This is a genomic window from Rhizobium sp. ARZ01, from assembly GCF_014851675.1.
Lineage (GTDB): Bacteria > Pseudomonadota > Alphaproteobacteria > Rhizobiales > Rhizobiaceae > Mycoplana.
The window spans coordinates 2,174,914-2,232,584 of record NZ_JACVAE010000001.1 but is presented as its reverse complement, the minus strand read 5'-3'; the positions used below and the strand labels follow the sequence as shown (position 1 = coordinate 2,232,584).

The following is a 57,671-nucleotide window of genomic DNA, read 5'->3' as shown; positions in this document are numbered from 1 at the left end:
ACCTTGAGGCGCGCAAGCGCATGGGCTTCATGGTCATGGTTTTCCTGGTGATCTTCACCGGCCTGATCTACCTGACGAAGAAGTCGGTTTACGCCAACAAGGAACACTAAACTGTTCCAACGAGACAGGAAGAAGGCGGCCTCGTGCCGCCTTTTTTCATGCGCCGACGATTCGCCCTTGCATTCGGCGAGCGATACACGTCTCTTTTTCTTGTTTTTCCTCCGTCATACGGAACCTAACCATGTACACGCTCCACGACGAATTGATCGCGGCGATCCGCAACATCCCGGACTATCCGAAACCGGGAATCATCTTCCGCGATATCACGACGCTCCTGGGCAATCCGCGGGCGTTCCGGCGGGCTGTCGACGAACTGGTTCATCCCTACGCCGGCATGGGTGTCGCTCATGTCGCCGGCGTTGAGGCGCGCGGCTTCATTCTCGGCGGCGCTATGGCGCATCAGCTTTCCAGCGGTTTCATTCCAATCCGCAAGAAGGGCAAGCTGCCGCGTGAAACCGTGCGCATCGCCTATAGCCTCGAATATGGCGTGGACGAGATGGAAGTGCACAAGGACGCGCTGAGGCCGGGCGACAGGGTGATCCTGGTCGATGACCTCATCGCGACAGGCGGAACGGCGGTCGCCGCCGTCAAGCTCCTGCGCCAGCTTGGCGCGGACATCGTTGCCGCCTGCTTCGTCATCGACCTGCCGGAACTCGGCGGACGTGTAAAACTGGAAGAGCTGGGCGTCGAAGTGCGTACCCTCGTGGAGTATGAAGGGCATTGAGGGGCCTTGGGCGTCGCTCCAGCTCGGTGGAAAGCTTTGCCTTGGTGAGCGCCCCCTCCTTCCGTCATCCCGGCCTTGAGCCGGGCTCCAGCAGCGCCGCGTCTGCGGCGCAAGAGAGTCTTCTGCGCTCAAGGACTTGAGCGCGCTGGATGCCGGATCGAGTCCGGCATGACGGAGCAGGTTGTTGTCGCTCGACGAAATGAGCAACCCAGAGGGTTCGGTAGCTCGAAAGCTGCTCAGACAAATTCCAGCACCGTGCTTTCGAAGCTGACGACTGGCTCACCATGTTGGTTGACGCCTTCGCAGAGGATCGTGTCGATCAGCCGGCCCGGCCGTGAGGCCAGTGCGCGTGAACCGAGCAGCGTCACCGAATAGGTGATCGTATCGCCGGCGAAGACCGGCTTGAACCAGCGCAGATTCTTGAATCCGGGGGAGGGGCCAAGTTCAGGAGGGATGGCTCCCTCCTTCTTCAGGCGAGCATACTCGGCTGACCAGAAGGCGACGAAGGCTTTCATCCAGCCGGCGCAGGTGTGCCACCCGGAGGCGCAGAGGCCACCAAACAGGGATTGCTTTGCCGCCTCCGCGTCGACATGGAAGGGCTGCGGATCGAATTGGCGGGCGTAGCGGACGATGTCCGCGGCGGCAAAGTGGTGCGAACCGAGGACGAACCTTTCGCCGACCGGATAGAGTTCAACCATGCGCACTGGCGAAAACCTCCTCGGCTGAAACGCGGATCATGTTGGCATAGTCGCAGACGGCGACAAACTCACCCCTCTGGTTCATGACCTCCGCAACGAAACGAACGATGCCGATCTCGGGACGCGAGCGAGACAGCCGCGCTTCCACGACCGTGCAGTGGCCGGAAAGCGTATCCCCGGCCAGTACCGGCCTCTTCCACTCCATACTTTCCACGCCGGGAGACCCTTCGGCTGCCGTTTCGTCGATGTAGCTGGCGCACAGCATGCGCATCATCATCGCGCTCGTGTGCCAGCCGGAGGCCGAAAGTCCGCCGAGGATGCTCGCCTTGCCGGCGGCTTCATCGACATGCATTGGTTGCGGATCAAATTCGCTGGCAAAGGCGACGATCTCATCCATCGTGACGGTGTGGCTTGTAAAGTCGAACCGTCGTCCGACCGGAAAATCCTTGAAGCAGAGCATCGCGCTATCTCCTTTCGCGCGCTATGGATAGCAGAACGCTGCCGCTTCGGATCGGGAAATTTGTCGCGCCGGAGTTTTTCAACTGGACTGAAAAGGGCATATGGCCGAACTTGAAGATGCGCTGCGACGTGCAGCCCAACGTGGCATCATTTCCGATAGCCATGTTGAACCGCTGGAGGTTCCGGCGGTTGTTCAGCTTAGTTGAGTAGTTTCTTCACGAAGAACCGCGAACGGTGTTCGGACCTCCTTCAAGCTCGCGGAATACCCTGAAGCCGAGTCTTTCGTACGCCTCGCGTACCTGTTCAGACGGATCGAGAGGGTCGAGCACGTCTGACCCGGCTCTTCCGGTGCCTGCAACCGCGCATTGCTTCATGCTGCATGGCGTGCCAAGTTTGGCGAGAGCATCATAGTATGGGGTCAATGGCATGCCGCGATGGGTTGTCAAGTTCTGGACGTCGCTTTCCGCCCTTGGTCTTCTTCTCGGCGCGTTGTTCTTTTCTGCTTCTCTCACGCCGAGCCTGTTGCCGCGTACCTTTCTGACGCAAGGCGTCCTTTCCGGCGTCTGTTTCGCAGTTGGCTATGGTCTCGGCGTTCTTGCGTGGCTTGTCTGGAATTATCTGGAACTGCCGCCGCTCGCGGGTCGGTTCTGGCGCGGGGTGAAGCTCGTCGCCGCGGCGGTCTGTGTGATCGTCCTGCTGGTTTCGCTCTGGCGTACCGCCGAGTGGCAGAATTCGATCCGTACGCTGATGGAACTGCCGCCGGTCGAAACCGGTCACCCGACCAAAGTCGGCCTGATTGCGCTGCTGACGTTTCTCGTGGTGATCGCGCTCGCGCGGCTATTTGCTTTTGCGTGGGGCCTGTTTTCACGCATATCGCGCAGGTTTGCCACGCGCCGCATCGCCAACCTGATCGGCGGACTGCTGGCGGTCGTCCTGTTCTGGACGGCGGTGGAGGGTGTGCTGTTCCGGTCTGCGTTGCATGCGCTAGACTCCTCGCTACGCGCCCTGGACGACCTGATGGAGCCGTCCACCCCGCAACCGACCGATCCGCTTCGGACCGGCAGCGCCGCCTCGCTTGTCTCCTGGTCGGACCTTGGCCGGCGCGGGCGCGAGTTCGTCGCAAGCGGACCGCGGCAGGCCGAGATCGGTGCGTTCAGTGGCAGGCCCGCGAAGGACCCGATCCGCGTCTATGTCGGTCTCAACGCCGCTCAGACGGCAGAGGAGCGCGCTGACCTTGCATTGAAGGAGTTGATCCGTGCCGGCGGGTTCCAGCGCAAGACCCTGGTCGTCATTGTGCCGACGGGCACCGGCTGGATCGATCCGGAGGGCGTCAATCCGCTCGAATACCTGACCGACGGCGATGTCGCGAGCGTGGCGATCCAGTACTCCTACCTCTCCAGTTGGTTGTCACTGCTGGTCGAACCGACCTACGGGACGGATGCTGCACAGGCACTGTTCCGCACGATCTATGGTCACTGGACCAAGCTGCCTCGCGATGCCCGGCCGAAGCTCTACCTCTACGGCCTCAGCCTCGGCGCGCTCAGTTCCGAACAGTCGACTGAGCTTTTCGAGGTGATCGGCGATCCCTACCAGGGGGCGCTGTGGGTCGGCCCGCCGTTCGAAAGCCGTATCTGGCGCAAGCTGACGGCTGAACGCGATGCCGGCACGCCCGCCTGGCTGCCTCGGTTCGGCGACGGCTCCTTTGTCCGCTTCACAAGCCAGAGGAACGCACTGTCGGAGGCGACTGCACCCTGGGGGCCGATGCGCATCGTCTACCTGCAATATGCGAGCGATCCGGTGACCTTCTTCGACGAAGGTGCCTATCGGCGACCGCCGGCCTGGATGGTCGGCCCGCGCGGGCCGGACGTCTCGCCGGAATTCGGCTGGTATCCTGTTGTCACGTTCCTGCAGCTCGGTCTCGATATGGCGATGGCGACGACAACGCCGATGGGCTACGGCCATGTCTATGCCGGTGAACACTATATCGACGGCTGGGTTGCCGTGCTGGGGCTGGAGGACGCCTGGACACCGGAAGAGATCGACAAGCTGAAGGACAAGTTCCGCGCAAACCGACCGCAACAGTGATTTACTGGACGGCCCCCGTGGTCGCTTGCGCCCCATTATCCTGGCCTTGCCGGAATCCAGCCGGTGCGAATGAGTCTTGTGCGCTCAAGGACTTGAGCGCACTGGATGCCGGATCGCGTCTGGCATGACGAAAAAAAAGGCCGTTCGCACGGCATTCGCTTAAAAACCAAACTTTAAGCTTTACGATTTATCAATCTCTCGAAATTGAGAGATCGATCGATGCGTTGCGTTTTTGTCGTCGTCCTCACGATGATGCTTGCTGCCTGCGGTACTGTCCCGCGTAACACCGACAATGCCTGTGCCGTGTTCGAGCAGAACGACGGCCTGGTCAACAATTGGCGCCGCGATGCCGAGCGGGTCGAGCGCGAGTATGGCGTTCCTGTTCCTGTGCTGATGGCGACCATCTATACTGAATCCGGCTATCGCCATAACGCCAAGCCGCCGCGCACAAAGCTCTTCGGCTTCATCCCATGGAAGCGTGTCTCCTCGGCCTACGGCTATTCGCAGGCACTCGACGGAACCTGGGATCGCTACAAGAAAACGACCGGCCGCTGGATGGCCAAGCGCTCCGACTTCGGCGACGCCATCCGTTTCATCGGCTGGTACCATCACCAGAGCAGCCTGAAGAACGGGATCGCGCTGAACGACACCTATCGTCTTTACATCGCCTATCACGACGGTCATGCCGGTTATGCGCGGGGCAACTGGAGCGGTCCGGCGAAGACCGGTGCGGCGCGCGCCTCGAAGATGTCGTCGCGCTATTCGAAACAGTTGCGCAACTGCGGTAATTCCTGGTGGTGATGCGCGCGGAGAGCGAAGTCGGCGTCAGGCCGCCGCGGCTTGTTCCAGCCCCGCCACGTCGAGTTTGACCATGCCCATCATCGCCTGGTGCACGCGTCCGGCAACCTCGGGATTGTCGAGCAGTTGCAGCAGCGCCTTCGGCACCACCTGCCAGACGAGCCCGTAGCGATCGGCCAGCCAGCCGCACTGCATTGGCCTGCCGCCTTCCACGAGCCGGTTCCAATGGTGGTCGACCTCCGCCTGGTCCTGACATAGGACGACGAAGGAAATCGCTTCATTGAAGGTGTAATGCGGCCCTCCGTTGAGGCCGACGAAGTCCTGACCTGCCAGCCGGAAGGAAGCGCTGAAGACCTTTCCGTCCGGCCCGCGCTTGACCGAGGTGATCTCTGCATTTTCGAAGATGGAGGCGTAGAAGTTCATCGCATCCTCAAGCTGGTTGTCGAACCAGAGGAAAGGCGTGATCGTCGGCATATTCGGTCTCCTTTTCGGTTTACCCCTCAAGGACGGCGCAGGTGCATTGTTCCCGACATTGCGTGCGATTGAACCCGGGATGGCTGTCGGCTGTCGCCAACTGCCTCTGAAGCCCAAAGCATAGTATGCTTCTGAGAATTGCCAGCAGACAGCCATTGGACCGGGGCCTTGACCCGGCCGGGAATTTGCGTGCTCACGAGTGCATGGGCGCACCTGTCGCAAGGATATGTACCGGGTTGTGGCTTGCGCCGCGTTCGGTCACGAAGGGGGGAGGGCCCGGATCGGTTCGGATGACACGAGCACAGCAGGTCGGCGTCATTGTCGGGCTTGTAATCGTGGCAGCGCTCACGCTGCTGCGGGCCTCCGATCCGTCTTTCTATCGGCTCGCCCGTGAAGCCGTATTCGATGAATACCAGCGGCTTTCACCTCGCCCTTTTCAGGACATGCCCGTTCGTGTCGTAGACATTGACGAGGCATCCTTGAAGGTTTTGGGCCAATGGCCTTGGCCGCGGGATCGCCTGGCACTCCTGGTGGACCGGCTCGCCGGAATGGGGGTTTCGGCGATTGCGTTCGATATCCTCTTTTCCGAGCCCGATCGTCTGTCACCGCGCGCTGTCGTGTCTGAGGTCGGCGGGCTTTCTCCAGACCTGCTCGGGCGGCTACCGGACAACGACGCGATTTTAGCCGCTTCGTTTGACGGTCGGCCGGTGATCCTCGGTTTTGCCATCTCCAACGACGGCAGCTTTCTGCCGCAGGTCAAGGCCGGTTTTGCATTCACGGGGGAACCGCCCTTCGGCGCGCCGCCCAGGATTGCATCCGCGACGCCCCTACTTCCGAACTTTGAGAAAAATGCCGCAAGTATCGGCCACATCAGCCTGGATCCGGGAAACCCATCGGCAGTCGTGCGAACCATCCCGCTTCTCCTCAGTGACGGTCAGCAACTCTATCCGAACCTCACAATGGAGGCGCTGCGCGTAGCGCAGGGCGCCTCGACCTACGTCCTGGTCGATGCACCGGATGTGCAGGACACGATTACGCAGATCAAGGTCGGCGAATTTGTCGTTCCCGTCACCGCCACAGGCGAGCTTTGGCTTTATCTCGGAGCTGACAGGGCGGAGCGATACATCTCGGCGAAAGCGATCCTTGCGGAGGAGGGCCCGCCAGAAGACGTGCGTGCTGCGCTCGAGGGGGCCATCGTCTTCGTCGGCACTTCGGCGGCGGGGTTGCAGGATATCCGCACCACAGCGCTCGGTCAGCACGTTCCGGGGGTTTCGATACATGCCCAGGCTGTCGAGCAGATCCTGTCCGGGCAGTTCCTGTCGCGCCCGGACTGGGCGAACGGTCTGGAGATACTGGCGATTGCGGTCGCCGGCTCCCTGATCGTGGCGTTGACGACCTTCGTCAGCCCCGCCGTGGCGCTTGCCTTTGGCCTCCTGGTCACAACGCTGGCGCTTGCCGCTTCCTGGGCGGCTTTTCGCTATGCCGGTCTGCTGTTCGACCCGATGGCTCCGATCGTCAGCGCCACGATTACGCATTTCGCCGCTACCGGTTTCCGCATCCTGGTGATCGACCGGGAGCGGCGGCAGATCCGGCGGGCCTTCGGCCAGTACCTGTCGCCGGAACTCCTGTATCGGATCGAGCACACGCGCGACGCCTTGCGGCTCGGCGGCGACGAGCGCGAATTGACCGTGATGTTCGTCGACGTACGGAACTTCACCGAGATGAGCGAGCGGCTCTCTCCCAAGGAGGTTGTCGCGTTTCTCAACCGGCTGTTGGATGCGCTGAGCCGCGATGTCATCGAAAACGAAGGCACGCTCGACAAATTCATCGGCGATTCGATCATGGCCTTCTGGAATGCGCCGGTCGACATTGCTGACCACAGCCGAAAAGCGGTCAGGACCGCGCTGGCGATGCGCCGGACACTGGCAAGGCTCAATGACGAGGACGCGTTCGGATTCGGCGAGGGGCAGAAAGTCTCGATCGGCGTCGGCATCCACACCGGCCTTGCCTGTGTCGGCAATATGGGGGCGGAGGCGCATTTCAACTATTCGGCCGTCGGCGACACGGTCAACGTCGCCGCCCGCATCGAGGTCGCCTGCAAGGAAGTCGGCTTCGACATTCTCGTCTCCGAAAGCACAGCGCGCGCCGTGCCCGACATGGCGTTGCTGGATGCAGGCATGCTCGGCCTGAAGGGGAGGCGGTCGCGGACGGGGATATTCGCGGTCGTAGGTGACGAGGAGATTGCCAGGTCCCCCGCGTTCGCCGAACTATGGTTCCTCCATGGCCGACTGATCGAGGCGCTGCGTACCGGCTCCAAGGCAGCCCGTGAATTCGTGCGGGAGGCAAGGGCCATGGGAGAGGCACTGACAGACACCTTGCCCGAGTTCTACCGCCGCCTGTCTCGCAGGAGCGAGCATTTCCACCAGGATTTCGTGAAGGAAAAAGATGTCGCGGCGAAATAGCGGTTGTTGGTTGCTCAAGTCCGCGACTACGGGTTCATTTCCATCACGAGAGCCGAACCAACAGCGTCCGTGACGTCAACGTCGATCTTGGCGTTTGTTCCGGCCCCGGTCGGGCGAGGCATCGTCCCTGAAACGATCCTCCCGCAATCTGACATCCGGCAATCTGACATCCGGCTTGTCGAAATCCGGCTTGTCTCTCATGCTTTTCTTCTTGTCCGGCCTGTCCCAGCTGGGTTTGTTTCGATCCGGCTTGACACGGCCTGGATTGTCGAAGTCCGGCTTGTCGCGGATCGTCTTTTCGCGGTCGGGCCTATCCCAACTGGGCCTGTCGCGGTCGATCTTCCTTTGTGGAGCTTGCCGCGGTGCGGGCGGCGCACGGGGTTCGGCACGATCCTGCTTGGGCTGCAGAGCGGCCTCTAGCCTGCAGCCGCCGCGCAACCCTCCGGGTAGCAACTGGTCACCCGTCAGGAAGGGCAGGGCTCTCGCATTGTTGAGTGTGCGCAGGACGCTTCTGTCCGCGCGCCGTGGATCGGTGACGCCGCCACCGGGGGAAGCGATCAGGCTATCGCAGCGTCGGACCAATTGCTTGCAGCCGCCGGCGCCACAAAATGAGGCCGCACCCTCCAGCAGCACCATGGCGGTCGTTCCGTTCGGGGCGACATAGAAATCGAAGACGGTGCCGCGCACGCCGATCGTTCCGGCCGGCGTCAGGATCTCGTAGGCGGTGCTCCTCGATTTGCCGCTGATCCAGCGGAACGTTCCCTTCGCCGCCGTGACCGTCAGTTTCTTGAGGGTGTTTCGGTCATCATAGATGAAACGGTCGATCACGACCGATGAGCCCCATCCGACAGCAAGTTTGCTTCCGTCGCGAAAAACGAACTGGCCCAGCCCAGACCGGGAAGTCCGGATGAGTTCGTCGCGGTGGACGGCGTCCTGGACCCGCAATTCCTGGCCATTGCCAGTGACGCTGGTCTTGATATGGACCGCTTCACCGACGGCTTCGGCGGCAGACGCCGGTGTAGGACCCGCAATGGCGAAAGCAAACATAATGATTGCCGCGCATTGCATGCGGAACATTCTTGCCTCCCGGGGACAGCTCTCAGAACATTTCCGGACGCCAACCTGGCGAGTTCGTGCGGACCGGCGCACCCCAAGCCGTCGATGGTATATTAATGAATGCTAATTGTCTTCTGAGGTAAAGGTGGTAGACAGCGGGGAAATGCTCTCGTTGCGTGAGGGCGGATGGCTATCGCAATCACCCGGCGCTACGTTCACCATTAAGGGCTCTGTCTGCGACATGAGCGTGTGCATCGCCATTGCACCGGGCCGGTCGCCAAGGGTATTCTGTCGGGCCGGATGCTGCGCATCTGGAATGCTCGATGCAGTCAGCGCAAACAGGGCGGATCGCTGCAGTGCAATGAACCACAGTTGCCGGAGAGTGGCCGCCAGCCACCGCTCCTCTTTGCAACGTCACGAAGGACGTGTGCCGGGATCGAGCTAGGCTGGCACATTCGCCCTTCGGCCGCTGTCGTGCATTCAGGTCGGTGGAAACGGACGCAGCTTGTGTGAAAACATCCTTCCAGGAGGTTCCCATGCCCTATGTCGACGGATTTTTGGTTGCCGTTCCGAAGCAGAATCTCGATGCCTACAGGACGCTGGCCGGTATCGCCGGACCGATCTGGATGGAGCACGGCGCGCTCTCCTATGTGGAGTGCATCGGCGACGACGTTCCCTACGGGAAGGTGACGTCCTTTCCGCGCGCGGTTCACGCGAAGGATGACGAGGTCGTCATCTTCTCCTGGGTCACCTACGATTCACGCGAAAGCCGTGATGCCATCGTTGCAAAGGTGATGGAGGATCCGCGCTTGTCCGACGAGCAATGGCAGAAGATCTTTGACGGCAAGCGCATGATCTATGGCGGGTTCCAGAGCTTTCTGGAATTGTAAGCGGTGTTCCGGTCAGACCGCGAGGCAGATGGTCCGCTGCGTGATGTCCACAAATTGAGCAACGGAGGGCTGGGGAGACACGGTGCCACAGACCAGGATATCCATTCAGACCCACGGGCAGGGTCTCTATGAATTCACCGACGAGGTGAGGGCGTTCGTGGGAAGCGCAGGCCTGGGCGAGGGGCTGCTGACTGTTTTCGTCCGTCACACGTCCTGCTCGATTATCATCCAGGAGAATGCGGATCCGGATGTGCGGCGTGATCTCGACCAGTTCTTTCGTCGTCTCGTGCCCCCGTCGAATGATCCGTCGATGCGCTGGATCGTCCATACGCTCGAAGGCCCGGATGACATGCCAGCGCACATCAAGGCCGCACTCAATCAGGTCTCGATCGGCATGCCCGTCACACAGGGCGAGATCGTGCTCGGCACCTGGCAGGGGATATTTCTGTTCGAGCACCGCGACAGTCCGCATCTGCGCGAAGTGGTGCTCCATCTCGGGCCGTGATGCTTTTGCGGAACCTCATGGCGATTGACGCATTCGCGGAGCGCATCAGCAATCAAAAAGGGAGACGAATCGTCATGACTGACGCAGCCACCATCGCCCAGGATCTTGTCGCTGCCCTGAATGCGCGCGACTACGCCACGATTGCGGCATTTACGGACGAAGACGTCGCGATTGCCGGGATCGGTGAGGGGAGCGAGATTGGACGCGAGGCCCTTCGCAACCGGCTTGCGCGCCACTTCGCCGCATGCGACGAAAGCTATGGCGACGCCGCCGTCATGACCGCCAACGGTGCCTCGCCCGTGGCAATTCGCGTGACCGCGCGCGGTCAGATAGCGTCCGGAAAATCATATACGACCGAGAAGGTTCTGCTGCTTGAGATCGATGGCGGCCGCGTGACGCGCCTGTCACTGCTTGCTGACGCCGGGGATCTCATCAGGCAGCTTGCAGGCTGACCGCAGCGAAGCGTATGCCACAACCGCTTGCCTATGCGCGCCTCGCCTGAGAGCGTGCGTTCTGTGCGGCAGCGTGATTCTGCACGCAGCATTTGATTTCACATGCCTCCCTGAATACCTGCTGAACGGGCGATTTTGACAGTGTTCAGCATGCCTACGATAGCTTTCCTCCATCGAAACCCGCGGCGGACAGTGTGCATCTCTTCACAGTTTACGGCGCGCAATCAATGGAGTTCTTCATGTCGAGCCTTCTCGGAAAATCCCTCGCTGCAGCCATGCTGGTGATCGCTGGCCTGACAGCCACCGCTCCTGCCGCTTCGGCGGGTGGGCTCGACATCCGCATTGAGACAGTCGGTCATCGCGACGGCTACTATGGCCGTGGGCCGGACCATGGGCACGGGCGCCATCACGGTTGGGACAACCGTCGCGGTCGTGGCCAATGCGCGCCCTGGCTGGCGGTGGAAAAAGCGCGTGACCACGGTATCCGCCGGGCCCGTGTCGCCGACGTCACCCACCGGCGCGTAATCGTCGAAGGCTGGAGGCACCATCGCTATACGCGAATCGCCTTTGCCAACGTCGCGCGTTGTCCGACACTTTGGGGCTGAGACCTTGCACTGGCCGGTAGGTCTGCGTCAGTGCTGCGATCCTTCATTTCGAACAAGCAAAAGGGCGGCGTAGCATCTACACCGCCCTTGAGCGTTTCAGTCGAATGGCCGTAAGCGTATCGGTGTCGAAGCCCTTTGTGTTCGGTCTGTGTAGCCCCTTTAGGTGAAACCTGGATCATGCCCCTCGAGGACAGTCACATCCTGGAACGCCGGATATACCCGAAGGCCGCCTTCGACCTTCGGGGATTTGCGTTAGTTTATGTAGGGGCCAATCAGTTCTGGAGGGCGAAGGTCACGGTCACGTTGACCGAGTAGCTCGTCTCTCCGGCCGCAACGGGCACAGCCTCTGCGGCAAAGTCCTTTGCCATGGCGCTGCGCATCATCGGCACCGGCTGCGGCCTGTAGGACGTCTCGGACATTTCCAGCACGCGGCCAAGGCCGATGCCTGCTGCCACGGTCAGTTCCTTTGCCTTGGCGATCGCATCCTCGACAGCCTTCTTGCGCGCCTGGCTGATGGCGGCTTCGGGCTTGTCGTTCGTGAAACGGATGCCGCCACTCTGGTTGACGCCGAGGGTCACGGTCTGGTCCATGATGGTACCAAGCTTGGAGAGGTCGCGGACACGCAGCGACAGCATGTTGGCGACCTGGAAGCCGACCAATACGGGCGGCTTGTTCTCGCCGTTCTCGTTCTGCGGGAAGTGATATTGCGGGCTTATCGTGAAACCGGAGGTCTGCAGATCGCGCTCGGCAATTCCGGCGTCCTTCAACGCCTTCATCACCTCGGCCATGGCCTTGTTGTTGGCATCGAGCGCCTCGCGCGCTGTCTTTCCGTCCTTGACCACGCCGAGTTCGATGATCGCCATGTCGGGAGCGACATCGGACTGTCCCTCGCCAGTGACGGTGATGACTGGCTCGCGCGGCCTTACCTCCTGCGCATTGGCAGGAGCTGCGGCAAGTGCTGCTAGGGTGGCGGCAACAATACCGTTAAGCGCGGTGCGGGATAGTGTCAGTCGAGGCATGCGTGTGTCTCCATTTGGTTGTCCCTCACGACGTTCTTCCCGCGAGATTGTGTAAGGATTGCGGCGGTGCTTGTCCGTCGGCGATATTTCGTCTAGACGGGTTTCATCCGGGGCCGCCATTGACCCCGCGCGCCGCTTTTTCGGCCGGGCCTGTAGCTCAATGGTTAGAGCCGGCGGCTCATAACCGCTTGGTTGGGGGTTCGAGTCCCTCCGGGCCCACCATTCCCCATTGTCCAGTAAAGTCCATTTCGGACCACGTGGTGTGAGATAATCGCGATTTTTTTTCAACTCCGGGCCACTAATGTTTTCAAAGGCTTTGATCGATGAAGCCCGCGCCGACAGATGCGGATTCGCCAAGGGCGTCGCCGCGATTTGAAAAGTGACGCATTGATTCCGGCCGGATGCACTCCAAGGTGTAGTAGAGTCTATCAAAGCATGTGCTAGATCAGAGCATCAGCTCATGCGGCGTGAACTGCTGCTCTTACCCGTAACGGCGGCTACTGTTCACGTTGTTTCCGACGATCTCCCGGATAATGGTCAGGGTCTCCCGTGCCGCTTCTCTCGGCGGCAGGGCCGTGTCAGCGACGTTACTCACAAGCCTTGTGATATCGTGATCGATATCCTTCTCCGTCCAGCGCTTGCCTTTTGCGACGGTGATGTAAACCGAGTAGGCGTGATGCATGGTTCCGGGTCGCTCGCCGATGATGTGGAGAACACCCCTGAAGCTGTTGGGATCGGCATCTGCAAAAAGCACTTCGCCGATGCGGTAGCCGGCGCGCACCCTCCCGCTTGTGACCATGATGTTCGCGTCGCTCATGGTGACACCGGCCTCGGCAAGCAGCCTGCGCATCTCCTCTAGGTAGGGAGCCAGATGTCCGTCGTCCATGATGGCCTTAGCGTTCAGGCCGTCCGAGATGACGATCTGGCCCTTGGGCATGTCGTCTCCCCAGGACGCCCTAATTCTTTCGAGATCCCTGATGGCCTCCGGGCTCAGCGTTTCGCCGGTGGCCGGATGGGCGATGTAGTCGTTACGATCCTTGGACAACGTATGGACCGGCACCACGTCCGGTACGGCAGCGATAAATTCGGGCGTGAGTTCGGCCCAAAGCGACAGCTTGGCGTCGTCGTAGAGGCCCTTCACCTTGGCGGCGAGCGGTGGATTGAGATCCCAGATGTTCGCGCCGTACCCTGTCGTCAGGTCAACACCTCGTTGTTCTACTTCCTGCATCTTCACCCGGCCTTCCGCGTAGACCTCGTCCTTGGACCGTCCATCACGCTTGGCCAGGCGGTACTGGTAGTACACCCACAGAGGATCGCCATAGTTCGCGGTGTATCTGTTGTCCTCGCCAACGATCCCGATCCTCTTGTAGAAATCCCACATTGAGTCGTTGACCTTGAAGCCAAACTTGTCTCGCAGCCGCACATGATCCTGGAACGACGTGGTGAGATAGCTCAGCATGGGGTCGTTCTTGGTCGGCAGCGCAATCAGGTAGGCGGGGTTGGCCGGCAGGATCTGGTCCTGACACCAGTCGAGGTCGTCTAGGCTCACAGTCATGTGCAGGGTCGTGCAAATGTCCAGGCCGATGGTAAGCCCGTGGAGCTTGCCCATGACCATGTCTTCGAGACAGCATCGCACCAGTTGTTCGCGGCTTTTGAAAACTTCCGGTCCAATGAACCCGGCGACATCGTTGACATGAAGCCACGCGCCATCGGCTTGCACCTTGGCAAGCTCCATCGCCACGGCTCTGCTGAAGCCGTACTTCCGGGATTCGAGTACCATCATATCGACGCCGTTCGCCGCGCCGTTGGTGAATTCCGAGCCCTGTCCAGTCTCAAAATAGAGGCCGTATCGTTCGCCCTTCTTGGAACGGGCATATTTCAGGATTTTCTCGTTCGTGATGTCGAAGATCTTGTTGCAATCGTCCGTCCCGGCGAGGCTCTGGAACATCGTGGAAACGGTGCCCGGAAAGCTCTCGCTCACTTCGCCTTGGACGTCGATATGTGCAAGGACGCACCACGGGATGATGTCCTGCAGCTTGAACGTGTCGACGATGTCCTTCAGGGCACGTTCGACGGCGACGACGCTCGCGACCGTGCTGTCCACCGGATTGGTGCCGATGACAATGTCTCCGGTTGCATAGGAAAAAGCGTCGAAGACTTGCCAGATGATATCATCGGGATGATCGGTGGGAGAGTTCGGCTGGATCCTTCCACCCATATATCCCTTTGCTCCCAGCTTGGTGCCGGGCATGACATTGAAGATCTTCTGGCTGACGGTGATGAGTTCCTCGTTGCTCATCAGCTTCGGGACGAAGCCGATCGTGTCGCTCGTCAGGCCGTGCATGACGCCCTTTATGTTGTCCTCCGATTCTGCCAGCAGAAACTCCTTCAGCTGGCCCATCGTCCAGTCTTTGACCTTTTCGTACTGAGCCTGGTCCGTGGTCTGCCAGATCAACCGTTGCAGGTCGTCCTCGAACAATGGGCGCTCGTAGAGATCCTGGATTTTCGTATTCGACAGGAGAGCACGCGCATTCGCACGTGTCGCCGCGTTTGCGGCACCCACTCCAATCGCCTGATCACCCTCCTTGAACTCATTCGCGGCACCGATCACCTGGCGATAGGCCGTTTGATCGAAGCCGCCTTTGATCCGACTGATGTATGCAAAGACGTTCTCGCCCTGCTTGACCTCTTCGATTTCTATGGTGCCGACATCAGCAGCCGCCCTGGCAGTATGGCTATAAGCTGTGAGACCGGCAGCGGCCGCGCCCGCCATGACCAGGAGATCTCTTCTGGAAAGTCCATCGGGTTGATTGGAAGGCACGCCCTTGGTCATGACCAGTTCCTTTCTGCAGAAGGTCCAGTGCTACCGGCATTGCGTCATGTCACATGGGTTACAGCCATCCCCCCTCGAACCCGGCACGCCTCAGCCCCACGACCAGTGGCTCGCAACGGCGCATGATGTTCCACAAGAGGCCGGTTCTGTAGTTTTCGATCATCAGGACAACCGGCCCCTGGTCGACGCCGAAGTGATATGGACTGACCCACCAGCCTGCTTGACCATTTTCCACCGGAAACGACTGGTTGAAAGATGGCTTGAACCCGTAGAGACGCGTCATGCCGAGGTTCATGCGCGCAAAGTGCCATAGGGTCGGAATTACGATCTCCGGTGCGAACGGCAGCGAGGCAACGACCACCCATGGGGACACGGTTCCATCGTCCGGTCCGTATGGCGCACCGCGAGCGATGTAATCATAAAACTCCCTATCAACGCCGTTGACGGTTCGTTTGATCCAGCCGGGGCCATCGCTCGCCGTGAACCCCCAGCAATGGGCACCGTACCCGACGAAATTCTTCGGGTTCCTGATTGCGTATTGTTGCTGGACAAAAGTTGCGTGCCGGCTGTTCTGAAAATAGTCGCTGTTGTGCTCCCGCATGAAATCGTCTTGGATCCCGCGGAAGTCGATCCACATGTGCGAAAGCTGGTGGGTGAACAGTGGCCCCGAGTAGAGCAATTCACGGCCGTAGATGTTCCGCCATTCGTAGCTCTCGGTGTAGGCGGGGAAGGAACCCGACGGCAGGGGATGGGTCGGGGAACCAAGGCCGAGGATATAGAGGAGCAGGCCTTCGTCGTAACCACGCCACCGATAAGGGATGAAGCCGCTTTCCGGTCGCCAGCCATGGGTCAATGTCAGGCCGTGATCGCAGGCCCAGTTCCAGTCCGCCCGTTCATAAAGCGTGTTCGCCAGACGTCGTATTTCGGTCTCTTCCGCGTCTTCCCCGTCGAAATACGCAGCAACCGTCAGCGCTCCCGCGAAAAGGAATGCCGAGTCGATCGTCGACAGTTCGCACTGCCAGACCCGTCGGCCCGTTTCGATGTCGAGGAAATGATAGAAAAAGCCCTTGTAGCCAGACGCGTCGGCTTCGGGTCCCTGTGGGCACTCCAGAAGAAACTTCAGCCGCCGACGTGCGATCTTCGACGCGAACTTGCGGATGATGATCCCACGCTCGACCAGCACAGGGATTGAGGCAAGAGACATGCCGATAGCAGCGATGCTTGCAGGAGCGTCCGGTTGTGTCTTGTCGCGAACGAGTCCGTTGTCCGGGTTGGTGCAGTGGAGGTAGTACAGGAGCGTCGTGAACTGCAGTCGGCTGAGATCCTGATCTGTCGGCATCCGGTTCAGTTCGGGATCGGTCGAGAGCAGGTTCTCCATGCTAGCCGACCACCAGTTTCACAGCGTGGATGCGCCCGTCGTCCACGAGCAGCACTTTCTCGTCGTCAATTTGAATGCCGTCTACGCTGAGCAAACGTCGCCCGGATTGCGAGCTTCTCTTCACGTCGATGCGATAGGTTGCTGTTCCATATCGATAGTCGACCTCGTAGCCCGGCCAGTCGATCGGGATACACGGCTCGATCGACAATTGCTGGCCGCATCGATGGATGCCGAGGATGGCCTCGAGACCGACCCGATAGAGCCAACCGGCGGATCCTGTGTACCAGGTCCAGCCTCCACGCCCCGTATGGGGAGCTGCACCATAGACGTCCGCGCTGACGACATAGGGTTCGACCATGTAGTGATCAGCGTCTTTTGAGGTCAGGGCATGATTGACGGGATTGAGCATGCTCCAGAGCTTGAACGCCCGATCGCCGTCGCCCAAAAGCGCAGTCGCCAATGCGACCCAGGCAGCAGCATGGGTATATTGGCCACCGTTCTCCCGTATTCCTGGAACGTAACCCTTGATGTAGCCCGGCTGCAGCGATCCCTTGTCGAAGGGTGGATCAAAGAGCCGGACCAATTTGTCTTCCGGACGAACGAGGCGCTCCCATACCGCCTGCATCGCCCGGCTTGAGCGCTCGGCATCCGCAATACCTGAGATGACTGCCCAGGCCTGGGGGATGGCATCAATCTGGCACTCGTCGTTCATCGAGGAACCAAGCGGCGTTCCATCGTCGAAATAGGCCCGGCGATACCATGATCCATCCCAGGCGTGTGTCTCCAACGAAACCCGCAAGGCTTCGGCGCGCTCGCGACACCATGCTGCCCGATTTTCATCTGCTGTCGCTGATGCGAGCGTGGCGAACGAGTTCAGCACGGTGAGGAAAAACCATCCATTCCACACGCTCTCTCCCTTGCCCTCCGCGCCGACCCTGTTCATGCCGTCGTTCCAGTCGCCTGTCCCCATCAGAGGAAGTCCATGGTAGCCAAGCTGGAACCCGCGTTCCAGTGCCCGGCAGCAATGATCATAGACGGTTCCAGTCTCCTCGCTTACCTGCGGAACGCCGAAGCTCTCCTCCTGCTCGTCGTTCAGGACGGGTGACGTGATGAACGGGACCCGCTCGCTAAGCAGTCCATAATCTCCTGTAACCGACACGTAGTTGTGGACGACGAAGGGGAGAAAATAGAGATCGTCGGTCATGCGGGTCCGTACGCCGACACCAGACGGAGGATGCCACCAGTGCTGGACGTCTCCTTCCGTAAACTGTCGTGCAGCCGCGCGAAGAATGTGACTGCGCGCCTCGTCGGGTGCGGAATGCACCAGGGCTGTCACATCCTGGAGTTGATCGCGGAAACCATATGCGCCACCCGACTGATAGAACCCCGTTCGCGCCCAAATGCGGCAAGCCAGCACCTGATAGAGTAGCCACCGGTTCATCATCACGTCGAAGGCGGCGTCGGGCGTTCGGACGGTTATTGCACTCAACAGCCGATCCCATTGGGTTGAAGCTATCGTGAGGGACTGTTGCGCGCTCCTTGGCTCGACGTAGTCGCGGACCAGCCTGCGAACCTCATCGAGACTGCCCGTCTGACCAAGCGCGAACACCAGCTCGGTCGTTCTGCCAGGAAGAACAGAGACCTCGACCATCATCGCAGCACAGGGATCACCGTGCGTGTCTACACTCCCGCTGAAATCCGAACTTGCCAGACCGCTAGGCTGAGCGACGGAACCGTTCTTCCCGAGAAACTCCGTCCGGTCGCACGTAATCGAGCGCGGCAGTACACTTGCAGCAATGAATGCGATTTTTCCGGTGAAGTCGCCTTCCCAGACGTTTCGCGCGATAAGCGCACCACTTTCAGGATCGCATTCACAAACGACCCGTCCGGAGGCCTCCTCGCGCAATGTGCCGAGAACCCATTCAACGAAAAAGGTGGCTGTCAAATCACGCGTTTCAGTTCCATCGTTGCGGAGTGCAAGGCGCACGAGCTTGATCGGTTCCGACACAGGAACGTGGACCGTCATTTCATGATGCACACCTTCGCCTGCGCCCTCGTAGCGAGTGTAGCCCTGCCCATGCGTCACCATGCATGTGAGATGTTGGCCGAGTGGCAAAGGTGTGGGTGTCCAGAGCGCGCCGGTTCGCTCATCACGCAAATAGATGACTTCGCTTGGCGAATTGGAAACCAGATCATTCGACCAGGGAGACAGCCTGTTGAGCTGGCTGTTACCGGCCCACGTATACCCAAGCGCGCTTTCGCTCGTCAGGCATCCGAATTCGCTGTTCGCTATGACATTGCACCAGGGGGTTGGCGTTCCTGCACCAACGTGGGCAGCAATCACATATTCGCGCCCATCGCCGGCGAACCCTCCGCGACCGTTCCAGAACAGTAAGTCGGGTCGTCGCATGTCGGACGGTTTCCCATACGGTGTCCGAATAGGCTTCCGGGTGTGTGCCATTGCCCGGTACGAAACGGTAGGTCTGGGCTCAATCTGATTGGCGAGCGATCCTTGGCTGCAGCAAAGAGTGACACGGGCAGCGGCTGTTATTGCATCTCTCGAGCCTGCCGCAAGTGCGGCCCCCGACAGGACGTGAACACCTCCACGTTTGCCAAGCTCCTCTTGGTCCAGCTTCAGCTTGCAGCTTTCGCCCTCGCCATGCTCGTCAATGAGGACAAGATCGAAGGGCAGTCCGCGGTGTGAAATGAAGGCATGGGCTTCGGCAAGTTCCTCGACAAGGGATGTTTCCTCCATCCTGTCGATCAGAGCGAGCAGGATTGGGAGATCCCCGGAAATTCCAACCGACCAAAGGGCGTCTCGGCTTAGTCGCTTCATGCCTGAAACAGCGGCGTCCGAGGTACCGTAGTGAGCAAAGGCAAGGCGAGCTGCGAGACGATTGAGTACCGCCACCTTGTCAGCGTTGCGGTTGCAGGAACCAGCTTCGTTCGCATAAGCCGTTTTGGCATCCAAAAGCGCCCGATGGGCCGCGTCAATGTTTGCGAAGCGCTCAGCTATGGCTTGAACTTCATCTTTCGTGTCGGCCGCGCCCGTCACAAATGCGATCCACCCTACGGCGGATGGGCTCAGTGAAATGGTTCTCCGAAGACTGAATATGGGATCGAGCACGGGACCCGTTGTTCCCGACAGGTTGATGCCTTGCTCCAAGGCTTGCGGGTTTGACGGCGTATTGCCGCGACCAAGGAACCTGTAGCGGTCCGTGTCGTGCTCTACAGTAAGATCACCCTGATCGCTGGATGCTGAAACGTGCACGGCCCACAGCGGCTTTTCTCCCGCACTGCGCGGACGCCGCCTTGCGAACAAGGCGGTGGTGCCGGCATCGAACCACGTCTCGATGAAGAGCTTGGCAAACGCCGGATGAGCACTGTCGGCGTGTCGGCCATTCAGGCAGACTTCGGCATAGCTCGTCAGTTCGAGCTCCCTGGTCGTCACCCCCAAGTTTGACAACCGAAGAAGGCGTACTTCTGCGTCGCAATCCGTTGCGACGAAAACCGTCCACGAGACGTCGATGTCATCGAGATGGCAACGAAAAGCCGCCCGGTTAGCATGAAAGCTCTGCTCGTAAGCAGCGTCCGACCGGCAAATCGGTTGTCGGCCAATTGCCCAGATCTGACCATTCTCCACGTCACGGATGTAGCAGAACTGCCCCCAGCAATCCCGGGTGGCATCTTCGCGCCAACGCGTCACATCAAGGCCAAGCCAGGTTCCGTATCCCGCGCCGGCCTCGGTAACGAAGGCGCTGTAACGCCCGTTGGAAAGCAATGCGACATCGGGATACGCGCCCAGACCCAAGGCGGCATCAGCAACCGGGATTTTATCAACGGATCGGGCCATCGCACAGATCCCTCATGAGGCGAACTAGCGTCTGCTTTCGAGTTAGGTATTGTCGCCTTCCGTCGAGGTCGCCTCCTTGGTTTGGCCCCCACCTTTCCCACCCCATTTCCATCCGCTGATCGAGGGGATGTCGTCGCCGTGTTTCTCGATATACTCGCGATGTTCGATCAGCTTTGCCTGGATCGCCTGCTTGAAGTAGGCGGCGCGCGAGCCGAGTTGCGGGAGGCGATCGATGACGTCACCGACGAGATGGAAGCGATCGAGTTCGTTCAACACCACCATGTCGAACGGCGTCGTGGTCGTACCTTCTTCCTTGTAACCCCGGACATGCAAGTTTTTGTGGTTCGTCCGGCGGTAGGTCAGGCGGTGGATCAGCCAGGGATAGCCGTGGAACGCGAAGATGATCGGCTTATCTTTGGTGAACAGCGCATCGAAGTCGCGGTCCGTCAGACCGTGCGGATGCTCTTCGGCGGGCTGCAGTTTCATCAGATTGACCACATTGATCACCCGCACCTTCAGTTCGGGCAGGTGCTCGCGCAGCAACTGGACCGCCGCCAGCGTCTCAAGCGTCGGGACGTCACCGCAGCAGGCCATCACGACGTCGGGTTCTCCACCCCTGTCGCTGCTGGCCCACTCCCAGATGCCGAGCCCCATGGCGCAATGGCGAACTGCCTCCGACATTGTTAGCCACTGCGGTGCCGGCTGTTTCCCGGCGACCACCACGTTGACGTAGTTGCGGCTGCGCAGGCAGTGGTCGGTGACGGACAGCAGCGTGTTGGCATCCGGCGGCAGATAGACGCGGACCACTTCGGCCTTCTTGTTGACGACGTGGTCGATGAAGCCCGGATCCTGATGGCTGAAGCCGTTGTGATCCTGACGCCAGACATGGGAGCTGAGGAAATAGTTCAGCGAGGCGATCGGTCGGCGCCAGGGGATTTCGTTGCACACCTTCAACCATTTTGCATGCTGGTTGAACATCGAGTCGATGATGTGGATGAACGCCTCGTAGCACGAGAAGAACCCGTGCCGACCGGTCAGCAGATAGCCCTCCAGCCAGCCCTGGCACTGGTGCTCGCTGAGGACCTCCATGATACGCCCGTCGGGCGAGAGGTGATCGTCATCGGGATAGATTTCCGCCATGTAGCAGCGATCGGTGACCTCCAGTACATCCTGCCAACGGTTGGAATTGTTCTCGTCGGGGCTGAACAGCCGAAAATTCTTGCTATCCAGATTTTCCTGCATCACGTCGCGCAGGAATTTCCCCATCACGCGTGCCGACTCGGCGGTTGTTGCTCCGGGGCTCGGAACGTCGATTGCGTACTCTCGGAAATCCGGCAGCTTGAGATCACGCAGCAGCAGTCCGCCGTTGGCATGCGGATTGTCGCTCATCCGCCGATGCCCTACGGGTGCCAATGCAGCCAATTCAGGCTTGAGCGCACCCTCCTTGTCGAACAATTCCTCCGGCCGGTAGCTCTTCATCCAGTGCTCGAGAATGCGGATGTGTTCCGGCTTGTCCATCTCGCCCATCGGCACCTGATGCGAGCGCCAGTAGTCCTCGCATTTCTTGCCGTCGATCTCCTTCGGACAGGTCCAGCCTTTCGGCGTGCGAAAGACGATCATCGGCCAGGCAGGGCGCTTGAGGTTGCCGTTCTCGCGCGCGTCGGTCCAGATGTTGCGGATTTCGGCGAGCGCAGTGTCCATCACCCCTGCAAGCTCCTGGTGAACCTGCTCGGGCTCATGGCCTTCTACGAAATAGGGTTTGTATCCCATTCCCTCGAAGAACTTCTGCAACTCGTCCTTCGGAATGCGGGCAAGGAAGCAGGGGTTGGCAATCTTGTAGCCGTTCAGATGCAGGATCGGCAGGACGGCACCGTCACGGGCCGGGTTCAGGAACTTGTTTCCCTGCCATCCGGTTGCAAGCGGTCCGGTCTCCGCTTCTCCGTCGCCGACGACGCAGGCGACGATCAGGTCGGGATTGTCAAATGCCGCGCCATAGGCATGGCTGAGGGCGTAGCCAAGTTCGCCGCCCTCGTGAATGCTGCCGGGCGTCTCGGGCGCAACGTGGCTCGGAATGCCGCCGGGGAAGCTGAACTGCTTGAACAGCCTTTGCATTCCCTCGGTATCCTGACCGATGTTCGGATAGAACTCGCTGTACGTTCCCTCCAGATAGGCGTGTGCCACAAGCGATGGTCCGCCATGACCGGGACCGATCACGTAAATCATGTCGAGGTCGTCGCGCTTTATCACCCGATTCAGATGGACATAGAGCATATTCAAGCCCGGCGACGTCCCCCAGTGGCCGAGCAAGCGGGGCTTGATATGTTCCCGCTTTAATGGTTCACGAAGCAACGGATTGTCGAGCAGGTAGATCTGGCCGACGGAGAGGTAGTTGGAAGCCCGCCAGTAGGCATCCATCAACCGAAGTTCGTCGGCTGATAACGCCTCCGGCGCGCCTTTGTTGTCGGCTTCCTTGTCCTTTGTCGCTGCCGTTTCGAGCGCTGCCATTCGACCCTCCCTCTGGCACTAGTTCAGCAATGCATCTTCCGAGCGGCTGTCGTGGTTATTGACGCGACGGAACTGGAAAATGCTCGACCACACCCCTGACACCACGGACGTTTTCGGCCAGGATGCGTGCTGCGCGCCGGCAGTCTGTGGTCTCTACGTTACCCCACAGGTGCACTATGCCGTCGGTGACAGCGACCGTAACGTCCAGGCCCTCAAGACCGGTATTCTCTCCAAGGCGCACGACGATGCTTCGCCGTATCGCATCATCGTCCACCAGCGTGTCGTCCTGCTTGGCTGCCAGAATTGCTTGCAGGAGATCGGCGCGACTGACGATGCCTACCAGTGCCTCGTTCCGCACCACTGGAATACGCTTAATGCCGCGTTCCTGCATAAGCCTGGAAACACGTACGACCGAGGCATCCTCATCTATGGTGACAGGGTCTGTCGTCATGGCGTCTTCGACTTTCCATGAACAGCGCTTAACAAAGGCGTTTGCCCGTTCCTCAGGTGCAAGCTCCAACTCGGTCGGCGACGCTACCATTGTGCTGCAGAGTTCCGTCCGTCGAATAAGGTCGCCCTCGCTGAGGATCCCCACCAGGTGTCCTTGATCATCCACGACCGGCAGGCCGCTGATATGGTTGTCAATCATGAGCTTTGCCGCCTGCCTGACGCTATTGTCAGGCGACAGGCGCACGACCTTGGTCGTCATGACATCTTTGACGCGCATGGAGTCTAACTCCGCCAATGGCCTCGACACCGTCATCAGCAAGGCACAGATTAAACCCGTGGTATGGGATCGACAACAGTTGTTCAGAGGGCCGATTGGTCATCAGGACGTACTCTTTGGTCTATCCACGTCCAGGAACCGTCAGCATGACACTCGATTACGGCGTCATACGCCTTGCGGGAGGCATTCGCCTCGGCGAAATTGACGCAAGTGATCCTCCGCTCTGCAAGCAGTCTCAGGATTTCGCGTAGCAGGCCATGACCAAAGATCGTATCCGCGTTTTCCAAAAGAACATAGCTCGGAGTCGCGATGAGCACCCCAGCTACTGCCACTATATGCTGTTCCCGTGGCGACAGCAGCGATGACCAATCTTGCTCTTTGTCCAGATCGTCTGCGTTCGAAGCTTGCGCAAATCCGAGTTGCTTGAGAAGCGAAATGATCTCTTCATTCGAGGCCGTCTGAATTTGCCCCGACGGCACCAGAATTTGCCTGAGGCTTCCGGGTGCAAGGCAGGTCCGTTGAGCGATTATGCGCAACTGATCGCGCGGAGGGCGTTCGATGCGTCCCTCTCCAGAGGTGCCAATGCCCGCCGTGGCGCGGAACAACGCAGCGGCCACGGCATCATCATCGCCCTGAACAACAATACGGACATCAGCCGGAATGGTCGCTGAGAGTTCCTTCAGCAACGTTTCCCCGATCGGCGATTTCAGTGTCAGACGATCATATGCAAGGTTTCGATCGGTCTCGACGATTTCCAGGTTTGTCTTCGCTGGTTCGCGAGCGTCTTCGACCGCTTCCAGCAGCGAGCTGATCCGCGCCACCACGGCCGCAAAATTGGATATCGACTTGAATTGCCTGACAATGAAGGAGAACGCGCCGACAAGCATGGCAAACGCTGCGGCAGACTGGGTGATCACGCCGAATTCCATATCGCCGCGCATGAAAGCTGGGGCAATGATGACAACCGGGATGATTTGGATCATCCAGTTGTAGCCTGTCGTGAAAAAACCAACGTTCCGGTTGACGACGATTATGCGTTTGAAGTTCGCGGCGAGTTCATCGAAACGCCTCAGCAAGAGGTTGGCGTGTCGTTCCTCGCCTCCTTCGATCATGATCGATTCTGCGTTCTCGCGCACACGGATCAAACCGGACCGGAAGGCAGCCTCGCTGTCGAGTTGATCATAATTCAGGCTGATCAGGGGTTTCCCGAGCATGATCGTCATATACGATCCAAAGGCTGCGTAGACGACGGCTGCTGCGAACAGCAGCGGGCTGATGAGCCATAGGACACCCGAGAAGGTCAGGATTGTCAAAACGCTGTTGAGCAGCATGAGCACGAAGGAGAGCGTGGTGATCGTGAATGCGCTGATGTCCTCGGAGATCCGTTGATCCGGATGCGAGAGCTTGCCTCCCTGAACGACGCGATAGAAGGTTCCTCCGGTCATATAAAGGCCGACCGCGCGACGCGTGAGGAACTCCCGCCAAAGCAAGGCGAGCCGCTCTTCTGCAAACGTCGCAATCACCGAGACGATGGTCGATGCTGCAAAGGCGCCAGTGTACAGCATGGCCTGGCGAATGAACTCGGCCGTCTGCTTTTCGGCAATGGCGGTCATAAAATGGCGGCCGACGAAGCTGTTGACGACGTTCAATACGCTGATGCCGCCGAAAAGAGCGACGAGAGCGAAAAGAAGAAGCTTGGCCCTTCCACCCACTTCCGATGTCGTGAAGATTTTGACCGCTCGGACAAATCTGGTTGCGGTCAGCTTTAGCGGAATATGCTGCTGGCTCATACTCGCCCCCGCCACTTGAATCTCGCAGAGAGTATAGCCCTTGGGCACCGCAAAGGGAGGCCCACTATGGAGCATCTGACCGCGGTTGCAGGACGCGTTGTAAGCATCGAGGCGGCGGAGTAGAATATTAGTTGGGACACTTGCCGTCGGACGACGACCAGCCCGTAAGCTACTAATCCGCTTGAGGCTGGAGTTCGACGACGACAGAATCGCTGGCCTGCCGATTCTCAGCAGTTTTTATTGAATTTTTTCGACGCCTGACATTCGTCAAGAGCAATGTCGGCGCATAGCGCAAAATATCCATGCTGGTTTTGTTGCCCGCGTAGTCCGTACCGCGTCTCGGAATGGAGGAGGTGAGTTGTGATGCCATCAGCATACCTTAACTGCACAGAATTCCTATCACCGGAAGAACTCGCGCAATTGCAACGGGTCTTCGACGACATCTGTTTGCATGAGCAAGTAGACGACCGCTCGGCGCTCGCCGACGAAGTGGCGAAACAGCTTATCCGTCTCTATCAGGGCGGAGTTCACGACTCGGCTGAAATTGCGGCGATCATGGAGCATCGGTTCCACAGGCATTGATTTAACGATGAGGCAGACGCCCGTTTAGCGGCAATGTAGGGCCACCGGCGGCTGGCTGGCATCAAGGACAAGAGGGAATGCCCGTGATTGTCATAAAGCCCGTGCCCGACAAAAACATCCTGATCATTACACCACAAGGTCCCCTCGAGCAGGCCAACTTCGAGACGATCGCGAGTGAGGTTGAGCTTGCCGTGCGCTCGCATGGAAAACTTGCCGGCCTGATGCTCATTATTGAGCGTTTCCCCGGATGGAAGAGTTTCGGAGCGGTGGCTGCTCATCTGAAATTTGTCTCCAATCACCATCGACAGATCGAACGGATCGCGGTTGTTACCAGCAGCAAGCTTCTTAGGATCGTTCCCGGCCTCGCTCGCTATTTCGTACACCCCGAGATTCGACCTTTCGACTTCCAGCAACAGGCACTGGCGCTTGCTTGGTTGGAGACTGGCCGACTATGACATGTCTGCGGGACAAAGCTGCGGAAGCATATTCGTGTTTGCGTTGGGCTGGTCAGCGGCAATTGGTTTCCGTTCTGGCTATGGTTTGGACCGCAGGTTTTCCCTCACAGTCTTTCGCGCAATCGCCGCTCGGAACGGACATGCCCGAGGTGGAGTTCGGAGCACGCAAAATATTCCTGATGCTTTTCCTGATGCTTGGCCCGATCAAAATACTGGTGCCATTTAAGGTCCTTACGGGCGGCTACGACCCCATGTTGCGGCGACGAATAGCCACCAGGGCGATCTTGTTTTCTGCGGCATCGCTGGCGATCGCAGGATTGCTGGGGCGCACTATTCTTGAGAATCTAGAAATCTCGTTGCCGGTGCTCGCGATGACAGGGGGGATCATATTGTTCATCGTGGCCTTGCGAACCATCCTGCAGCCGAATGCTGATCTTCCGGTACGACGGACGGAGCGAGGACAAGCAGATCCGGGGCTCGCTCTCACACCACTGGCGTTTCCAACAATTGTAACACCTTATGGTATTGCCGCTGTGATCGTCTTTGCCACATTGGCGGGCGACCGCCAAACAGAAGGGCTCACCGTGGCGGGTATTGTATTGCTGATCCTGGCGCTGGACTGGCTGGCGATGATTTTCGCGGAGATCATACTCAGATGGATCGGCACTTCACTTCAGGTCCTGGCTGTGGTGCTTGGTGTTACCCAAGCTGCCCTGGGCCTGCAGGTTATTCTGCATAGTTTTAGCATGATTACCTGGTAACTGCTCTCACCGCCGCCGCGATCGCGATGGTGAACGAGGCCGCCGCCATGAACGGGACGCTCCTCAAAGAGGCCAAGCGACCGGCGTTATGTCATGAGTTATGTGCTGTCGGATCGGCCAGTTCACGCAGCGCGGCAGCCGACTGGCGGACCACTTCGGAGATCTGCAGGTATTGTTCGGACAGCGGGCTGGCCTTGCGCCAGATCATGCCGATCGTTCGCGAGGGCTGGGGGCTTTTAAAACGGGCAACGGAAACCGGTGCCGAGCGTGTCTCAACTGCGACGGCCATTTCCGGGATGAGGGTGACACCGATGCCGGCGCCGACCATCTGAACCAGCGTCGACAGGGAACTGCCGTCCAGCAACTCCCGCGGATGTGCCGAATGCATGCTGCAGAACGACAGCGCCTGTTCGCGAAAACAGTGCCCTTCCTCGAGCAGAAGCACCCGCATTTCCAGGAGCGTTTCGCGATTGGGCACGGGCTTGCCTTCATCTTTTCCCGGTCGGACCAACACGAATTTCTCCTCGAACAGTGCAACTTCCGTGAGTGAAGGTTCGGACACCGGCAGAGCGACGATGGCCGTGTCCAGCCGGCCCTCCGACAGTTCGTGGATGAGCTTTTGTGTCTGCGTTTCACGTATATGGATGTCGAGGCCACCATACAGGCGCGTCAGGTTGCCGATGAGTGTCGGCAAGAGATATGGCGCCACGGTGGGGATCACGCCTATGCGCAGCCGCCCGACCAACCGCTCCTTCGACGCGCGCGCCAGGTCCTCCAGTTCGTCGACGGAGCGCAATATGTCGCGGACTCGTTCGACGAATTCCTCGCCGAAACTGGTCAGCCGGACCTGCCGGGCGCTTCTTTCGAAGAGCTCGGTGCCCAGCGCTTCCTCCAGTTCCTTGATCTGCACCGACATGGCCGGCTGGGAAATCGCGCAGGCATCCGCGGCGCGGCCGAAGTGGCTGTGTCGCGCCAGCGCCTCGAAGTAGCGAAGCTGCTTCAGGGTCAAGTTCATCATAATAATATCCTATCACGATGATCAGGAAATCCAAATTCAAATTATCGGAACGATTTGGTACAGACTTTGGGCGGGAGGAACCAATATGCAATCACTTGACATCGAAGCCGATGACCGCGCGGAGGGTCCATGGTGTCGATCGCTTTTGAGACCAGCCAGGAAACCCGCCGCAGCTGGGCGCTTCACGTTCCGTACGGCCATGAAATAGACCGGCTTTAGGGATATTTCTCGTCCAGACGTTCAACCAATTTAGCCACGACCGGAGATTGAAATGGACACAAAGACTGACAAGATAGAGGGCAAGTGCCCGGTCGCGCATTCCACAGCGGCGAGGGCCAACCGGGACTGGTGGCCCAACCAGCTCGACCTTCAGGTTCTTCACCAGTACTCCCGCCTTTCCAATCCGATGGACGAGGCGTTCGACTACGCCAAGGAGTTCGCGAGCCTCGACCTTGATGCCGTGATCAGGGATCTTCACGCCCTGATGACGGACTCCCAGGATTGGTGGCCGGCCGACTTCGGTCACTACGGACCGCTGTTCATCCGTATGGCATGGCACAGCGCCGGCACCTACCGCGTCGGCGATGGCCGGGGTGGCGCCGGAGCCGGGCAGCAGCGCTTCGCGCCGCTCAACAGCTGGCCGGACAACGTCAACCTCGACAAGGCACGCCGGTTGCTCTGGCCGATCAAGCAGAAATACGGCCGCAAGATCTCCTGGGCCGACCTGATGATCCTGACCGGCAACGTTGCGCTGGAATCGATGGGCTTCAAGACGTTCGGTTTCGCCGGCGGACGCGAGGATGTCTGGGAGCCGGAAACGGATATCTACTGGGGTTCCGAGGGCAAGTGGCTAGCGGACGAACGCTATAGCGGCGACCGCGACCTCGAAAACCCGCTCGCAGCCGTGCAGATGGGCCTGATCTACGTCAATCCGGAAGGCCCGAACGGCAATCCTGACCCGCTGGCTGCAGCGCGCGACATCCGCGAGACCTTCGCGCGCATGGCAATGAACGATGAGGAAACCGTCGCGCTGATCGCCGGCGGACACACATTCGGCAAGACCCATGGCGCCGGCGATGCCGCGCTGGTGGGAGCGGAGCCGGAAGCTGCCGACATCGAGCTGCAAGGCCTTGGCTGGAAGAGCGGGTATGGTAGCGGCAAGGGCGGCGACACGATCGGCAGCGGCCTGGAAGTCACCTGGACCACGACGCCGACCAAGTGGAGCAACAACTTCCTCTGGAACCTGTTCGGCTACGAATGGGAGCTGACCAAGAGCCCGGCTGGCGCGCACCAATGGACGCCGAAGCATGGGATGGGTGCGGCCACCGTGCCCGACGCACACGACGCATCGAAGCGTCATGCCCCGTCGATGCTGACCACCGACCTCGCTCTGCGCTTCGACCCCGAGTACGGGAAAATCTCGCGGCGCTTCTTCGAGAACCCTGATCAGTTCGCCGACGCTTTCGCCCGTGCCTGGTACAAGCTCACCCACCGCGACATGGGACCGATCGCGCGCTATCTCGGCCCGCTGGTCCCGAAGGAGCAACTGGCGTGGCAGGACCCGATCCCGGCAGTTGATCACGAACTGATCGGTGAGCAGGACATCGCGGCGCTCAAGGCCAAGATTCTCGCTGCCGTGCCGTCGGTATCGCAGCTGGTCGCGACGGCCTGGGCGTCTGCCTCGACATTCCGCGGCTCCGACAAGCGCGGCGGGGCAAACGGTGCGCGTGTGCGTCTTGCACCGCAGAAGGACTGGGAGGTCAACCAGCCCGCACAGCTGGCAGCCGTCCTGGAGAAGCTTGAGGCGATCCAGAAGGAGTTCAACGCTGCGCAGCCGGGCGGCAAGGAGGTCTCGCTTGCCGATCTGATTGTTCTTGGTGGTGTTGCTGCTATCGAAAAGGCTGCAAAGGACGCCGGCTATGCCGTAAAGGTACCCTTCGCGCCGGGTCGTATGGATGCCTCGCAGGAGCAGACGGACGTGGATTCCTTTGCGCCTCTCGAACCGGCCGCCGACGGTTTCCGCAACTACAGTCGTGGCCGGCTGCGCTTGTCGCCCGAAGAGGCTCTGGTCGACCGGGCACAGCTGCTGACGCTGACGGCGCCCGAGATGACGGTCCTTGTCGGCGGTCTGCGCGTGCTCGGCGCAAATGCCGGCGACAGTGCGCACGGTATCTTCACGACGCGCCCCGGTACGCTGACCAACGACTTCTTCGTCAACCTGCTCGATATGGGCACGGAGTGGAAGGCTATCTCGGATGCCAAGGACGTGTTCGAGGGACGCGACCGCAAGACAAACGACGTGAAGTGGACCGCTACCCGCGCCGACCTGATCTTCGGCTCGCATTCGCAGCTTCGCGCGCTCGCCGAAGTCTACGGCAGCACCGATGCCAAGGAGAAGTTCGTGAAGGACTTTGTGGCGGCCTGGACCAAGGTGATGAACGCCGATCGCTTCGATCTCGCCTGACTCTCAAATGGAAAATTCCGAACGCAGCGGATGCGCCGCTGCGTTCGATCGTTCGGCCAAGGGACTGCTTGATCTAGCGAATATCCCTCAGACGACAACTGGTGCGCGACTGCATGGCAGGCACGTAGAGTGGGTGCCGCGGCTGGCCGGTCCTGGTCATGCCGAGGCAGTCAACGTCATGGCCAACGATTGATAAGACGTGCCGTGCGCGCGCCTGTGCCAGCGGATGGGCACCCCAGGCTGCAACGACAGTGTGCCGGTCCATCGGGGCGAGCGCTGTGCAAACCTCGGCGATGTGGCTGTCATTGTCCGGCCCGACAGGATCCTCGACGAGCCTCAATTCATCCGGTGTTGTCGCGCACATAGCGTAGAGATTGACGACGTTCAGCCCCCCGTAACCCCAGGCCCGGGAGAAGGCCATGCAACGCCGAACGGTCGGATCGTCCATCACACTGTCTGCCTTGGACGGATTGAGCATGATCCAAACGATATTGCCACCATTCTCAGACCAACGCCGGCCGAGCATGTAACGATAGCGGCCGCAATGCGAAAATAAAGCAGTCCTGTCGCAGGGCGGGATTGGGGTGCCCGCATTCATCGGTGGACCTTCGGTCCTCGGCCGAGGCAGTCGGGGCAGTGCTCTTTCAGCCATTCGACGGACCGGCCCGACCGATCTCCCGTTTGGATGGTGGCCGTTTCGTCGCTTTCCGGTGCACTCGTCGCGCAAGCGGCGAGCGCAGTCAATGCAAACAGAAGCATTATGCGTTTCATCGATATTTCACGCAGTTCCTCGGTGAGGCCGGCATTCTACATCAGGTCGTCAATCGGACGAATGTGGAGTGTGCAGTGCCATGCTGGGTCGACTGCTATTCTTTGACAGGAGAGTGCCTTTGCTCGCATTGTACAACCATGGGGCGGTGTTTTTCTCGTGGTGCCCAAAGTAACTTGTACTGTGACGGTACAGTTGTCGATTAGTTGCAGCGAACAACGCAGCGGGAAACTATGCGGCACAGCTTGCTAAAGGCTATCCTGTTTGCAGATGCTGTGCAGTATAGCCAGCATATGGCGATGGATGAGCCGTTCACGGTTGAATTCATCCAGCGCTGTTTTGATGTATTTCGAACCGTTGCACCCCAGTACAGGGGTGAAATTCTCAAGACGATGGGTGACGGCGCGCTTGCAGACTTCGAGTCTGCTGTCGAGGCGCTTCGCTTTGGCCTGGAGGTCCAAAGCCGATTTCGCGAGATGGATGAGGCGCTTTCCCCTGACCGAAGAATAGACTTTCGAATGGGAATCGATCTTGGCGAAGTCCAGTTCCGCGACGGCGAGCTGTTCGGCCATATCGTCAACGTTGCCGCACGCCTACAGTCTCTTGCTGAGCCGGGCGGCATCTGTATTTCACAGGCCGTGTTCGATCAGGTTCATCACCACGTCGCGGCGACGTACCGCAGCCTTGGTTCGCAGTCACTCAAGAACATCCCCCGGCCGGTCGTGGCCTATCAGGTTCTTGGCGCGGGTGAAAACCCGCAGGGTCGGGACGATCGGCTCTTCCGCAGGCTGATGATATCGGTGCTCGACCAGCTCTCGGTCAGAAGTTCGCTCGGTGATGAACTGACGCCTAGTTCGCTAAAGTCGCGGGCGCTGCTCGGCTACCTCGTTCTCAGCCACCGATCCAGCGAGATGCGGGAGCGCCTGGCAGGGCTCCTCTGGAGCGACAAGAACCGCGTGGCCGCACGACATGCCCTCAGCACTGCCCTCAAGCAGATCGGTGACGTCTTCAGGCGAGCCGGATCCGATGCGCTCACGGCCGGCAGCGACAAGGTCAGCGTGGCGCCGGCCGGTCTTGAGGTGGACTTGCTCTCGATCAGCGAAGGACTGACGCACGGTTCGATCGCCCGCGACCTGTTGGACGGCCGCGTCTCGCCGGATGCAATACTTGCCGGGCTCGACCATGCAGACGATGTGTTCGCCTCCTGGCTGCGCGTGGCACGGCACCGCTGGCGCGAGCGTCTGATCGAACAACTGGAGCAGTGCATCGAGCGCTTCAGCGGCGACGTCGTGTCGATGAAGCATGCCGCGACTGCGCTGCTTTCCATCGACCCGACGCATGAGCGCGCGGCCTGCATCCTGATGCACGCCTATGCCGCCGAAGGGCAGGGGGCGGCAGCATTGCGGATCTATCGCGCGCTTGCGGACGTGCTCGCATCGGAGTTCGGTATCGGTCCGTCCTCGGAGGCACGAGAGATCGTAGCGTCGATCCGCTCCGGTCGGTTGGAGGCGAAGGAGATGGCGCTTCCGGCGGGCACAACGAAGGCTCAGACAGGGCGTCTGCCGGTCATTGAAGTGCGCCCCTTTGCAGCCTCAGACGAGATGATCGCCTCCGCCCATCTTCTCAGTGGCTTTCGCGCCGATATCATCGGCTGCCTGACCAAGTTCCGTGAATGGGTGATCATCGAGGACCAGGACAATGCGCTGGCAGAGCCAGGCAATGCCACCATCGACTACGTACTGGATGCGCGCTCGCCGGTGGGCGAGGGAGTTGTCATCATCACGCTGACCGACATCAAGAACAACCATGTGCTTTGGAGCGAGCGCTTCCCGCTTTCGCTCGAGGACTGGGGGAGGACCTCAGCGGGGATTGCACGGCGTGTTGCGGCCACGCTCGATATTTATCTCTCGGCGGAGCGCGTCTCCGGAGGGCATGGACGACGCGACGTATCGCTCTCCGCCTACGATGCCTGGCTGCGCGGCGAGAATCTGCTGCTACGATGGGCGCCAGAGGCCGAAGCCGAGGCGGAAGTTCTGTTTCGGGAGGTCATCCATGCGATGCCGCAGTTCGCACCGGCCTACTCCAGTCTTGCCAGCATCTTTAATGTTCGTCACCTCATAGTGCCCGGATTTCGCCGCGATCCGCAGCTTGCTGCCGAAGCCCTGCGCCTTGCCCAGACGGCAGTGCAACTCGATCCGCTCGAGACACGCGCCCATCTGACACTCGCCTGGTCCTGTATTATGGCTGATCGCTTCGAGCAGGCGGCGATCCACTACGACCTGGCTTTTGAATTGAACCCGAACAATCCTCGTACGCTGTTTTCCTGCGCCCATGGGCTTGCCTTTCTCGGGGATAGCGAAAAGGCGGCCTCCCTTGAACGGTTGGCACTCGAACTCTCGCCCGTGGTGGCTTCCTATCAATGGGGGTATATTGCCGGCATACACTTTATCGCCGAGGACTATGCGGGAAGTGTGTCTGCAGCCGAAAGAGGTGTGGGCAGCCTGCTCGACCTCCACGCCTGGCGGGCGGCGGCGCTGGCGCACATGGGGCGACCGCGCGAGGCGGGCGAAGCTGCCGCGGAGTTTCTGGCCTCGGTGCGGCGGCAGTGGGGCGATGCAGCACCGGACGACCCCGGCATTGTTTCATGGGCACTCCACGGTCTGCCCTTCAAGGAAGAAAAGTGCAGGCAGCGGTTCTTGCATGGCCTTCGCATTGCTGGGCTGGAAACGGGATAGATAGGAGCGAGAGATGAAAAGCCTGATCAGGATGCTTGCCGTTTCGTTTGCGCTCGTTGCCCTTGGTGTGTCGACGTTGCGCGCTGAGCCGATCAAGATCGGCGTTGCCGCGGAGCCCTATCCGCCCTTCGCCTCCCTGGATGCATCGGGCAAATGGGTCGGTTGGGAGATCGATTTCGTGAACGCGCTTTGCGTCCAGGCGAAGCTCGACTGTGTCCTGACGCCGATCGCCTGGGACGGGATCATACCGGCGCTCAACACTGGCAAGATCGACGTCATCGCAGCCTCGATGTCGATTACCGACGAGCGCAAGAAACTGATCGACTTTTCCGATCCCTATTACCGCTCGCCGGTGCGTATCGTCGGCCTCAAGAGCAAAAAGTTGGAGGCGACGCCGGCCGGCCTCAAGGGGCTGGTGCTGGGCGTTCAAGCTTCGACAACCCATGAAGAATATGCGCGAAAGCACTTCGCCGACGCCGTGGGCGAGGTCAAAATCTACCAGACGCAGGACGAAGCCCAGCAGGATCTGGTCGCCGGGCGCATCGACGCCATCCAGGCAGAAGCGATCGCGCTCGATGCCTTTCTCGCCGAGGATCCCGGAAAATCCTGCTGCGAATTCAAGGGGGACGTCCCCGATGACCCGGAAATTCTCGGGCTTGGGGCCGGTCTCGGGCTGCGCAAGGACGATACCGAATTGCGGGAGACACTCAATGCCGCGATAATGGCGATCCGCGCAAACGGAAAGTACAACGAGATCACATCCAAGTATTTCTCGTTTGACATCTATGGCAATTGAAGCTGCTCAACAACGCGCTATCGTCTTCTTCTGAAATGCGGCGGCACCTGCTCTCTCAGAGGGCCTTTGCCTTGCCCATAGTCTTCGGAAGTAGGAAAGACCTGTTTGGTTCTCGGGGGCGGTCCGATGCATGGTTCTGGTCATGGGTTCGTCGGCGCAGCGTTCGACCTGGTGCCTGTCAGCCCGGCTAACTTCCCGGTGGTTTTGAATGTCGCCCTGCCGCGTGTGGCAGCCGAGCGACCAGGTGTCGACATACCCCATGCAGCCACACCAGAGGGCGGGCGGATCGCCTCTGGTCGGGGCATGACGGCCGAACAGGCCCGGATTAGCTGTCTCGGTGAAGCGGCCGAGCTCATTTCGTCGTGTCGATGGGGATATGAAGCGACCCTCAGCGCGTCCTATGCGGCTGTGAAAGACCGCGCCATCCATCCGGCTTCGCTGCTGCTTGCGAGCGATGCCCAGTACGAAGCGCGGAACGAATGGAACGCCAGACATGGCAGTTACGACTGGCTGCCACGGCGCTTCGACGAGGGTGTCGTCGTTGATTGGGTTGGGGCGATCGATCCGGATGGAGGCGAGCCGGTGCTGGTCACCGCCGCGCAGGCCTATGTCGGCTATGCCGATGCAGACGACACAGACACTTTCGCCATCGCCGACAGCAACGGCTGCGCTGCCGGGGCGACATTGGACGATGCCGCAATCGCTGGGTTCCTTGAGCTAGTGGAACGCGATGCAACGGCGCTCTGGTGGTACGGCAGGCACGTCCGGCCCGCCGCCGATCTGGAAGAAGCGGAGGGGGTGGACAAGATTCGCGAATGGCTTGCGGATAGAGGGCGCAGTTGTCACCTGCTCGACCTGACAACCGATTTCGGCATTCCTGTCCGGGCAGCAATCTCGACGGATCGCGCAGGCGGGACCGTGGCGATCGGCACGGCGGCGCATTTCGATCCGTCCCGTGCGGCGGTGGCGTCACTGACAGAAATGATGCAGACGTTGCAATCACTCGATATGCGCAAGGCCATCCCTGCCGCATCCGACGATCCCTTCCTGTTCTGGCTGGAAGCGGTGAACTCTTGTTCGATGCCGCATCTGTTGCCGGCGGCGGGCAACAAAAGAGGAAAGGGCGACAAGGCTACGGTGAGTTCCCCCTCGCTCGATCGCTGCACAGCGCTCTGCCGTGATCGGGGCCTGCGCCTGCTCATGGTCGACCTGACCCGACCGCGCGTCGGCGTACCAGTCGCGCGCGTCATCGTGCCGGGTTTGCGGCCGCAGCATACCCGGTTTGCCGCCGGGCGGCTGTTCGACCTGCCGCCACGGCTCGGCTGGTGCAATCGGCCGCCGACCGTTGCCGAACTGAACGCCGTGCCGATGGCGATCTGAAGCCTCGGGCCGCGAACTGGCGATCAGCGGCAGCGCCTGAGCAGGATCGTTCCGAGAAGGTAGGCCATCGCATCTGCTTGGCTGGGCTCTGTATTGATGTTCGTGACGATGTTGGAAAGGTACGGATCGTCCAATTCCGGCTTCTGCCCCGGCTTGATCATCATGACCTTCTTGGTGTTCTTGTCGTCGTTGTCGCCTTTCAAAATAAGATCATGCCTGACGCCGTTTTCATCCGTCACGTAAAACTTGTTTCCGTCCAAGTATACCTGAAGATCACTGTCGCCATATGTGACTTTCACCCCGCCTCCTATGTTAATTAGTTTTCTGATCCAGTTCTTGAACAACGTCGTAGCATTTATGGCTTCGGTATACATCGCATTGAATTCCGTCGCGGCAATGATTGATCCTGCGACTTCGTTGTCATTCTTATATACCTTGAACGTTGACATTGCCTGGTCCTTTCCTTTGTTGGGCATGTCACTGGTTTGAGAGGCCTGCGAAGGAGATCAGATCTGCAAAGGTGTAGCGATCGGCGGTTGCTGGCATCAGCTTGGGGTTGGGCTTCCAGCGCGACGCGAAGATCGAGTATTGTGCCGCCTCGATCGCCGCGTGCACGGTTTCCATGACGATGCGGCTGCCCATCGGCCCCAACCGCATCCCGTCACTCAGGACGGCAGCCTCCTTCAGCGTGTAGAGCAGCAGCGGCGTGCTTGCGGCCAACGTCTGGGCGCCCACCCGGGGTTGGGTCAGCAAGCTTCGCACCGCGTCCGGCTCGTCCCGGACGATTTGCGCAGGCGTGAGGATCGGAAAGGCCGGACCGCCGCGATCCACAACTGCGGCCAATATCTGCCGTGCTACAGCCTGGCCGCTGTTCAGTCGCAGCGACAATCCACGCAGCAGCGATAGCGTCGCGATATTGGTGGACGGCAGCAGACTGCTGGAGGCAAGTTCCGGCAGGGCGACTTTTGGAATGTCCGCCAGCGGGTAGGCAAACACTGTGTCGATGCGGGAGGCGAGCAGGGGAGGTTGTCCGGTCGGAGACGGCCGGCTAGACAGCAGCCGGCCCCACTGCGCGACCCATCGGTCGACCAGGCAAGACCGCGGCTCGTCATGCGCACCGTCGAGCGGAGGATCGCTGCTGTTGAAAGTGTTTTTCCAATAGCCATAGAGCATGGCGCCTGCATTGGCGGAGTTCCAGTGTTGATAGACGGTCCTGATCATCGAGTGACCGAAGCGCGCGCAGGCGGCGGCGAATTCGAGCGGGATCAGGAATTCGCCGGTCTCCCGCGAGCCGGCATGGATGACCGCGCGTCCGTTTTGCATAATGTCTTCGTAGACGGTCGGATCGATCAGGCGCGGCAGGACGTCGTGGAGGACGACAGACTGGAAATGGGCGACGGCCAGCCGCCGTGTGTCGGCCTCCGACAGGTCTGGCAGGCGAGTGACGATCGCGTTGTAAAAACGGATGATCGCCATATGCGTCTGCGCCAGCGGCAAGTTGTCGTCGTTGCGCGGGTCGGCGATCATGGCTCTGCCCCTCGTATCGCGCGGCAGGTCACATGGCCTGCCGGTGGGAGCGGTCGCGCCAATTGCCATGGGGCTGGCCGGTTTTGTCGGGTCGGCCATGGTAGTGCCGAAGACGCTGTCGAGGTCCAGGCTGGCCGAACGCTGGTTCAGCGGTTGCCCGTCCGCGCCAGTGTGCGGGACCATGGATGTCAGGTCGTGAAAGACGAATTGGCAAAGATAGGTGTAGCCGACGGGAATGTCGGTCTCTGCTTCTGTAGCGCTGATGTTGAAGCGGAAGGTAGCGCCGAGTTCGGCGCAAACGGCTGCGGAAGGCAGCGTTGCCTCTGGCATGCTGCCGAAGTAGCGCTTGTACGGCACCAGGCGATCCGGCGGACCGGCAAACGCCCGCCGCCGGCAAGGCCTATCCTCGGGGGAGGTGACCGTATCTGGAACGGCATGCAATCCACGACGGTGCCGCGCCACCATGCCGAAGAGCCTCCCTGGCTCTGGAGCAAATGCGCGCTCCAGAGCCGGGCACGCTTGCTTCAGCTGACTGACAACACATTCATGTAGACTGTATCTTTGCTTTCCGGGCTATCGCCGAATGGCGACAATGCCGATGCCAAAATGCGAATATCCGAGCGGAGCTTCGGAGAGATTGTCGGCGGTTCAATCTGTTGCCGTCTCTCTGCGGAACTTAGTAAGTTTCACAGTAGATTTATCGTAACACCTGGGAATAGTGGTGTCGATGTACGACGATTCACCGATCTTTCCGGTACGTTTTTCGTACATTCTTTGAAGGAATCGCACATCAATTTTGGTATATCCAATTCAGTTTATGCCAGTTACGAATATTGTCCGTTTGATCTACGTTTCCTCCGAGGAACATTCGCTTGCCGCTGCAAAACCGTGTCACCCCGTTTGGCGATATTGTCGCGGTCGATGCGCGCGGCCTGTTTACAGGCAACCGCGGCATCATTCATGACCCGGCGACGCGCACGCTCACGTCACGGCGATGGACGTCCAAGGCATGGATCACCTGCGCGTGCGAATACAAGGGCATCCGACGCGCCGTGATGGCGCAGCGAAGCTGGACCGAGCTGTTCTTCCTCGACGAGGCGACCGCACTCGCGGCCGGGCACAGGCCCTGTTTCCTGTGCCGCCGGGAAGCGGCGGAAGCGTTTCGAGGCGCCTGGAGCGTCGGAAACCGCGTTGATCCCCCTCTAGCTGCGACAATGGATGCGAAACTGCATGCCGAGCGGCTGGATCGTGGGCGCAAGCGGCTGCATGCGCTTAAGGTGCCGTTGGAGGACCTTCCCGACGGGGCTATGGTCGCGTCGGCGGAGGCAGCCTATCTCCTGGCGAATGGTCTGCCGTATCTGTGGAGCCCCTTCGGCTATCAACGCGCGGCCAAGATAGGCCCGGTAGACGGCGTACTGACCCCGCCATCGATGCTTGCTGCTCTTGCGGCCGGTTATAGCCCCGTCCTGCATCCTTCTGCGGGTTGTTGAGGGGCGTGTGGGCAATCAGGCGCGCAGGCGATCTGCCCAGTTCCTGACGGCCGTGGCCATGGTGTGGAGATGATCGGCCGTCGAAAATCCGGAGATTGTCTTGCGCGGCTTCAGGTCGTGGTCGCCATCCTCCAGCCAGACGATTTCGATGCTCTTTGAGAGACCGTAGGTATCGACCTCATCCTTTGTCCCGAACTCGTCGCGGGTTCCCTGGCAGATCAGGGCGGGGGTTGAAAGATTGACAAGGTGTTTTGTGCGAAGGGCTTCCGGCTTTCCTGGAGGGTGGAAGGGGTAGCCGAGGCACAACAGGCCCGTGATTGCGCCGGCCGAATGAAGTTCGTCGGCGATCATGCTCGCCACCCGTCCGCCCATCGATTTGCCGCCGATGACGAGCGGACCGGTCGCGCCGAGTGCCCGGATCGCCTCGTGATATTCCGGCTTCAGCGTTTCGGCGCGCGGAGGCGGCTTGCGATCGCCGGACGTCCGCCGTGCGGCCATGTAGGCGAACTCGAAGCGGGCGACACGAAAGTCGGCTTCCGCCAGGGCGCCTGCTGCCGCGCACATCGATGCCGAGTCCATCGGAGCGCCGGCGCCATGTGCAAGCAGGATCGTAATCCCGGCGTCCGCGGGGCCATCGAGCAGTAACCTGTCGCTCATTTTCTCTCCCTTGTCGTATTGATCGGTGACGCCCTTGAAATCGGCCGCAACGCATCACATATCACCGCCCTACCTGAAAAACGGATACGTGTGGTATCGGCGTTTGCCGAGCCGCCGACGTCCGACAGGATAAGGGCGCTCCCCGAAAGGGTCGAGCGCCCTTTTTGCGCTCCACGACGCGGCCAGTGTGCGGCCGAAGCGCGCATCGTAGGGATAGCGGACTTGCGCTGCCGGCAACGATTGAGGAAACTCCGCCGAAAATCCATTCCGAGCCGCCGGACTACATTAGCCTATATGATGACGCCGTTTCTGCTGACCTCCACGATCATCCTGCTGACGCCTGGGCCGACTAACACCGTTCTGGCCGCCTCTGGCGCGGCCAACGGGTTGTGGCAATCCCGTTTGCTGCCGCTCGCGGAGGCGGCGGGCTATGCTTTGGCGATCTCGTTCTTCGTCTGGACTGCAACGCTGGTGAGCGGGGTCTGGTGGGCGATGCCCGCCCTGAAGGTGGCCGCTTCCGGATGGCTCGCACTATCGGCGATCCGTCTTTGGAGTGCGAAGTCGGATGCGAGGGGGGCGGTCGGCTCCGACGTTTTCGGGCGCGTGTTCCTGACGACGATCTTCAATCCCAAGGCGATGATCGTCGGGACCATGCTGATTCCGCATTCGACGACCGAGGAAACCGCGCTGCACGTCGCGACCTTCGTCCTGCTTTCCACGCTCGCGGGTATTGGATGGGTGGCGCTGGGCTCCATGCTGCCCGCCGCGATCCGGCGGCATTCCTACAAGGGAGCAGCTTTCGTGCTTGGCGGATTCTCAATCGCAGCAATGACGAGCGCCCTGGCCTGACAAGTCCTGAGCCTAGCCACGCCCGACCAGTGGCATCTTCGTCGCCATGACTGTCATGGTCAGCACGTTGGCTTCCAGCGGCAGGCTTGCCATGTAGAGTACGGCGTCGGCGATGTGCTTGACGGGGATGGTCGGTTCGGCGGCGATCTCGCCGTTCGCCTGCAGTACGCCGGTGCTCATCCGTTCTGTCATGTCCGTCGACGCGTTGCCGATGTCGATCTGGCCGCAGGCGATGTCAAAGGCGCGCCCGTCGAGTGCGGTGGATTTCGTCAGCCCGGTGATTGCGTGCTTGGTTGCCGTGTAGGGCGCCGAATGTGGCCGTGGCGTCGTTGCCGATATCGAGCCGTTGTTTATGATCCGACCGCCGCGCGGCGTTTGTGCTTTCATAAGCTTGAGTGCCTGCTGGGTGCACAGGAAGGCGCCGGTAAGGTTCACCGAGATAACGCTGTTCCACTGCTCGAAGGTAAGGTCTTCCATCGGGATCGCCGGCACATTCGAACCGGCATTGTTGACCAGAAGGTCGAGGCGGCCGAACGCCGTGCGGATGTGTTCGAAAAGACTTGAGACCTGCTGCGGATCGCCGATGTCGCAGGGAGCCGCACGGATTGTGCCGCCCGTCTTCGTCGACATTTCTGTGGCCGCAGCCTCCAGGACTGCCTGCCGCCGGCCAGTGATAACGACGGCATAGTTTTGCGCGCTCAACGCCTCGGCAATCGCCCGGCCGATACCGGTGCCGCCTCCCGTGACGAGCGCAATCCTGGCTTCGTCCTTGCCTGCTGCCATGGCCAATCCTCCGCCTCATATCGATCGCCCGTCCTTGGTATGCACGATCCAACACCGCTCCACTACATCGATTGGCGTGACCGAGCCATCGTTGTTTCGTGTCAGTCACTTGATCTGCCGGCCGGATTGAACGAACGTAGCTTTTCCGGTGTAGCGTTCATGCCTGCGCCGCTGGCATGGCGTCGATGACGTGGAAGGCGAGCCGATGAGCGAGCGGATTCAGCAGTCGGGTCAGGCGGGAGTGGCAGAGCCGTCCGGTCAGGTGTGGATCGAGGGCGGGACGTTCACGATGGGTTCGGACCATCACTATCCTGAAGAGGCGCCCGCGCATCCCGTTCGGGTCGACGGCTTCTGGATGGATGTTACGCCGGTCACGAACCGGCAGTTCATGGCCTTCGTGGAGGCGACGGGATACGTCACGGTGGCGGAGCGACGGTCGAACGCTGATGACTATCCCGGTGCGCAGCCGCCTATGCTAAGGGCCGGCTCTGTCGTTTTCGATCCGCCGAAGCGAATTTCCGGGCCAGACCCGTCGCAGTGGTGGAATTTCAGGTTCGGTGCGGACTGGCGCCGGCCCTATGGTCGACAGAGCAACATCCGGGGCAAATACGACCATCCTGTCGTGCAAGTCTCCTATGAGGATGCCATGGCATATGCGGACTGGGCGGGCCGGGACCTGCCGACGGAAGCCGAATGGGAGTTTGCCGCCAAAGGTGGGCGGGACGGTACGGAATTCGCCTGGGGTGAGGAACTGGTGCCGGACGGCCGATTCATGGCAAACACGTGGCATGGGATGTTTCCGACCGAGAACCTGAAGCCGGACGGCTTCGATCGGACCTCGCCGGTCGGCAGCTTTCCGTCGAACGGCTACGGCCTCTACGACATGATCGGCAATGTGTGGGAGTGGACGAGTGATTACTGGTCCTCCCGTCATACGGAACCGGCGCAAAAAAGCTGCTGTGTACCTGTAAACCCGCGGGGTGCTGACATCGAAGGAAGCCGCGATCCCCGCATGCCGGAGATCCTGATCGCGCGTCGCGTGGTCAAGGGCGGTTCCCATCTCTGCGCGCCGAACTACTGCCGGCGCTATCGGCCGGCGGCACGGCACGCGCACGAGGAGAACGCCGCAACGACACACATCGGTTTCCGCTGCATTACGCGGCCGTGACCCCGGGAGTATGCCGGTCGTTAGCGCATCTTGTGCGAGAGATCGCGGCGGGGTACCCAAACATTAGATCCGAGGGCTGAGGGGGAGGCGACAATGACGGAAGATCTCAAGAGCGATATCGCGCGGCTGGAGAGACAAGAAGAACTGCTGCGTTTCAGCCGCTTTGACGGCGACACGGCATGGAGGCTCGGGGGCATCCTGCGCGACATCGCCGTCGAGCGTGGTGCGGCCATCGCCATCGATATCTCGATGCGCGACCGCATCCTGTTCCACTGCGCACTCGAGGGTACGACCACGGATAATGCGGAATGGATCCGCCGCAAGCGCAACACGGTCCTGCGCCTCTGGAATTCCTCCTATCTCGTCGGACGAAGGCTTGCCTATGCGCACCGCGTCCAGGAGGAGGCGCACAACCTGCCGCTCGCCGACTTCGCCACCCATGGCGGCGGCTTTCCGATTCTCATCGATGGGCTCGGCTGCGTCGGCGCCGTGACAGTTTCCGGCGTGCCGCAACGCATCGATCACGCGATCGTCGCCGATGGGCTGGCACGCCTCTTAGCTGTCGATCTCGGCGACGCACGCTTGCCGGAATAGTTCAAACGGCGGCGAGGGCCGAATGCATCGGCGTGGGGTCACATTATTCGGCGGGATAGCGCCCTCACGTAGCGTAATCACCAACATTAGGGATATTTGAATTAAATTTTACGAAAGTTCTCAAGTGGATAGATGCGAAGCGGAACGTCGTGTTCTCCCCGTCCCGGAGCCCTTTCATGTCACGCCTCTTCGCACAACTGAAAATCGCCCACCGAATCTTCCTCCTTGCCGTCGTTGCCTTTGTCGGAATCGCCATGATTTCCGGCATCTTCCTGTTTCAGCGTGAAGTCGACGGCGAGTATCGCGCTGTCACCGACACATTGTCGCGTGCACAGGACGACGTCTCCTCGCTCAACATCAACTTCCTCGAAGGTCGACGCTACGAGAAGGACTTCCTGCTGCGCAAGGATCTGGGCTCGGTAGATAAGTTTGCGGCCCAGGCCGACGAGGCCCGGGCGGTGATCGCCGATCTCGCAAGCTTCGCCGACAGTTCGACGCGCGCGAAACTCGACACCATCACGAAAGGCTACGATGCCTACATCGCCGCTTTCGATGGACTCGTCGAGAAGAACAAGGCACTTGGCCTCACCCCGGATGAAGGGCTGGAAGGCGCGATGCGCAAGGCGGTCCACAAGATCGAAGAGCAGCTTAAGTCGGTATCAAACGACGCTGTTCGCGCGAAACTGCTGAACCTTCGGCGACATGAAAAAGACTTCATCATTCGCCGTGACGTGAAGTTGGTTGCCGAACATGCAAAGGAGGTCGAGGCCTTTGCAGGTTTGCCTGCGGATCGTTTTGGCTCTGCAGAAATTCACCGCAATGTCATGGGAGCACTTGGAACCTATGCATCCGCCTTCAAGGCCTATGCCGACCTGACGCTGACGGAAGGGGAGACCCGTAAGGCGGCTTCTAACGCCTATGCCTCCGTCGAGCCGGTCATCGAGGGAATCGTTGCCGAATTCAACAAGCTCAAGGCCACAAACGAGGCCGAGAATGCACGTGTCGCTGCACGCAACATCACGATTGCCCTCGCGGCGCTCGTAGCCACCGTTCTCATACTTGCCGCCTGTGTCTATCTCATCGGCCGTTCGATCTCCCGACCGATCATAACGGTGACGGGCGCCATGCGTGATCTTGCCAATGGCGATACCACCATCACCGTAACGGGCCTCGGGCGTCGCGACGAGATCGGTGAGATGGCCAATGCGCTCGAGGTGTTCCGTCAGGCGGCGATCGCCAACAAGCGTCTGGAGGAAGAAGCTGCTGCCAACCGTGCGAAGGTGGAAGCCGAACGCATCCGCCTGCAGCAGGAAGCGGAAGCCGCTGCGCAAGAGCGTCTGAACGAGGCGACCTCTGGTCTTGCAATAGGCCTGCGCAAGCTCGCAGCCGGTGACCTTGCCTTCGAATTGAACGAACCTTTCGCTCCCGATTTCGAGCAACTGCGCCACGATCTGAACGCGGCCGTGCGCCAACTCGGCGGCGCCCTGACCGCAGTCGCCCAGTCGACGCACTCGATCGACAGCGGCAGCCGCGAGATCAGCCAGAGCGCCGACGATCTCTCCAAGCGAACCGAGCAGCAGGCCGCCTCACTCGAAGAAACCGCCGCAGCCCTCGACCAGATCACCGTCAACGTCGGGAACTCCTCCAAGCGTGCGGACGAGGCGCGCGCGGTCGCGATCCAGGCCAATACCAGCGCAGTGAAGTCTGGTGCGGTGGTCGACAACGCCGTGGAGGCGATGGAGAGGATCGAGCAATCCTCGAACCAGATCTCCAACATCATCGGCGTGATCGATGAGATCGCCTTCCAGACCAACCTGCTGGCGCTCAACGCCGGCGTCGAGGCCGCACGGGCGGGCGAGGCGGGCAAGGGCTTTGCCGTCGTCGCTCAGGAAGTGCGCGAACTTGCCCAGCGCTCGGCCCAGGCTGCAAAGGAAATCAAGGACCTGATCCGAAACTCGAGCGCGGAAGTTCAGGGCGGGGTAAAGCTGGTGCGTGATACGGGTCTGGCGCTGCGCACGATTGGCGACTATGTCGCACAAATCAACCAGCACATGGATGCAATAGCTACCTCCGCCCGTGAGCAGTCGGTCGGCCTGTCCGAGGTCAATACGGCCGTCAACCAGATGGACCAGGTGACCCAGCAGAACGCCGCCATGGTCGAAGAAGCAAATGCCGCAGCCTCGACGCTTGCGACCGAAGCCGGCCGATTGCGCGAACTCGTCGGTCGCTTTGATCTCGGCGCATCCGTGCAGTCGGCAGCGCTGCGACAGGCGGCGGCATCGATGGCCGCAACACCGGTCCGTTCGAGTGTTCAAACCCAGTGGCAATCGCAGGCGAGCCCCAAGCGCGTCGCCAACGGCGGGTTCGTCGAAACGGACAATTGGCAAGAGTTCTGATCAAGTGAAGCGTCCCGGGACACCCGGGGCGCCCCGGTTCATCCGGCAATCGAAGGGCGGCCTGCCTGATCGGCAGTGCCGTCCTTCAGTTTTTTCCGTGGCAGATGTCGCACCGGCAGACGACCTGCGGGGTATCGCCAGCCTCACGCACGTTGCTGCAAGGCAAGCCAATGGCGGTCACGCACGAAGGTCATGAAGTCGTCGGCCGACATGGGGCGGGCGAAGGCAAAGCCCTGCAGGACCTGGCAGCCGAGATCGCGCAGCAGCTTCGCATGCATGAGCGTTTCGGCGCCCTCGGCGACAATTTCGATGCCGCGATGTCGGCCGATGTCGATAATGGAGGAGATCAGCCGTTGCTGCGAGTAGGATTCCAGGATCGGCATGACCAGCCGGCGGTCGATCTTCAGCCGCCGAGGCGAAAGGTCCATAAGGCTGACAATGGAGGCATAGCCGGTGCCGAAGTCGTCAATCTCGATGTCGATGCCGAGCGCTTGTATCTTATCGATCGTATGACGCAACTGGTCATCGGCCGTGTCGAAGGAGATTGATTCCAAAAGCTCGAACGACAGCGTACCGGCCCGCGGCGCCAGTCCCCGCAGGGTGTCAAGCAGTGTTTCGTCGCGCAGGCGCTGGGCGGAGACATTGACGGAAACCTTCGGAATGCCGAAATCGCTCGCCGACCAGCGTGTGAACTGCAGCATCGCGTGACGCAGGACCGTATCGTCGATGGCGGCAACGACATTGAGGTTTTCTGCAATCGAGAGAAAGGCGTCAGGCGCAAGGACGCCGCGTGAAGGATGGTTCCAGCGCGCCAGCGCCTCGACCCCGGTAATCTCGAACGTAGAGGCATCGAATTGCGGATGGTAGTAGGCCGTGAATTCCCCACGCTCGAGCGCCCGCAGGATTTCGTCGCCGGTCTGCTTTATCCGGACCGTGTTCAGGCGCAATGTCTCGTTGAAGTACTCTACGCGATTGCGGCCATTGCGCTTGGCTTCGTAGAGCGCCAGATCGGCGTTGATCAGCAGCTGCTTTGTGGCTTCGTCCGACGACGCACGGGATGCGACGCCGACGCTTGCGCCAATGCGGCATTCATGATTGTCGAGCAGTATCGGCTGGCTCATTTCGCGCACGATCTGTTCTGCCAGCGAAAGGTGACCACGCAAATCGCGATCTTCGGTCGAAACGATCACGAACTCGTCGCCGCCGATCCGGGCGATAAGGTCCCCGTTGCCGATCTGCGCCCTCAAGACATCGGCGGAGCGCCTGAGGATCTCGTCGCCGGCTGCATGGCCGAGCGTATCGTTGATCTCTTTGAAGCGGTCGAGGTCGATGTGAAGAATGGTGAGCGGTGCCTCAATCGGATCAAGACGCTCCAGCACCTGGTCGAGGTAGCGCCGGTTCGCCAGCCCCGTCAGTGTATCGTGCAACGAGTTATGCTCCATCGCCCGCCGGGCCGTTTCGAGCTCCACAATATGCCTTTGCCGCTCCCGCATAAGGCAGCAAGACCAAAGGACCGGTGCGACAATAACGATACCAAGCCCAAATAGCCGGATGCGGAAGGGCCACAGGGATTTCTCACAGCCGGCTTTTGGGACGGCCGCCAGCACCCACCGTTCGCCGCTTCCGAGATTGATCGTCATTCTGACCGGATCGTTGACCAGGGTTTCGGCCTGGCCCATGAAGGGCTCGGCAAGTTTTCCTGTTGGACTGATGGTCGCAAGCGCCACGTCGATCGGAAGATCCGCAGCCCGAAGGCCGGCGCTGTGGATCAATTTTTCCAGATCGACAACGGCGGAAACTATGCCCCAGAACCGTTGCTTCTTGTCGGTGTTGTCACGAAAGATCGGGTAACGGGCAATAAGGCCACGGCCGCCCTGAACGAGCTTGACCGGTCCGGTAAGCACCATGCGTTCGGTGTCACGGGCGCGCAAGGCCGCCACGTTCTGTGCCTGATTGCGCCGGTAATCGAGGCCGAGCGATTTTTCGTTGCCCTTTACGGGATAGATCCGTGAGACAACGAGATCCGGCGCAACGGCGATGTTGCGGATGCGGGATTCGCCGGAGAGGGTGCGTCGGGCGAGATCGGCGAACCGGTCCTGATCCATGTCCGGCTCGGTCGACAACGCGGCAACAAGGCCTTGCACCAGCTTGATGTCCCCCTGGATATTTCCCTCGAGGCGGGCGCGAAGAAGGGACAGTTGGCGGGTTACGGATGAGCGGGAATATTCTTCCTGAAGCTGCCGATTTTGCTGGTCGGCAAGCGCAAGAGCGACGACGACGCCGGCGGTAATACCGAAGGTCAGAAGGAAATGCCCCTTCGTGCGGAGAAGGGCAATGGAACTGCGCAGGACTGCATCGAAACGTTTCATGATCCGCCAGGCGTCTTCTCGGTCTGTTTGCGCGTCTCCCGTCGGACACGCGCCGCCTGATTGTGTCGGCAACAGCTTAAGAATTAACTGATTTAGGGTGTGGCAAAAACCAGAAGGCAAGCAAGCGGCAACTCTCGTATCGGTCGCTCCCCACAATCACAAATTAGCCGAACCCAGGCACTCTATCCCTGAGCCTGCGAGCACTTCCTGCAGATGTTATTAATCGCTCAGGGCGTCCTCAACGATGACGAGACGGTTCACTAGAAGCAGCGACCGGTCGGTCTGAATGACGTAGGTCTCCTGGACCAGATTGCCAGACTGATCGGAGAAGCGATGGTTGAACCAGCTGCCGACGGGGGATTTGGTGAGTTTCGTGCGCGGCTGTCCGCCATAGGTAATGCTCCCCGGAATCGGCTCCGGATAGCTCCCGCCGCCGGCCGTTGGTGAGCAGCCTGCTAGGCACAAGGTGAAGGCGAAAAGCAAAAACGCAATTCTCATCCGCGTCGCTCCCGTTCAAGCCGCCATTCTGGATGGGCCATCTACGATAGCACCGATGCCGCCCCGACTGATCGAAGCATAACAAGCTTGACCGTTCAGAGAAATGCGCAGCGCTCGGCACTGCATGCAGCGTCAAGTCAGTTGTGGTCACGAATGGGGAACTGAGGCGTTCAGCGTATGGCCGCATCGCTTACCCGCGGCTGTATGATGTCGCGAAAATCTCCCCCGAACCGCGCGCGTGCCGGGGGAGAGGATCATGCCGGTCCCGTGCGTCGAAAGCCTTCGCTCGCCTCGAAGAGCTTCTTGGTGTAGGGCGCCTCGAAGGCGTGGCTTGCAAGAGCGGAGGCGGGAAGCGTCTCCACAACGTGGCCGCCCTGCATGATCGCAAGGCGCTCGCACATGTGGTTCACGACCGCGAGATCGTGGCTGACCATGACGAAGGTCAGCTTGCGGTCCTTGCGGGTCTGTTCCAGCAGGTTCAGGATTTCCGCCTGCACCGAGGCGTCGAGCGCCGAAGTCGGCTCGTCGAGGAGCACGATCGAGGGTTCGACGATCAGAGCACGGGCGATCGCCACACGCTGGCGCTGACCGCCGGAAAGCTGGTGCGGGTAGCGGAAGCGGAAGCCCTTGCCGAGCCCGACTTCCTCGAGCGCACGAACGATGCGCTTCTCGGTGTTATCGAAACCGTGAATGGCGAGTGGCTCAAGCAGCGCGCGATCGATCGTCTGGCGGGGATGCAGCGAGCCGTAGGGGTCCTGGAAGACCATCTGGACTTCGCGGTAGAAGGCGCGATCGCGCTTGTCCTTGGACAGCTGCTTGCCATCGATCGCGATCGTGCCGGCGCTGACCGGTGCCAGTCCTGCAACGGCGCGCAGCAACGTTGACTTGCCAGAACCAGATTCACCGACGAGGCCAAAGGATTCGCCGCGCACAACAGAGACGCTGACGTTGTTGAGCGCCCTGTGGCCATGATATTCGACGCTGAGCGCCTTGACTTCGAGCGCCGCGGTCATAGGGCCCACTCCGGTTTGCGATCGAGAACGGGAAGGGGGTGTCGGTCGTTGCCGATACGCGGCAACGAGTTCAGCAATCCGCGCGTATAAGGATGCTGTGCATTCGCAAGGTCCGCACTCGCGAGCTCTTCCACGATCTTGCCCGCATACATGACGATCACCCGGTCGCAGAAGGTCGAGACGAGGCGCAGGTCGTGCGAGACGAACAGCAGGCCCATACCGCGATCAGCAACCAGCCGGTCGAGGATGCCGAGCACTTCGAGCTGCACGGTAACGTCGAGCGCTGAAGTCGGCTCGTCGGCGATCAGGAGTTCGGGACCGGCAACGAGCATCATTGCGATCATGGCGCGTTGACCCATGCCGCCGGAAACCTCGTGCGGGTGTAGGTCGAAAACACGCTTGGGATCGCGGATCTGTACGGCTTCCAGCATGGCGAGAGCGCGGTCGCGGGCCTCTCCGCGCGAGACGCTTTCGTGCGTCTTCAGCGTTTCCATGATCTGCCGGCCGATGGTCATCACCGGGTTCAGCGAATATTTCGGATCCTGCAAGATCATGGCCATCTGCTTGCCGCGCAGCGACCGGCGCTGCCTGGGGCTGGCCGCCAGCAGGTCGATGTCGTTGAACATCATCTTCTTGGCTGCGACCGTCGCTTGCGGCGGCGTCAGGCCCATGATGGCGCGGCCGGTCTGCGACTTGCCGGAACCGGATTCGCCGACAATGCCGAGCCGTTCGCGGCCGAGCTTCAAGGAGACGCCGCGCACCGCCTGGATCGGGCCGGAGCGGCCGGGGAAGGTGACGCGCAGGTCTTCGATGTCGAGAAGGGGCTTCACCGGCCTTCCTCCTTCGGATCAAGCGCGTCGCGCAGGCCATCACCGAGCAGGTTGAAGCCGAGGCTCACGATGAGGATTGCGGCACCCGGAGCGGCGGCAACCCACCACTGGTCGAGGATGAAGCGGCGACCGGAGGCGATCATGGCACCCCATTCGGGCAGCGGCGGCTGTGCGCCGAGGCCGAGGAAGCCGAGGCCGGCGGCGGTCAGGATGATGCCGGCCATGTCGAGCGTGACGCGCACGATCAGCGAGGGCATGCAGAGCGGCATGATGTGGCGCAGCACGATCCGCATCGGCGAGGCCCCCATGAGCTTCACCGCCGCGATGTAGTCGGCATTGCGGAAGGTCATGGTCTCGGCCCGCGCGATGCGCGCATAGGGCGGCCACGATGTGATGGCGATCGCGAGCACCGCATTCTCGATACCCGGACCGAGGGCTGCGACGAAGGCGAGTGCAAGAACCAGCTTCGGGAAGGCGAGGAAGATGTCGGTGATGCGCATCAAGACGGCGTCGACCCAGCCGCCGGCATAGCCGGCCACGGTGCCGATCAGGAGGCCGACGGGTGCGGCGATGATGGCAACGAGAATGACGACAAACAGCGTCAGTCGCGAGCCGTAGATCACGCGCGAAAGGATATCGCGGCCCTGGTCGTCGGTGCCGAACCAGTGCAGCGCGCTCGGCGCCAAGAGCCGTTCATCCTTCAGATTGCCGATGTATGGCGAATACGGCGCCAACACGTCGGCCAACGCGGCCGTCAGCAGCAGCAGCACCAGGATCGCGAGGCCCAGGAGTGCGAGCTTGTTGTCGCAGAAGCGCAGCCAGGTGGTGTAGGTGCGGCCGAGACGGGCTTGCGTGCGCGACGCCGGCCGTTCGGTCATCAGCCATTCCCGCCAGGAAAGCGGAGCTTGGGATGTGATGTCGCTCATCGCGTGCGCGTCCTCGGGTCAAGTGTCCGATACAGCAGATCCGACAGAAGGTTGATGGCGATGAAGACGGAGCCGATGACGATCGTTCCGCCAAGCACCGCGTTCATGTCGGCGTTCTGGAGCGAATTGGTGATGTAGAGGCCGAGACCCGGCCAGGCGAATACCGTTTCCGTCAGCACCGAGCCTTCGAGAAGGCCGGCATAGGAAAGCGCGATAACCGTGATCAGCGGCACGGCGGCGTTGCGCAGGGCATGGCCCCAGATGATGCGGGTTTCCGAAAGGCCCTTGGCGCGGGCGGCGACGATGTATTCCTGACTCAGTTCATTGAGCATGAAGCTGCGTGTCATGCGGCTGATATAGGCCAGCGCAAAGTAGCCGAGGAGACAAGCGGGCAAGGCGATGTGGCGGATCAGGTCCCACAGCACGTCCCAGGCACCCTGCATAGTCGCATCGATCAGGTAGAAGCCTGTGACCGGGGTGAAGGAATATTCGTAGACAACGTCGACGCGGCCGGGGAATGCGGCCCATTGAAGCTTGGCGTAGAAGAGTACGAGCGAAAGCAGCGCCAGCCAGAAGATCGGCACGGAATAGCCGATGAGGCCGATGACGCGGACGATCTGGTCGGCAAGGCTGCCGCGCTTGACGGCGGCGAGAACGCCGAGCGGGATGCCGAAGAGGGCGCCGATGAGCGTGCCTAGCGTGGCAAGCTCGATCGTCGCCGGAAAGACCCGTCGAATGTCCTGCATCACCGGATTGGTGGTCAGGACGGAGGTACCGAAATCCCCCTGCAGTGCGCCCTTCACGTAGAGGAAGAACTGCTGGTAGAGCGGCAGGTTGAAGCCCATCTCTTCGCGCACGCGGTCGACCACGTGCTGCGGTGCGCGGTCGCCGAGAATGGCGAGCACGGGATCAATCGGGATGACGCGGCCGATGAAGAAGGTCACGGCGAGAAGGCCGAGATAGGTCGTCACCACAATGACGAGAAAACGCAGCGTGGCGAGGACGAGCGAGCGGGCTCGGGCGCTTGCGCGCCCGGCCCCTGCTTGAGTTGGAATAGCGGACAAAGGTCTTTTTCCCGATCAGTCCTTGGAGACGGTCGACACGAAGTTCGTGTCGAAGCTCGGTCCCAGCTTGAAGTCCTTCAGGTTCGCCCTGGTCGCGGCCACTTCCGTCTGCTGGAAGATGACGACGAACGGGCTGGTCTCGAGAACGGCCTTCTGCAGCCCCTTGTACATGTCCGCGCGCTTGGCGCTGTCCTTCTCCAGGAGTGCTGCCTGCGTTTCCTTCGTCAGTTCCGGCACGTCCCATGTGTTGCGCCAGGCGAGCGTCTTGTTCTTGCCTTCGTCCGAGTTGTCCGTATTCGAGGTGAAGGTCTCGGCGTTCGAGTTCGGGTCGAAGTAGTCCATGCCCCACACACCGATGTAAATGTCGTGGGTGCGGGCGCGGTACTTCGTAAGCGTCTGCTTGCCGTCGCCGGGGATGATTTCCAGCTTCACGCCGGCTTCGGCGAGGGTCTGCTGGATCGACTCGGCGATACCAGCGACCGGCTGGGTGTTGCGCACATCCATGGTCACGGTGAAGCCGTCCGGATAGCCGGCCTTTGCAAGCAGTTCCTTCGCCTTGGCGACGTCCTTTGTGTAGGGCTTTTCGTCGAGAGCACCGAGAACGCCCTTGGGCAGGAAGGTCTGGTGGATATCGCCGATGCCCTTGATCAGGGTCGAGCCGATCGCATCGTAGTCGACCAGGTACTTGAAGGCCTCACGCACTTCGGGCTTGGCGAGCGCCTCGTTCTTCTGGTTGAGGCTGATGTAGTAGATGGAGCCCTTCGGCGCGCTGGTCGAGGCGAGGTCGGCGTTCTTGGCAATGGCATCGAGATCGCCCGGATCGAGGTTGCGGGCAACGTCGACGTCACCGGCTTCGAGCGCGAGGCGCTGGCCGGCGCTTTCCTTCATGTGGCGGTAGATGACACGCGCAAGCTTGGCCTGCTCGCCATGGTAGTTGTCGTTCTTCTCCAGGACGACCAGTTCGTTGGCGCGCCATTCGCGCAGCTTGAAGGCGCCCGAGCCGGCATAGCCGGTCTTCAGCCACTCGTTGCCGAAGTCGGTGTCGTACTTGTACTCGTCGGTCGGCGTTACCGGCTTGGCGTTCTCCATGACCAGCTTCTTGTCGAGCACGGAGGCAACCGTCGCCGTCAGGCAGTTCAGGACGAAGGACGGCGCATAGGGCTTGTCGACGGTGAAGACGAAGGTGGTTTCGTCAGCGGCCTTGGCCTTTTCGGTAACATTGTCGCCGGAGAGGCCGAACTGGGTGAGGATGAAGGCCGGGCTCTTGTCGAGCTTGACCGCGCGCTCGAACGAGAACGCTACGTCTTCGGCGGTGATCGGGTTGCCGGAAGCGAACTTCAGGCCGGACTTGAGCTTGAAGGTGTAGGTGAGACCGTCATCGGAGACGGTCCAGCTCTCGGCGAGGTCGCCCTTGACCTTGGAGGTGTCGGTCGGATCGAGGCGGACGAGCAGATCATAGGTGTTGCTGGTCATTTCCGCCGTCGAGAGCTCGAAAGCCTCGCCCGGATCCATGGTGATGATGTCGTCGATGGCGAATGCTTCGACGAGCGTATCCTTCGGGGTATCAGCAAATGCGGCCGGAGCCGTCATCATCAGAAGCGAAAGCGCGGCGCTCGATGCGAGCATCCGTGCGCGACCATTGAACATTTTCATCATCATGATCCGTTCCCTTGTTTTCCTTTAGGTTTCAATACCGGGCCGTCAGGCTTCGTGCCATGCCTGCCCAAGCACTCTCAGCCAGTTATCCCGGCATATCTTTGCAAGATCGTCAGCGCCGTATCCGGCGGCAGTCAGCGCGGAAACGAGCTTCTGGTTCCCAGCGGCGTCATGGATGTCGGCGGGGATTGTTGCGCCGTCGAAGTCAGAACCCAGCGCCACGCAATCGATGCCCATGCGCTCGACCATGTGGTCGACGTGACGAACCATGTCGGAGAGCGGCGTGTCCGCGCCTTCCTGACCATCGGGGCGCAGCATGGTCGTCGCGTAGTTGAGGCCGACAAGGCCGCGGCGCTCGCGGATCGCGTCCATCTGTTTGTCCGTCAGGTTGCGGGCGACCGGCGTCAGCGCATGCGCATTCGAGTGGCTGGCGATTAGCGGCTGGTCCGAGGACTTCGCCACATCCCAGAAGCCTTTTTCGGTGATGTGCGAAAGATCGATCAGGATGCCGAGGCGATTGCAGGCTCGGACCAAATCAAAGCCGGCCTCGGTCAGGCCGGGGCCGGTATCTGGCGACATCGGATAGGCGAAAGGAACGCCGTGGCCAAAAATGTTGTTGCGGCTCCAGACAGGGCCGAGCGAACGCAGGCCGGCGGCATAGAAGGTCTCAAGCGCGACCAGATCCTTGTCGATCGCCTCGCAGCCCTCCATGTGCAGAACGGCGGCAAACTGGCCCTTCTCTATAGCGGCGCGAATATCGGCGGTCGTCCGGCAAAGGGTCCAGGCGCCGGCGCGGTCGAGCTTGTAGGCGATTGCGGCCATGGCGAGCGCGATGTCGAGCGAAGGCTGGCGTTCCAGTGGTGCTTCGAGGGGGGTGGCGTAGTGCCCGTTCTCTTCGGGCTTGCGAAGCTCGAAATGGCCGGAGGAAATGTAGATGGCGCAGAGGCCGCCAGCGAGGCCGCCGGCACGGGCGCGCGGGCCGTCAATGTGACCCTGGTCGGTGCCGTCCCTGAACTCTGCGACGGGATCGCTCCCGCCCTGCATGTTGTTGAGCAGTCGGAGCAGCACATCATTGTGCCCGTCGAAGATAAGTTGCATGCCGATACCTGTCTGTGAACGCAGGGATATCCGCCCGAGGTCACGCAAGGGGAGGGTGCGGCTTTGTCAAAGCCGGCTGCCGCCGCGGAGCGATCCGGGGAAGATCCCTGTCGGGATATGCGAAGGGCTGATCCTAAAACTGAAAACCGGTTCCCTGCAAGGGGTTAAACCATGAAATCTAAGGGGATGATTCAGGACTGGCCGACGAATGCAGCTTTTCCGCCGATGTAGGTCGCACGAATGTCGAGGCTGTCGTCAAGGACGGTGAAATCCGCGTCATGTCCGTGCGTTAGCCGTCCCTTGCGACCGGTCATTCCAATAGCTTCCGCCGGATAGAGGGAGGCCATACGCAGCGCCTCCTCAAGTTCCAGGCCGACTTGCTCATGCATGAAGCGGACGCAGGAGATCATGTCGATATCGGCGCCTGCAAGCGTTCCGTCCGCGAGCGTCAGGCGCCCGTCCTTCCGGTAGATCTTGCGGCCGTTGAGCGTAAAGCTCGTCATGTCGGTGCCGATGGGAGACATCGCGTCGGTGACGAGGAAGATGCGTCCCGGTCCCTTCTTGGCGCGCATCGCCACGCCGATGGAGATGGCATCGACATGGAAACCGTCGGCAATAAGTCCGGCGTTGATATGGCCGAGATCAAGCGCGCCGCCGACCATACCGGGCTCGCGGTGGCCGAGCGGGCTCATGGCGTTAAAGAGGTGCGTCATCATCCGCGCCCCTGCGGCGACGGCGGCGTTGACGGTGGCATAGGTGCTGTCGGAATGTCCGAGGCTGACCGTGACCCCGGCGTCTGCCAGGGTGGCGATCTGCTCGTTGTTCACGTTCTCGGGCGCGACGGTCATCAGCAGCGCCTCCAGCCTGCCGCGCGCCTCGATGGTGCGTGCCAGATCGTCGGCCTCCATCGGACGAATAAGCTTTGGATCGTGCGCGCCTTTTCGGGCGATTGAAAGGTGCGGGCCCTCGAGATGCAGGCCGAGGAAGCCCGGCACATTGGCTTCACGTGCCGCAACGCCGGCGGCAATCGTGCGGATGGCTATCTCGCGTGTGTCGGTGATCAGCGTCGGCAGAAGGGCCGTGGTGCCGAAGCGGGCGTGCGCGGCGCAGACCGTGCGGATGCCGTCGACATCCGGCTGTTCGTTCAAGAGAACGCCGCCGCCACCGTTGACCTGCAGGTCGACGAAGCCGGGTACGATGCGGCAGCCGTCCATGCTCGTGCGCACCGCAGTTGCGGGGATCTCGTCGTTGTCGACGATGCCGGCCACTTTACCGTCTTCGATCAGAAGAACGCGATCGTCATGCCAGAGATCGCCGTCGAAAATCCGGGCCCCGGTGATTGCCGTTTGCGCGCTCATCTCGTCTCCGTCACTTTCTTGAGATTGACAGGCTTGTCAGGGTCGAGGCCGCGAGCGCGCGACCAGGCTTCGACGAAGCCATAGAAGGGCACGATCAGCGCCAGCGCATCGGTGGTCGGGTGGCCGGTGGAAATGAAGGGCAGCTTCTTGGCCGATTTCGCGCCCGCCGAGGTCACGCAAGCGTAGGCGCCCTTGTCGGCAAGGCCATCGGCCATGCCGGTTACGGACTGTTCGGCAGCATCACGCGCAGCGAGCGCGATGACAGGGAAGGTCGGCCCGACCAGGGCGACGGGGCCGTGCAGCACCTCGGCGGATGAATAGGCTTCGGCGTGCAGTCCCGAAGTCTCCTTGAATTTGAGTGCCGCCTCGCTGGCGATTGCAAGCCCAGGGCCGCGGCCGAGGACGTAAAGCGACTTGGCCTCGGCGAGGTCGGAGATTAACTCGCTCCAGTCGAGCGTGATAGCCTTGCCGAGATGTTCGGGCAGTGCCTGTACCGCGTTTTTGAGCGCCGCATCCCCGGTCCATTCGGCGAGGATGGCGAGCCCGGCGACAATCGAGTTCACGTAGGACTTCGTTGCCGCCACGCTCAGTTCCGGGCCGGCGCAAATGTCGAGCGGATGGCTGCAGGCTTCGGAAAGTGGTGAGGGGATAGTGTTGGTCAGCGCAATCGAGATCGCGCCGGCGTCGGTCGTGGACTTGGCCATGGCGACGATGTCCGGGCTCTTTCCGGACTGGGAAATGGCGATGGCAGCCGCACCGTCGAGTTTCAGTTTCGCACTGTAGATAGAGGCGAGCGACGGGCCGAGGGATGCGACCGGCCGGCCGGCGGTCAGTTCGATCGCATATTTCAGGAACAGGGCAGCGTGATCGGAGGAGCCGCGGGCGACGGTGACAAAGAAGCGCGGATCGGCTGCCTTCAACGCCTTCCCCGCAGCGGCAATCGCGTCCGCCTGGCGTTCCAGCACACGGGCGGCGGCTTCGGGAATCTCGTTGATCTCACGGCGCATATTGGTCTGCATGATCTGGTCTTTCTTTAGAGGGCGGAGGCTTAGGCGTCCGGGA

At 60.7% G+C, this 57,671-nt stretch carries 49 protein-coding genes and 1 tRNA gene (2 of these 50 only partly in view); 22 read left to right on the top strand and 28 right to left on the bottom strand.

Annotated features, from left to right (window positions below; all coding sequences use genetic code 11):
* Window positions 1–110, top strand: partial view of a cytochrome c1 gene (locus tag IB238_RS10670; RefSeq protein WP_192246022.1) — the 3' portion only. It extends 769 nt beyond the left edge of the window; the window shows 110 of its 879 coding nt (coding positions 770–879); its start codon lies off the left edge, out of view; the stop codon is at window positions 108–110.
* Window positions 111–241: 131 nt separating this feature from the next.
* Window positions 242–784 carry an adenine phosphoribosyltransferase gene (locus IB238_RS10665; protein WP_192246020.1) on the top strand — a complete coding sequence of 181 codons (543 nt, stop codon included), beginning with the start codon at window positions 242–244 and terminating at the stop codon, window positions 782–784.
* A 236-nt stretch (window positions 785–1,020) separates the two neighbouring features.
* Here IB238_RS10665 and IB238_RS10660 read toward each other — a convergent pair whose 3' ends face one another.
* Together IB238_RS10660 and IB238_RS10655 are read right to left on the bottom strand one after the other, a co-directional pair.
* The gene (locus IB238_RS10660) at window positions 1,021–1,482 is read right to left on the bottom strand and encodes a MaoC family dehydratase (protein ID WP_192247659.1); all 462 of its coding nucleotides are present in this window, start codon (window positions 1,480–1,482) and stop codon (window positions 1,021–1,023) included.
* A complete protein-coding gene (locus tag IB238_RS10655; RefSeq protein WP_192246018.1) occupies window positions 1,475–1,942 on the bottom strand; it encodes a MaoC family dehydratase in 468 nt (155 codons plus the stop codon). Before IB238_RS10655 ends, IB238_RS10660 begins: the two co-directional genes overlap by 8 nt.
* Window positions 1,943–2,367: 425 nt before the next feature.
* Between IB238_RS10655 and IB238_RS10650 the strand changes: the two genes are divergently transcribed.
* Both IB238_RS10650 and IB238_RS10645 read left to right on the top strand, forming a co-directional pair.
* Complete coding sequence (locus IB238_RS10650) at window positions 2,368–4,026, top strand: alpha/beta-hydrolase family protein (protein WP_192246016.1); 1,659 nt, start codon at window positions 2,368–2,370, stop codon at window positions 4,024–4,026.
* Window positions 4,027–4,245: 219 nt separating this feature from the next.
* Window positions 4,246–4,827 carry a hypothetical protein gene (locus tag IB238_RS10645; RefSeq protein WP_192246014.1) on the top strand — a complete coding sequence of 194 codons (582 nt, stop codon included), beginning with the start codon at window positions 4,246–4,248 and terminating at the stop codon, window positions 4,825–4,827.
* Window positions 4,828–4,851: 24 nt separating this feature from the next.
* Here IB238_RS10645 and IB238_RS10640 read toward each other — a convergent pair whose 3' ends face one another.
* Window positions 4,852–5,298, bottom strand: coding sequence for a VOC family protein (locus tag IB238_RS10640; protein ID WP_192246012.1), 447 nt, complete (start codon window positions 5,296–5,298; stop codon window positions 4,852–4,854).
* A 290-nt stretch (window positions 5,299–5,588) separates the two neighbouring features.
* On the opposite strand from IB238_RS10640, the gene IB238_RS10635 reads away from it, so the two are divergent.
* A complete protein-coding gene (locus IB238_RS10635; RefSeq protein WP_192246010.1) occupies window positions 5,589–7,760 on the top strand; it encodes an adenylate/guanylate cyclase domain-containing protein in 2,172 nt (723 codons plus the stop codon).
* A 75-nt stretch (window positions 7,761–7,835) separates the two neighbouring features.
* Here the strand turns inward: IB238_RS10635 and IB238_RS10630 are convergent, their stop codons facing one another.
* Window positions 7,836–8,837 carry a FecR domain-containing protein gene (locus IB238_RS10630; RefSeq protein ID WP_246723528.1) on the bottom strand — a complete coding sequence of 334 codons (1,002 nt, stop codon included), beginning with the start codon at window positions 8,835–8,837 and terminating at the stop codon, window positions 7,836–7,838.
* A 515-nt stretch (window positions 8,838–9,352) separates the two neighbouring features.
* Here IB238_RS10630 and IB238_RS10625 point away from each other — a divergent pair.
* From IB238_RS10625 to IB238_RS10610, 4 genes are all read left to right on the top strand, one after another.
* The gene (locus IB238_RS10625) at window positions 9,353–9,706 is read left to right on the top strand and encodes a DUF1428 family protein (RefSeq protein WP_192246008.1); all 354 of its coding nucleotides are present in this window, start codon (window positions 9,353–9,355) and stop codon (window positions 9,704–9,706) included.
* Window positions 9,707–9,788: 82 nt separating this feature from the next.
* A complete protein-coding gene (locus IB238_RS10620; protein ID WP_192246006.1) occupies window positions 9,789–10,211 on the top strand; it encodes a secondary thiamine-phosphate synthase enzyme YjbQ in 423 nt (140 codons plus the stop codon).
* A 74-nt stretch (window positions 10,212–10,285) separates the two neighbouring features.
* Window positions 10,286–10,663, top strand: coding sequence for a nuclear transport factor 2 family protein (locus IB238_RS10615; RefSeq protein WP_192246005.1), 378 nt, complete (start codon window positions 10,286–10,288; stop codon window positions 10,661–10,663).
* Window positions 10,664–10,902: 239 nt separating this feature from the next.
* On the top strand, window positions 10,903–11,268 hold the full coding sequence (locus tag IB238_RS10610; RefSeq protein WP_192246004.1) for a hypothetical protein: 366 nt from the start codon (window positions 10,903–10,905) through the stop codon (window positions 11,266–11,268).
* 272 nt (window positions 11,269–11,540) lie between these two features.
* On the opposite strand, the gene IB238_RS10605 is transcribed toward IB238_RS10610, so the two are convergent.
* Window positions 11,541–12,287, bottom strand: coding sequence for an SIMPL domain-containing protein (locus IB238_RS10605; protein WP_192246003.1), 747 nt, complete (start codon window positions 12,285–12,287; stop codon window positions 11,541–11,543).
* Window positions 12,288–12,433: 146 nt separating this feature from the next.
* Between IB238_RS10605 and IB238_RS10600 the strand changes: the two genes are divergently transcribed.
* Window positions 12,434–12,509, top strand: a tRNA-Ile gene (locus IB238_RS10600).
* 259 nt (window positions 12,510–12,768) lie between these two features.
* Here the strand turns inward: IB238_RS10600 and eutB are convergent.
* The 6 genes from eutB to IB238_RS10570 all read right to left on the bottom strand — a co-directional run bounded on the left by eutB (window position 12,769) and on the right by IB238_RS10570 (window position 25,373).
* Complete coding sequence (gene eutB, locus IB238_RS10595) at window positions 12,769–15,120, bottom strand: ethanolamine ammonia-lyase subunit EutB (RefSeq protein WP_192246002.1); 2,352 nt, start codon at window positions 15,118–15,120, stop codon at window positions 12,769–12,771.
* Between the two features lie 58 nt (window positions 15,121–15,178).
* Window positions 15,179–16,498 carry a glucoamylase family protein gene (locus tag IB238_RS10590; protein ID WP_192246001.1) on the bottom strand — a complete coding sequence of 440 codons (1,320 nt, stop codon included), beginning with the start codon at window positions 16,496–16,498 and terminating at the stop codon, window positions 15,179–15,181.
* Window position 16,499: 1 nt separating this feature from the next.
* A complete protein-coding gene (locus IB238_RS10585) occupies window positions 16,500–20,351 on the bottom strand; it encodes a glycosyl transferase (RefSeq protein WP_192246000.1) in 3,852 nt (1,283 codons plus the stop codon).
* A gap of 42 nt (window positions 20,352–20,393) precedes the next feature.
* A complete protein-coding gene (locus tag IB238_RS10580) occupies window positions 20,394–22,856 on the bottom strand; it encodes a phosphoketolase family protein (protein ID WP_192245999.1) in 2,463 nt (820 codons plus the stop codon).
* Between the two features lie 55 nt (window positions 22,857–22,911).
* On the bottom strand, window positions 22,912–23,583 hold the full coding sequence (locus tag IB238_RS10575) for a CBS domain-containing protein (protein WP_192245998.1): 672 nt from the start codon (window positions 23,581–23,583) through the stop codon (window positions 22,912–22,914).
* A gap of 83 nt (window positions 23,584–23,666) precedes the next feature.
* Window positions 23,667–25,373: an ABC transporter ATP-binding protein/permease gene (locus tag IB238_RS10570; RefSeq protein ID WP_192245997.1), complete on the bottom strand. Its 1,707-nt coding sequence runs from the start codon at window positions 25,371–25,373 to the stop codon at window positions 23,667–23,669.
* A gap of 363 nt (window positions 25,374–25,736) precedes the next feature.
* Here IB238_RS10570 and IB238_RS10565 point away from each other — a divergent pair, with 363 nt between their 5' ends.
* From IB238_RS10565 to IB238_RS10555, 3 genes are all read left to right on the top strand, one after another.
* Window positions 25,737–25,955 (top strand): hypothetical protein, encoded by a 219-nt coding sequence (locus IB238_RS10565; protein WP_192245996.1) that lies wholly within the window; start codon window positions 25,737–25,739, stop codon window positions 25,953–25,955.
* A gap of 77 nt (window positions 25,956–26,032) precedes the next feature.
* The gene (locus IB238_RS10560; protein WP_192245995.1) at window positions 26,033–26,410 is read left to right on the top strand and encodes an STAS/SEC14 domain-containing protein; all 378 of its coding nucleotides are present in this window, start codon (window positions 26,033–26,035) and stop codon (window positions 26,408–26,410) included.
* 140 nt (window positions 26,411–26,550) lie between these two features.
* Window positions 26,551–27,171 carry a MarC family protein gene (locus tag IB238_RS10555; RefSeq protein ID WP_246723527.1) on the top strand — a complete coding sequence of 207 codons (621 nt, stop codon included), beginning with the start codon at window positions 26,551–26,553 and terminating at the stop codon, window positions 27,169–27,171.
* A gap of 91 nt (window positions 27,172–27,262) precedes the next feature.
* Here IB238_RS10555 and IB238_RS10550 read toward each other — a convergent pair whose 3' ends face one another.
* Window positions 27,263–28,189: a LysR substrate-binding domain-containing protein gene (locus IB238_RS10550; RefSeq protein ID WP_192245992.1), complete on the bottom strand. Its 927-nt coding sequence runs from the start codon at window positions 28,187–28,189 to the stop codon at window positions 27,263–27,265.
* Between the two features lie 271 nt (window positions 28,190–28,460).
* Here IB238_RS10550 and katG point away from each other — a divergent pair, with 271 nt between their 5' ends.
* Window positions 28,461–30,653 carry a catalase/peroxidase HPI gene (gene katG, locus IB238_RS10545; protein WP_192245990.1) on the top strand — a complete coding sequence of 731 codons (2,193 nt, stop codon included), beginning with the start codon at window positions 28,461–28,463 and terminating at the stop codon, window positions 30,651–30,653.
* Between the two features lie 73 nt (window positions 30,654–30,726).
* Here katG and IB238_RS10540 read toward each other — a convergent pair whose 3' ends face one another.
* Entirely contained in the window at window positions 30,727–31,179 is a 453-nt protein-coding gene (locus IB238_RS10540) for a DUF1643 domain-containing protein (RefSeq protein ID WP_281414458.1), read from the bottom strand.
* 476 nt (window positions 31,180–31,655) lie between these two features.
* Here IB238_RS10540 and IB238_RS10535 point away from each other — a divergent pair, with 476 nt between their 5' ends.
* From IB238_RS10535 to IB238_RS10525, 3 genes are all read left to right on the top strand, one after another.
* On the top strand, window positions 31,656–34,157 hold the full coding sequence (locus IB238_RS10535; protein WP_192245986.1) for a BTAD domain-containing putative transcriptional regulator: 2,502 nt from the start codon (window positions 31,656–31,658) through the stop codon (window positions 34,155–34,157).
* A gap of 13 nt (window positions 34,158–34,170) precedes the next feature.
* Entirely contained in the window at window positions 34,171–34,953 is a 783-nt protein-coding gene (locus IB238_RS10530; RefSeq protein ID WP_192245983.1) for a transporter substrate-binding domain-containing protein, read from the top strand.
* A gap of 126 nt (window positions 34,954–35,079) precedes the next feature.
* On the top strand, window positions 35,080–36,333 hold the full coding sequence (locus IB238_RS10525; RefSeq protein WP_192245981.1) for a YcaO-like family protein: 1,254 nt from the start codon (window positions 35,080–35,082) through the stop codon (window positions 36,331–36,333).
* A gap of 23 nt (window positions 36,334–36,356) precedes the next feature.
* On the opposite strand, the gene IB238_RS10520 is transcribed toward IB238_RS10525, so the two are convergent.
* Window positions 36,357–36,782: a hypothetical protein gene (locus IB238_RS10520; protein ID WP_192245979.1), complete on the bottom strand. Its 426-nt coding sequence runs from the start codon at window positions 36,780–36,782 to the stop codon at window positions 36,357–36,359.
* 28 nt (window positions 36,783–36,810) lie between these two features.
* Entirely contained in the window at window positions 36,811–38,217 is a 1,407-nt protein-coding gene (locus IB238_RS10515; RefSeq protein ID WP_192245978.1) for a peroxidase family protein, read from the bottom strand.
* A 515-nt stretch (window positions 38,218–38,732) separates the two neighbouring features.
* Between IB238_RS10515 and IB238_RS10510 the strand changes: the two genes are divergently transcribed.
* Window positions 38,733–39,350 carry a hypothetical protein gene (locus tag IB238_RS10510; protein WP_192245977.1) on the top strand — a complete coding sequence of 206 codons (618 nt, stop codon included), beginning with the start codon at window positions 38,733–38,735 and terminating at the stop codon, window positions 39,348–39,350.
* 15 nt (window positions 39,351–39,365) lie between these two features.
* Here IB238_RS10510 and IB238_RS10505 read toward each other — a convergent pair whose 3' ends face one another.
* Window positions 39,366–40,007 (bottom strand): alpha/beta family hydrolase, encoded by a 642-nt coding sequence (locus IB238_RS10505; RefSeq protein WP_192245976.1) that lies wholly within the window; start codon window positions 40,005–40,007, stop codon window positions 39,366–39,368.
* 294 nt (window positions 40,008–40,301) lie between these two features.
* On the opposite strand from IB238_RS10505, the gene IB238_RS10500 reads away from it, so the two are divergent.
* Window positions 40,302–40,856 carry a threonine transporter gene (locus IB238_RS10500; RefSeq protein WP_192245975.1) on the top strand — a complete coding sequence of 185 codons (555 nt, stop codon included), beginning with the start codon at window positions 40,302–40,304 and terminating at the stop codon, window positions 40,854–40,856.
* A 12-nt stretch (window positions 40,857–40,868) separates the two neighbouring features.
* Here the strand turns inward: IB238_RS10500 and IB238_RS10495 are convergent, their stop codons facing one another.
* Window positions 40,869–41,645 carry an SDR family oxidoreductase gene (locus IB238_RS10495; RefSeq protein ID WP_192245974.1) on the bottom strand — a complete coding sequence of 259 codons (777 nt, stop codon included), beginning with the start codon at window positions 41,643–41,645 and terminating at the stop codon, window positions 40,869–40,871.
* A 199-nt stretch (window positions 41,646–41,844) separates the two neighbouring features.
* Between IB238_RS10495 and IB238_RS10490 the strand changes: the two genes are divergently transcribed.
* The 3 genes from IB238_RS10490 (at window position 41,845) to IB238_RS10480 (ending at window position 45,797) form a co-directional block, all read left to right on the top strand.
* The gene (locus IB238_RS10490; RefSeq protein WP_192245972.1) at window positions 41,845–42,807 is read left to right on the top strand and encodes a formylglycine-generating enzyme family protein; all 963 of its coding nucleotides are present in this window, start codon (window positions 41,845–41,847) and stop codon (window positions 42,805–42,807) included.
* 93 nt (window positions 42,808–42,900) lie between these two features.
* The gene (locus IB238_RS10485) at window positions 42,901–43,401 is read left to right on the top strand and encodes a heme-degrading domain-containing protein (RefSeq protein ID WP_192245969.1); all 501 of its coding nucleotides are present in this window, start codon (window positions 42,901–42,903) and stop codon (window positions 43,399–43,401) included.
* Window positions 43,402–43,577: 176 nt separating this feature from the next.
* Window positions 43,578–45,797 (top strand): HAMP domain-containing methyl-accepting chemotaxis protein, encoded by a 2,220-nt coding sequence (locus IB238_RS10480; RefSeq protein ID WP_192245967.1) that lies wholly within the window; start codon window positions 43,578–43,580, stop codon window positions 45,795–45,797.
* A gap of 143 nt (window positions 45,798–45,940) precedes the next feature.
* Here IB238_RS10480 and IB238_RS10475 read toward each other — a convergent pair whose 3' ends face one another.
* The 11 genes from IB238_RS10475 to IB238_RS10425 all read right to left on the bottom strand — a co-directional run.
* The gene (locus IB238_RS10475) at window positions 45,941–48,166 is read right to left on the bottom strand and encodes an EAL domain-containing protein (protein WP_192245963.1); all 2,226 of its coding nucleotides are present in this window, start codon (window positions 48,164–48,166) and stop codon (window positions 45,941–45,943) included.
* Between the two features lie 219 nt (window positions 48,167–48,385).
* The gene (locus IB238_RS10470) at window positions 48,386–48,664 is read right to left on the bottom strand and encodes a hypothetical protein (protein WP_192245960.1); all 279 of its coding nucleotides are present in this window, start codon (window positions 48,662–48,664) and stop codon (window positions 48,386–48,388) included.
* A 254-nt stretch (window positions 48,665–48,918) separates the two neighbouring features.
* Entirely contained in the window at window positions 48,919–49,677 is a 759-nt protein-coding gene (locus tag IB238_RS10465) for an ABC transporter ATP-binding protein (protein ID WP_192245958.1), read from the bottom strand.
* On the bottom strand, window positions 49,674–50,507 hold the full coding sequence (locus tag IB238_RS10460) for an ABC transporter ATP-binding protein (RefSeq protein ID WP_192245956.1): 834 nt from the start codon (window positions 50,505–50,507) through the stop codon (window positions 49,674–49,676). Before IB238_RS10460 ends, IB238_RS10465 begins: the two co-directional genes overlap by 4 nt.
* Window positions 50,504–51,433 carry a nickel transporter permease gene (nikC, locus tag IB238_RS10455; protein ID WP_192245954.1) on the bottom strand — a complete coding sequence of 310 codons (930 nt, stop codon included), beginning with the start codon at window positions 51,431–51,433 and terminating at the stop codon, window positions 50,504–50,506. The genes IB238_RS10460 and nikC overlap by 4 nt, the downstream gene beginning before the upstream one ends.
* Window positions 51,430–52,497 carry an ABC transporter permease gene (locus tag IB238_RS10450; protein ID WP_192245952.1) on the bottom strand — a complete coding sequence of 356 codons (1,068 nt, stop codon included), beginning with the start codon at window positions 52,495–52,497 and terminating at the stop codon, window positions 51,430–51,432. The genes nikC and IB238_RS10450 overlap by 4 nt, the downstream gene beginning before the upstream one ends.
* A 15-nt stretch (window positions 52,498–52,512) precedes the next feature.
* Window positions 52,513–54,153 carry an ABC transporter substrate-binding protein gene (locus IB238_RS10445; RefSeq protein ID WP_192247654.1) on the bottom strand — a complete coding sequence of 547 codons (1,641 nt, stop codon included), beginning with the start codon at window positions 54,151–54,153 and terminating at the stop codon, window positions 52,513–52,515.
* Between the two features lie 45 nt (window positions 54,154–54,198).
* Entirely contained in the window at window positions 54,199–55,251 is a 1,053-nt protein-coding gene (locus IB238_RS10440; RefSeq protein ID WP_192245950.1) for a dipeptidase, read from the bottom strand.
* A gap of 191 nt (window positions 55,252–55,442) precedes the next feature.
* Window positions 55,443–56,609: an N-acetylglucosamine-6-phosphate deacetylase gene (gene nagA, locus IB238_RS10435; RefSeq protein ID WP_192245948.1), complete on the bottom strand. Its 1,167-nt coding sequence runs from the start codon at window positions 56,607–56,609 to the stop codon at window positions 55,443–55,445.
* Window positions 56,606–57,628, bottom strand: a complete 1,023-nt coding sequence (locus tag IB238_RS10430; RefSeq protein WP_192245946.1) for an SIS domain-containing protein — start codon at window positions 57,626–57,628, stop codon at window positions 56,606–56,608. The genes nagA and IB238_RS10430 overlap by 4 nt, the downstream gene beginning before the upstream one ends.
* A 29-nt stretch (window positions 57,629–57,657) precedes the next feature.
* Window positions 57,658–57,671 carry the end of a GntR family transcriptional regulator gene (locus IB238_RS10425; RefSeq protein ID WP_192245943.1) on the bottom strand. It continues 751 nt past the right edge of the window, so the window shows 14 of its 765 coding nt (coding positions 752–765); its start codon lies off the right edge, out of view; the stop codon is at window positions 57,658–57,660.

Bases quoted from the DNA above. Each gene is read 5' to 3' on its own strand.
- IB238_RS10665 (WP_192246020.1), top strand. From the start codon at position 242: ATGTACACGCTCCACGACGAATTGATCGCGGCGATCCGCAACATCCCG.
- IB238_RS10660 (WP_192247659.1), bottom strand. From the start codon at position 1,482: ATGGTTGAACTCTATCCGGTCGGCGAAAGGTTCGTCCTCGGTTCGCAC.
- IB238_RS10655 (WP_192246018.1), bottom strand. From the start codon at position 1,942: ATGCTCTGCTTCAAGGATTTTCCGGTCGGACGACGGTTCGACTTTACA.
- IB238_RS10650 (WP_192246016.1), top strand. From the start codon at position 2,368: ATGCCGCGATGGGTTGTCAAGTTCTGGACGTCGCTTTCCGCCCTTGGT.
- IB238_RS10645 (WP_192246014.1), top strand. From the start codon at position 4,246: ATGCGTTGCGTTTTTGTCGTCGTCCTCACGATGATGCTTGCTGCCTGC.
- IB238_RS10640 (WP_192246012.1), bottom strand. From the start codon at position 5,298: ATGCCGACGATCACGCCTTTCCTCTGGTTCGACAACCAGCTTGAGGAT.
- IB238_RS10635 (WP_192246010.1), top strand. From the start codon at position 5,589: ATGACACGAGCACAGCAGGTCGGCGTCATTGTCGGGCTTGTAATCGTG.
- IB238_RS10630 (WP_246723528.1), bottom strand. From the start codon at position 8,837: ATGTTCCGCATGCAATGCGCGGCAATCATTATGTTTGCTTTCGCCATT.
- IB238_RS10625 (WP_192246008.1), top strand. From the start codon at position 9,353: ATGCCCTATGTCGACGGATTTTTGGTTGCCGTTCCGAAGCAGAATCTC.
- IB238_RS10615 (WP_192246005.1), top strand. From the start codon at position 10,286: ATGACTGACGCAGCCACCATCGCCCAGGATCTTGTCGCTGCCCTGAAT.
- IB238_RS10610 (WP_192246004.1), top strand. From the start codon at position 10,903: ATGTCGAGCCTTCTCGGAAAATCCCTCGCTGCAGCCATGCTGGTGATC.
- IB238_RS10605 (WP_192246003.1), bottom strand. From the start codon at position 12,287: ATGCCTCGACTGACACTATCCCGCACCGCGCTTAACGGTATTGTTGCC.
- eutB (WP_192246002.1), bottom strand. From the start codon at position 15,120: ATGACCAAGGGCGTGCCTTCCAATCAACCCGATGGACTTTCCAGAAGA.
- IB238_RS10590 (WP_192246001.1), bottom strand. From the start codon at position 16,498: ATGGAGAACCTGCTCTCGACCGATCCCGAACTGAACCGGATGCCGACA.
- IB238_RS10585 (WP_192246000.1), bottom strand. From the start codon at position 20,351: ATGGCCCGATCCGTTGATAAAATCCCGGTTGCTGATGCCGCCTTGGGT.
- IB238_RS10580 (WP_192245999.1), bottom strand. From the start codon at position 22,856: ATGGCAGCGCTCGAAACGGCAGCGACAAAGGACAAGGAAGCCGACAAC.
- IB238_RS10575 (WP_192245998.1), bottom strand. From the start codon at position 23,583: ATGCGCGTCAAAGATGTCATGACGACCAAGGTCGTGCGCCTGTCGCCT.
- IB238_RS10570 (WP_192245997.1), bottom strand. From the start codon at position 25,373: ATGAGCCAGCAGCATATTCCGCTAAAGCTGACCGCAACCAGATTTGTC.
- IB238_RS10565 (WP_192245996.1), top strand. From the start codon at position 25,737: ATGCCATCAGCATACCTTAACTGCACAGAATTCCTATCACCGGAAGAA.
- IB238_RS10560 (WP_192245995.1), top strand. From the start codon at position 26,033: ATGCCCGTGATTGTCATAAAGCCCGTGCCCGACAAAAACATCCTGATC.
- IB238_RS10555 (WP_246723527.1), top strand. From the start codon at position 26,551: ATGCCCGAGGTGGAGTTCGGAGCACGCAAAATATTCCTGATGCTTTTC.
- IB238_RS10550 (WP_192245992.1), bottom strand. From the start codon at position 28,189: ATGATGAACTTGACCCTGAAGCAGCTTCGCTACTTCGAGGCGCTGGCG.
- katG (WP_192245990.1), top strand. From the start codon at position 28,461: ATGGACACAAAGACTGACAAGATAGAGGGCAAGTGCCCGGTCGCGCAT.
- IB238_RS10540 (WP_281414458.1), bottom strand. From the start codon at position 31,179: ATGCTCGGCCGGCGTTGGTCTGAGAATGGTGGCAATATCGTTTGGATC.
- IB238_RS10535 (WP_192245986.1), top strand. From the start codon at position 31,656: ATGCGGCACAGCTTGCTAAAGGCTATCCTGTTTGCAGATGCTGTGCAG.
- IB238_RS10530 (WP_192245983.1), top strand. From the start codon at position 34,171: ATGAAAAGCCTGATCAGGATGCTTGCCGTTTCGTTTGCGCTCGTTGCC.
- IB238_RS10525 (WP_192245981.1), top strand. From the start codon at position 35,080: ATGCATGGTTCTGGTCATGGGTTCGTCGGCGCAGCGTTCGACCTGGTG.
- IB238_RS10520 (WP_192245979.1), bottom strand. From the start codon at position 36,782: ATGTCAACGTTCAAGGTATATAAGAATGACAACGAAGTCGCAGGATCA.
- IB238_RS10505 (WP_192245976.1), bottom strand. From the start codon at position 40,007: ATGAGCGACAGGTTACTGCTCGATGGCCCCGCGGACGCCGGGATTACG.
- IB238_RS10500 (WP_192245975.1), top strand. From the start codon at position 40,302: ATGATGACGCCGTTTCTGCTGACCTCCACGATCATCCTGCTGACGCCT.
- IB238_RS10490 (WP_192245972.1), top strand. From the start codon at position 41,845: ATGAGCGAGCGGATTCAGCAGTCGGGTCAGGCGGGAGTGGCAGAGCCG.
- IB238_RS10485 (WP_192245969.1), top strand. From the start codon at position 42,901: ATGACGGAAGATCTCAAGAGCGATATCGCGCGGCTGGAGAGACAAGAA.
- IB238_RS10480 (WP_192245967.1), top strand. From the start codon at position 43,578: ATGTCACGCCTCTTCGCACAACTGAAAATCGCCCACCGAATCTTCCTC.
- IB238_RS10475 (WP_192245963.1), bottom strand. From the start codon at position 48,166: ATGAAACGTTTCGATGCAGTCCTGCGCAGTTCCATTGCCCTTCTCCGC.
- IB238_RS10470 (WP_192245960.1), bottom strand. From the start codon at position 48,664: ATGAGAATTGCGTTTTTGCTTTTCGCCTTCACCTTGTGCCTAGCAGGC.
- IB238_RS10465 (WP_192245958.1), bottom strand. From the start codon at position 49,677: ATGACCGCGGCGCTCGAAGTCAAGGCGCTCAGCGTCGAATATCATGGC.
- nikC (WP_192245954.1), bottom strand. From the start codon at position 51,433: ATGAGCGACATCACATCCCAAGCTCCGCTTTCCTGGCGGGAATGGCTG.
- IB238_RS10445 (WP_192247654.1), bottom strand. From the start codon at position 54,153: ATGATGAAAATGTTCAATGGTCGCGCACGGATGCTCGCATCGAGCGCC.
- IB238_RS10440 (WP_192245950.1), bottom strand. From the start codon at position 55,251: ATGCAACTTATCTTCGACGGGCACAATGATGTGCTGCTCCGACTGCTC.
- nagA (WP_192245948.1), bottom strand. From the start codon at position 56,609: ATGAGCGCGCAAACGGCAATCACCGGGGCCCGGATTTTCGACGGCGAT.
- IB238_RS10430 (WP_192245946.1), bottom strand. From the start codon at position 57,628: ATGCAGACCAATATGCGCCGTGAGATCAACGAGATTCCCGAAGCCGCC.